55 protein-coding genes and 1 pseudogene (2 of these 56 only partly in view) are annotated in these 55845 nt (G+C 71.9%); 27 read left to right on the forward strand and 29 right to left on the reverse strand.

All coding sequences use genetic code 11. The features are described 5' to 3' along the window. Positions 1–267, forward strand: the 3' portion of a protein-coding gene (locus OG927_RS20620; protein WP_209469848.1) for a hypothetical protein. 27 nt of this gene lie to the left of the window's left edge; 267 of the gene's 294 nt are visible here — the last part of the coding sequence; its start codon lies beyond the left edge, outside the window; it ends in the stop codon at positions 265–267. Positions 268–355: 88 nt separating this feature from the next. On the opposite strand, the gene OG927_RS20625 is transcribed toward OG927_RS20620, so the two are convergent. The 5 genes from OG927_RS20625 to afsQ1 all read right to left on the reverse strand — a co-directional run bounded on the left by OG927_RS20625 (position 356) and on the right by afsQ1 (position 4325). Beyond that, positions 356–559 carry a PspC domain-containing protein gene (locus OG927_RS20625; RefSeq protein ID WP_056796108.1) on the reverse strand — a complete coding sequence of 68 codons (204 nt, stop codon included), beginning with the start codon at positions 557–559 and terminating at the stop codon, positions 356–358. A 92-nt stretch (positions 560–651) separates the two neighbouring features. Beyond that, the gene (locus OG927_RS20630; protein WP_056797695.1) at positions 652–1227 is read right to left on the reverse strand and encodes a VanZ family protein; all 576 of its coding nucleotides are present in this window, start codon (positions 1225–1227) and stop codon (positions 652–654) included. 220 nt (positions 1228–1447) lie between these two features. Continuing rightward, positions 1448–2122, reverse strand: coding sequence for a hypothetical protein (locus tag OG927_RS20635; RefSeq protein WP_056796105.1), 675 nt, complete (start codon positions 2120–2122; stop codon positions 1448–1450). Then, the gene (locus tag OG927_RS20640) at positions 2119–3651 is read right to left on the reverse strand and encodes a sensor histidine kinase (protein WP_056796102.1); all 1533 of its coding nucleotides are present in this window, start codon (positions 3649–3651) and stop codon (positions 2119–2121) included. Before OG927_RS20640 ends, OG927_RS20635 begins: the two co-directional genes overlap by 4 nt. Beyond that, positions 3648–4325: a two-component system response regulator AfsQ1 gene (gene afsQ1, locus OG927_RS20645; protein ID WP_015578482.1), complete on the reverse strand. Its 678-nt coding sequence runs from the start codon at positions 4323–4325 to the stop codon at positions 3648–3650. Before afsQ1 ends, OG927_RS20640 begins: the two co-directional genes overlap by 4 nt. Before the next feature lie 203 nt (positions 4326–4528). On the opposite strand from afsQ1, the gene OG927_RS20650 reads away from it, so the two are divergent. Then, positions 4529–5335, forward strand: a complete 807-nt coding sequence (locus OG927_RS20650) for a SigE family RNA polymerase sigma factor (protein WP_330320600.1) — start codon at positions 4529–4531, stop codon at positions 5333–5335. Positions 5336–5703: 368 nt separating this feature from the next. Here the strand turns inward: OG927_RS20650 and OG927_RS20655 are convergent, their stop codons facing one another. Further along, complete coding sequence (locus OG927_RS20655; protein WP_330320601.1) at positions 5704–6417, reverse strand: uridine kinase family protein; 714 nt, start codon at positions 6415–6417, stop codon at positions 5704–5706. Positions 6418–6479: 62 nt separating this feature from the next. Here OG927_RS20655 and OG927_RS20660 point away from each other — a divergent pair, with 62 nt between their 5' ends. Further along, positions 6480–6896: a hypothetical protein gene (locus tag OG927_RS20660; RefSeq protein WP_056796093.1), complete on the forward strand. Its 417-nt coding sequence runs from the start codon at positions 6480–6482 to the stop codon at positions 6894–6896. A gap of 66 nt (positions 6897–6962) precedes the next feature. Here the strand turns inward: OG927_RS20660 and OG927_RS20665 are convergent, their stop codons facing one another. From OG927_RS20665 to deoC, 3 genes are read right to left on the reverse strand one after another with little or no spacing between them, the layout of a single operon-like run. After that, positions 6963–7922: an aldehyde dehydrogenase family protein gene (locus tag OG927_RS20665; RefSeq protein WP_209469847.1), complete on the reverse strand. Its 960-nt coding sequence runs from the start codon at positions 7920–7922 to the stop codon at positions 6963–6965. Next, entirely contained in the window at positions 7915–9351 is a 1437-nt protein-coding gene (locus OG927_RS20670) for an aldehyde dehydrogenase family protein (RefSeq protein ID WP_056796087.1), read from the reverse strand. Before OG927_RS20670 ends, OG927_RS20665 begins: the two co-directional genes overlap by 8 nt. Before the next feature lie 5 nt (positions 9352–9356). Beyond that, positions 9357–10343 (reverse strand): deoxyribose-phosphate aldolase, encoded by a 987-nt coding sequence (deoC, locus tag OG927_RS20675; RefSeq protein WP_056796084.1) that lies wholly within the window; start codon positions 10341–10343, stop codon positions 9357–9359. 136 nt (positions 10344–10479) lie between these two features. Here deoC and OG927_RS20680 point away from each other — a divergent pair, with 136 nt between their 5' ends. Beyond that, positions 10480–11136: a PH domain-containing protein gene (locus tag OG927_RS20680; protein WP_056796080.1), complete on the forward strand. Its 657-nt coding sequence runs from the start codon at positions 10480–10482 to the stop codon at positions 11134–11136. An 84-nt stretch (positions 11137–11220) separates the two neighbouring features. On the opposite strand, the gene OG927_RS20685 is transcribed toward OG927_RS20680, so the two are convergent. From OG927_RS20685 to OG927_RS20695, 3 genes are all read right to left on the reverse strand, one after another. Beyond that, positions 11221–12861, reverse strand: coding sequence for a phospho-sugar mutase (locus tag OG927_RS20685; protein ID WP_330320602.1), 1641 nt, complete (start codon positions 12859–12861; stop codon positions 11221–11223). Positions 12862–12956: 95 nt separating this feature from the next. Continuing rightward, positions 12957–13781, reverse strand: a complete 825-nt coding sequence (locus tag OG927_RS20690; protein ID WP_056796074.1) for a purine-nucleoside phosphorylase — start codon at positions 13779–13781, stop codon at positions 12957–12959. Between the two features lie 103 nt (positions 13782–13884). Continuing rightward, positions 13885–14322 carry a gamma-glutamylcyclotransferase gene (locus tag OG927_RS20695; RefSeq protein ID WP_028439081.1) on the reverse strand — a complete coding sequence of 146 codons (438 nt, stop codon included), beginning with the start codon at positions 14320–14322 and terminating at the stop codon, positions 13885–13887. Between the two features lie 252 nt (positions 14323–14574). Here OG927_RS20695 and OG927_RS20700 point away from each other — a divergent pair, with 252 nt between their 5' ends. After that, positions 14575–16014 carry an NAD(P)H-quinone dehydrogenase gene (locus OG927_RS20700; protein ID WP_056796071.1) on the forward strand — a complete coding sequence of 480 codons (1440 nt, stop codon included), beginning with the start codon at positions 14575–14577 and terminating at the stop codon, positions 16012–16014. A gap of 207 nt (positions 16015–16221) precedes the next feature. Beyond that, positions 16222–17196: a DeoR/GlpR family DNA-binding transcription regulator gene (locus tag OG927_RS20705; protein ID WP_124281320.1), complete on the forward strand. Its 975-nt coding sequence runs from the start codon at positions 16222–16224 to the stop codon at positions 17194–17196. 1 nt (position 17197) lies between these two features. Here the strand turns inward: OG927_RS20705 and OG927_RS20710 are convergent, their stop codons facing one another. Further along, positions 17198–17899, reverse strand: coding sequence for a TetR/AcrR family transcriptional regulator (locus tag OG927_RS20710; protein ID WP_209469846.1), 702 nt, complete (start codon positions 17897–17899; stop codon positions 17198–17200). A 109-nt stretch (positions 17900–18008) separates the two neighbouring features. Next, positions 18009–19762, reverse strand: a pseudogene (locus tag OG927_RS20715) (acetyl/propionyl/methylcrotonyl-CoA carboxylase subunit alpha). Positions 19763–20218: 456 nt separating this feature from the next. Between OG927_RS20715 and OG927_RS20720 the strand changes: the two are divergent. Then, on the forward strand, positions 20219–20683 hold the full coding sequence (locus tag OG927_RS20720; RefSeq protein ID WP_056794701.1) for a hypothetical protein: 465 nt from the start codon (positions 20219–20221) through the stop codon (positions 20681–20683). 13 nt (positions 20684–20696) lie between these two features. On the opposite strand, the gene OG927_RS20725 is transcribed toward OG927_RS20720, so the two are convergent. The 4 genes from OG927_RS20725 to OG927_RS20740 all read right to left on the reverse strand — a co-directional run bounded on the left by OG927_RS20725 (position 20697) and on the right by OG927_RS20740 (position 23546). Continuing rightward, positions 20697–21308 (reverse strand): Maf family protein, encoded by a 612-nt coding sequence (locus OG927_RS20725; RefSeq protein ID WP_056793650.1) that lies wholly within the window; start codon positions 21306–21308, stop codon positions 20697–20699. 223 nt (positions 21309–21531) lie between these two features. Then, positions 21532–21660 carry a morphogenic membrane protein MmpB gene (gene mmpB / locus OG927_RS20730; protein ID WP_099174806.1) on the reverse strand — a complete coding sequence of 43 codons (129 nt, stop codon included), beginning with the start codon at positions 21658–21660 and terminating at the stop codon, positions 21532–21534. 83 nt (positions 21661–21743) lie between these two features. Further along, entirely contained in the window at positions 21744–21950 is a 207-nt protein-coding gene (locus OG927_RS20735) for an acyl-CoA carboxylase epsilon subunit (RefSeq protein WP_056793653.1), read from the reverse strand. 15 nt (positions 21951–21965) lie between these two features. Beyond that, positions 21966–23546, reverse strand: coding sequence for an acyl-CoA carboxylase subunit beta (locus tag OG927_RS20740; protein WP_330320603.1), 1581 nt, complete (start codon positions 23544–23546; stop codon positions 21966–21968). Between the two features lie 172 nt (positions 23547–23718). Between OG927_RS20740 and OG927_RS20745 the strand changes: the two genes are divergently transcribed. The 5 genes from OG927_RS20745 (at position 23719) to hutH (ending at position 29920) form a co-directional block, all read left to right on the forward strand. Continuing rightward, positions 23719–24582, forward strand: coding sequence for a biotin--[acetyl-CoA-carboxylase] ligase (locus tag OG927_RS20745; protein WP_056793656.1), 864 nt, complete (start codon positions 23719–23721; stop codon positions 24580–24582). A gap of 181 nt (positions 24583–24763) precedes the next feature. Further along, positions 24764–25954 (forward strand): adenylate/guanylate cyclase domain-containing protein, encoded by a 1191-nt coding sequence (locus OG927_RS20750; protein WP_056793658.1) that lies wholly within the window; start codon positions 24764–24766, stop codon positions 25952–25954. 264 nt (positions 25955–26218) lie between these two features. Further along, the gene (locus OG927_RS20755) at positions 26219–27031 is read left to right on the forward strand and encodes an enoyl-CoA hydratase/isomerase family protein (protein ID WP_056793660.1); all 813 of its coding nucleotides are present in this window, start codon (positions 26219–26221) and stop codon (positions 27029–27031) included. Between the two features lie 72 nt (positions 27032–27103). Continuing rightward, a complete protein-coding gene (locus OG927_RS20760; protein ID WP_124281317.1) occupies positions 27104–28279 on the forward strand; it encodes a GGDEF domain-containing protein in 1176 nt (391 codons plus the stop codon). 69 nt (positions 28280–28348) lie between these two features. Next, positions 28349–29920 (forward strand): histidine ammonia-lyase, encoded by a 1572-nt coding sequence (gene hutH, locus OG927_RS20765; protein ID WP_079100810.1) that lies wholly within the window; start codon positions 28349–28351, stop codon positions 29918–29920. A 68-nt stretch (positions 29921–29988) separates the two neighbouring features. On the opposite strand, the gene OG927_RS20770 is transcribed toward hutH, so the two are convergent. Continuing rightward, positions 29989–30309: a hypothetical protein gene (locus OG927_RS20770; RefSeq protein WP_056793666.1), complete on the reverse strand. Its 321-nt coding sequence runs from the start codon at positions 30307–30309 to the stop codon at positions 29989–29991. A gap of 108 nt (positions 30310–30417) precedes the next feature. On the opposite strand from OG927_RS20770, the gene OG927_RS20775 reads away from it, so the two are divergent. From OG927_RS20775 to gdhA, 6 genes are all read left to right on the forward strand, one after another. Further along, on the forward strand, positions 30418–30819 hold the full coding sequence (locus OG927_RS20775; RefSeq protein WP_056793668.1) for a hypothetical protein: 402 nt from the start codon (positions 30418–30420) through the stop codon (positions 30817–30819). 179 nt (positions 30820–30998) lie between these two features. Next, positions 30999–32267, forward strand: coding sequence for a L,D-transpeptidase (locus OG927_RS20780; RefSeq protein WP_056793670.1), 1269 nt, complete (start codon positions 30999–31001; stop codon positions 32265–32267). Positions 32268–32419: 152 nt separating this feature from the next. Then, positions 32420–33880 (forward strand): ABC transporter permease, encoded by a 1461-nt coding sequence (locus tag OG927_RS20785; RefSeq protein WP_056793672.1) that lies wholly within the window; start codon positions 32420–32422, stop codon positions 33878–33880. 117 nt (positions 33881–33997) lie between these two features. Beyond that, positions 33998–34681, forward strand: coding sequence for an ABC transporter ATP-binding protein (locus tag OG927_RS20790; RefSeq protein ID WP_330320604.1), 684 nt, complete (start codon positions 33998–34000; stop codon positions 34679–34681). A 170-nt stretch (positions 34682–34851) separates the two neighbouring features. Then, positions 34852–35019: a hypothetical protein gene (locus OG927_RS20795; RefSeq protein ID WP_164494130.1), complete on the forward strand. Its 168-nt coding sequence runs from the start codon at positions 34852–34854 to the stop codon at positions 35017–35019. A gap of 265 nt (positions 35020–35284) precedes the next feature. Beyond that, positions 35285–36664 (forward strand): NADP-specific glutamate dehydrogenase, encoded by a 1380-nt coding sequence (gdhA, locus tag OG927_RS20800; RefSeq protein WP_056793678.1) that lies wholly within the window; start codon positions 35285–35287, stop codon positions 36662–36664. Positions 36665–36873: 209 nt separating this feature from the next. Here the strand turns inward: gdhA and OG927_RS20805 are convergent, their stop codons facing one another. Beyond that, positions 36874–39021 (reverse strand): sigma-70 family RNA polymerase sigma factor, encoded by a 2148-nt coding sequence (locus tag OG927_RS20805; RefSeq protein WP_330320605.1) that lies wholly within the window; start codon positions 39019–39021, stop codon positions 36874–36876. 269 nt (positions 39022–39290) lie between these two features. Between OG927_RS20805 and OG927_RS20810 the strand changes: the two genes are divergently transcribed. The 3 genes from OG927_RS20810 (at position 39291) to OG927_RS20820 (ending at position 42782) form a co-directional block, all read left to right on the forward strand. Then, positions 39291–40727: a pectinesterase family protein gene (locus OG927_RS20810; protein WP_330320606.1), complete on the forward strand. Its 1437-nt coding sequence runs from the start codon at positions 39291–39293 to the stop codon at positions 40725–40727. A gap of 49 nt (positions 40728–40776) precedes the next feature. Continuing rightward, positions 40777–42240, forward strand: coding sequence for an RICIN domain-containing protein (locus OG927_RS20815; protein WP_330320607.1), 1464 nt, complete (start codon positions 40777–40779; stop codon positions 42238–42240). A 158-nt stretch (positions 42241–42398) separates the two neighbouring features. Continuing rightward, positions 42399–42782 (forward strand): helix-turn-helix domain-containing protein, encoded by a 384-nt coding sequence (locus OG927_RS20820; protein ID WP_056793684.1) that lies wholly within the window; start codon positions 42399–42401, stop codon positions 42780–42782. Between the two features lie 30 nt (positions 42783–42812). On the opposite strand, the gene OG927_RS20825 is transcribed toward OG927_RS20820, so the two are convergent. From OG927_RS20825 to OG927_RS20840, 4 genes are all read right to left on the reverse strand, one after another. Continuing rightward, positions 42813–43421, reverse strand: coding sequence for a ClpP family protease (locus OG927_RS20825; RefSeq protein ID WP_056793686.1), 609 nt, complete (start codon positions 43419–43421; stop codon positions 42813–42815). Position 43422: 1 nt separating this feature from the next. Then, positions 43423–44061, reverse strand: coding sequence for an ATP-dependent Clp protease proteolytic subunit (locus OG927_RS20830; protein ID WP_056793688.1), 639 nt, complete (start codon positions 44059–44061; stop codon positions 43423–43425). A gap of 369 nt (positions 44062–44430) precedes the next feature. After that, entirely contained in the window at positions 44431–45141 is a 711-nt protein-coding gene (gene msrA, locus OG927_RS20835; protein ID WP_057573625.1) for a peptide-methionine (S)-S-oxide reductase MsrA, read from the reverse strand. An 82-nt stretch (positions 45142–45223) separates the two neighbouring features. Beyond that, the gene (locus OG927_RS20840) at positions 45224–46327 is read right to left on the reverse strand and encodes a tetratricopeptide repeat protein (protein ID WP_056794703.1); all 1104 of its coding nucleotides are present in this window, start codon (positions 46325–46327) and stop codon (positions 45224–45226) included. A 69-nt stretch (positions 46328–46396) separates the two neighbouring features. Here OG927_RS20840 and OG927_RS20845 point away from each other — a divergent pair, with 69 nt between their 5' ends. Next, entirely contained in the window at positions 46397–47542 is a 1146-nt protein-coding gene (locus OG927_RS20845; protein WP_056793690.1) for a cystathionine gamma-synthase, read from the forward strand. A gap of 94 nt (positions 47543–47636) precedes the next feature. On the opposite strand, the gene OG927_RS20850 is transcribed toward OG927_RS20845, so the two are convergent. After that, positions 47637–47828, reverse strand: a complete 192-nt coding sequence (locus tag OG927_RS20850) for a DUF1059 domain-containing protein (RefSeq protein ID WP_056793692.1) — start codon at positions 47826–47828, stop codon at positions 47637–47639. A 260-nt stretch (positions 47829–48088) separates the two neighbouring features. Continuing rightward, on the reverse strand, positions 48089–48619 hold the full coding sequence (locus tag OG927_RS20855) for a MarR family winged helix-turn-helix transcriptional regulator (RefSeq protein ID WP_056793694.1): 531 nt from the start codon (positions 48617–48619) through the stop codon (positions 48089–48091). Positions 48620–48776: 157 nt separating this feature from the next. On the opposite strand from OG927_RS20855, the gene ilvA reads away from it, so the two are divergent. From ilvA to OG927_RS20870, 3 genes are all read left to right on the forward strand, one after another. Further along, positions 48777–50006 (forward strand): threonine ammonia-lyase, encoded by a 1230-nt coding sequence (gene ilvA, locus OG927_RS20860; protein ID WP_330320608.1) that lies wholly within the window; start codon positions 48777–48779, stop codon positions 50004–50006. A 136-nt stretch (positions 50007–50142) separates the two neighbouring features. Beyond that, complete coding sequence (locus tag OG927_RS20865; protein WP_056793698.1) at positions 50143–51150, forward strand: ATP-binding cassette domain-containing protein; 1008 nt, start codon at positions 50143–50145, stop codon at positions 51148–51150. After that, on the forward strand, positions 51147–52007 hold the full coding sequence (locus OG927_RS20870) for an ABC transporter permease (protein ID WP_056793699.1): 861 nt from the start codon (positions 51147–51149) through the stop codon (positions 52005–52007). The genes OG927_RS20865 and OG927_RS20870 overlap by 4 nt, the downstream gene beginning before the upstream one ends. 97 nt (positions 52008–52104) lie before the next feature. Here OG927_RS20870 and greA read toward each other — a convergent pair whose 3' ends face one another. Together greA and OG927_RS20880 are read right to left on the reverse strand one after the other, a co-directional pair. Further along, positions 52105–52602, reverse strand: a complete 498-nt coding sequence (gene greA / locus OG927_RS20875) for a transcription elongation factor GreA (protein WP_056793701.1) — start codon at positions 52600–52602, stop codon at positions 52105–52107. Positions 52603–52817: 215 nt separating this feature from the next. Further along, complete coding sequence (locus OG927_RS20880; protein WP_056793703.1) at positions 52818–53219, reverse strand: DUF4307 domain-containing protein; 402 nt, start codon at positions 53217–53219, stop codon at positions 52818–52820. A gap of 97 nt (positions 53220–53316) precedes the next feature. Between OG927_RS20880 and mca the strand changes: the two genes are divergently transcribed. After that, positions 53317–54198, forward strand: a complete 882-nt coding sequence (mca, locus tag OG927_RS20885) for a mycothiol conjugate amidase Mca (RefSeq protein ID WP_124281311.1) — start codon at positions 53317–53319, stop codon at positions 54196–54198. A gap of 1 nt (position 54199) precedes the next feature. After that, positions 54200–54466 (forward strand): hypothetical protein, encoded by a 267-nt coding sequence (locus OG927_RS20890; RefSeq protein WP_330320609.1) that lies wholly within the window; start codon positions 54200–54202, stop codon positions 54464–54466. Between the two features lie 98 nt (positions 54467–54564). On the opposite strand, the gene OG927_RS20895 is transcribed toward OG927_RS20890, so the two are convergent. Then, positions 54565–55845: the 3' end of a tetratricopeptide repeat protein gene (locus OG927_RS20895; protein ID WP_330320610.1), read on the reverse strand. Its footprint extends 1986 nt past the window's final position; the window shows 1281 of its 3267 coding nt (coding positions 1987–3267); the start codon falls outside the window, past its right edge; its stop codon occupies positions 54565–54567.

Consider the following 55845-nt stretch of genomic DNA (forward strand, 5'->3'; position numbering starts at 1 on the left):
GGTGTCGCCGCTCTCGGTGCCGCTTTCGCCGCCGCCGGTGCCGGAAGCGCCTCCGCCGCCGCGGTGCCCGTCGACGCCGCGGCCGCCGCGCTGCCCGCCGGTCTCGCGCTCGACTCCGTGACCGACGCGCTGCCCGCCTTCCAGAAGGCCGCCGGCGGCCTGCTGGACAAGCAGGGCGGCAGCAGCGACCTCTCCGCCCCGGCCACCAACCTGCTCGGCGGGATGCCCGCGGGCGGCCTGACCGGTGGTCTGCCGCTCGGCGGCTGACCACCCCGCACGCACTGATGGGGCGCACACCCGGTCCGGGTGTGCGCCCCATCGTGACGTCGTCGTGCCCTCCCCGTGGTCCCGCGGGTCACCAGGCCGTCGCGGACGAGGCCTTCTCCGACGGCAGCAGCAGCCACAGCGCCAGGTAGAGCAGGAACTGGGGGCCGGGAAGCAGGCACGAGACCAGGAAGATGACACGCATCGTCCCGGCGGAGGTGCCGAAGCGCCGTGCCAGCGCTGCGCACACTCCACCGATCATGCGTCCGTCACGGGGGCGGGCAAGTGCGGCCATGGTGGGCTCCTTCGCGAACCGTTGCGGGGAGCGGCTCCGTCGCGCTCCCGGTACCCCCATAGTGACTCCGCGAAGGGGTGCAAAGCATCGCTCTACGGGGCGATACCGACCCTGGGAATCGTCGGGGTCGCCCCCTGAGGGGCCTCGTTCCTGAAGGACCGCAGCTCGTGCCCGAGGTGCGAGAGGTCACCGGCGCCCGCCCGGTTCCCCCGGCGCAGCCGCGCCCGGCTCACCGGGACGACCAGCAGATGGGCGAGCGCGATGCCGGTGGTGTTCAGCAGCATCGAGTCGACGTCGACGACCTGCCCCGGCACCCCGGTCTGGCCCAGTTCGATGGCCATGGAGATCAGCGCCCCGGCCGCGACCGTACGGGCCATCGAGGCCCACGGGGAGACCAGCAGCCGCCCCCCGGCCATCGGCAGCAGCACGCCCAGCGGGGCCAGCAGCAACAGCCCCTCGCCGATCCGGCGCGCCGCCTCGACCGGGCCGAGGGCCAGATCGGCCCTGATCCCGGCGAACGGCTGCAGATTCGCGGCCGTCACCCAGGGCACGTCCAGCGGGCGCAGTGTCAGCCAGCCGACGAAGAGCAGATGCGCGAGGAGGAGGACTGTCCCCGCCGCGCGGAAATGGATGACGGCCCGGCCGCCCGAACTGTGACGCACGTCCACCAAGACGCCACGACCGGCAGGATCGGTTCCGCTCGTCTCCGGGGAGGCTCTGTGACGAGCGGCACGGACGGGGCGTGAAGGGATCGTGCGGCAGGGACCCGGGAACACGGCCCGGTCGCCGGCGCCGGCGTACGGCGGGAGGACGAGGCCCCTGCCGGGGTCCCGCCGTGCCGGAGGACGCCACAGCCGCCAGGGACCCTGGGCAGGGACCGCCGAAGGCTCAGGAGAGCTCCACAGCGCCCAGCGTCGGTACGTTGTCCGGCCGGCTCTTGGTCTCCGAGGTGCAGAGGTAGGCACGCGGGGCGTACGTCCCCGGCCCTCCGAGGACCACCGAACCCCCGGTGCCCAGCGCCTCGCTCTCCGCGTACGAGCACACCACCTGCGCGAGCGACTCCGCAGGCAGGTCCTCGGGCTGTTCGCTGAGACGCAGGGTGCCCGTCGGGTCGCCCTTGTGGGCCCCGCCGACCCGTAGCCCCGATGGAACGTCGGTGGTGAACCCCGCCCGCCGCTCGTCGGCGGACGGACTGCGCCGCAGCTCGTCGAGGAGGGCCTCCGCGACCGGGACCGGGCCCGACCGGCCCTCGTCCACCTCGACGGTGCGCTCCACCGTCACCAGCTGCGAGGCACAGACCAGGTAGATCCGGACCGCGATGCTCTCCTGCGGCGGCGCGCTCGCCTGCCCCGACGACGTCCGGCACGGTACCCGGGAGGGCGCGGCCCCGGCATCGACCGGCACCGACGTGCTCCTGATCCCGCATCCGGCCGCCAGCGCCGTACAGGCCACGACGGCCGCCAGCGCGGCGACCGCCCGGGCGCGGCGGTTCCCCGGAGCCGCGGGGCGCCCCGTCCGACGGCCCCGGCGGGGTGTGCCGTCCGCGCGCTCGCTGCGCCTCACTGGGTGCCGCCCTCCTCGTGCAGGTCCGGGTCGCCGTCCCCCGGGACATCGGCCGACCTCTCCGCGTCGCGCGGCAGCCGCAGGACGAACACCGCCCCGTCGCCGTCCGGCGAGTTGAAGGCGGTGATGTCGCCGCCGTGGATGTGCGCGTTCTCCAGAGCGATCGACAGCCCCAGACCGCTGCCCTCGGAACGCGGACGGGAGGCACTCGCCTTGTAGAACCGGTCGAACACATGAGGCAGGACGTCCTCCGGGATGCCCGGACCGTGGTCGCGCACCTCGATGACCAGCTCGTCGTCGTCGGTCCGCACCGCCACCCGGACCGGTGACCCGCCGTGCTTCAGCGCGTTGCCGATGAGATTCGCCAGGATCACGTCGAGCCGGCGGGGGTCGAGCCGCACCATCATGCCGCGCTCCGCGTCGAGGTCGACCGCGTCCAGCCAGGCACGGGCGTCGATGCAGGCGGTCACCTGGTCGGCGACGTCCACCGTGTCCACCACGAGGCGGGCCGTACCCGCGTCGAAGCGGGTGACCTCCATGAGGTTCTCCACCAGGTCGTTCAGCCGCCGGGTCTCGCTCACCACCAGATGCACGGCGGGAGCGATCATCGGGTCCAGGCTGTCCGCCTCGTCCTCCAGCACTTCGGCGACCGCGGTGATCGCGGTCAGCGGGGTCCGCAGCTCGTGCGACATGTCGGCGACGAACCGGCGGCTCGCCTCCTCCCGCGCGCTCATGTCCGCGACCTTCTTCTCCAGCGAGCTCGCCGTCCGGTTGAACGTGCGGGAGAGGTCGGCCAGTTCGTCGGTGCCGGAGACCACGAGGCGGGTGTCGAGCTTGCCCTCGCCGAGCTTGCGCGCCGCGTCACCGAGCCGTTGTACGGGCCGCAGCACGGTCGTCGAGGCGGCCTGCGCGAGGAGCGCCGAGCCGACCAGCGCCAGCGCAGTGGCGATGCCCAGGGACCAGGCCAGCGAATTGAGGTCCTGGCGCTCCTGGTCCAGGGACTTCAGCATGTACCCGGCCGGACCACCCCCGATGATCTTCGTGCCGGCCACCAGGTACGGGGTGCCGCCGATGCTCGTACGCTGCCAGAACAGGTGGTACTCAAAGGTGTTGGTGGACGTCAGCGGCTGCTTCTTGTTCACCTGCTTCTGCAGGGAGGCGGGCACGTCCACCTTGGTGAAGGAGTCGATGTCGGAGGACCCGACGATCGGCTTGCCGTCGTTGGTGTCGATCAGCAGGACGTGGTAGCCGGGTCCGCTGGTGGCCATCTGCTCCGCGGCGTCCTGGAGATCGTCCCCCGTGGGCCGCAACGGCAGCGCCGCCGCCCGGTTCTGCATCTGGCGGCGGAAGTCGCCGAGCGCCGTGTCCTGCGTACGCGTCAGGACGGCCTCACGGTTGAGCCAGTACGCGATGCCCGAGGCCGACACCGCGGCCGTCAGCGCCACCAGCGCGAACACGACGAGCAGCCGCAGCCGGAGACTGGTCCAGCGAAGACCCGCGAGTATGGAACGCTTCGCGGAATCGCTCACTGAGGCGAGTCCAGCCGGTAGCCCACACCGCGCACGGTACGGATGAGGGTCGGCGAGGACGGCACGTCCTCCACCTTCGCGCGCAGCCGCTGCACACACGCGTCCACGAGCCGCGAGTCACCGAGGTAGTCGTGCTCCCACACCAGCCGCAGCAACTGCTGCCGCGACAGGGCCTGGCCGGGCCTGCGGCTCAGTTCGAGCAGGAGACGCAGCTCGGTCGGCGTGAGCTGCAGGTCCTCCCCGTTCTTGGTGACGGTCATCGCCGAGCGGTCGATGACGACACTTCCGAAGGTCGCCGAGTCGGTCGACTCACGCTCACCTCGGCGCAGCACCGCACGGATACGGGCGTCGAGCACCCGGCCCTGCACGGGCTTCACCACGTAGTCGTCCGCGCCGGACTCCAGTCCCACCACGACGTCGATGTCGTCGCTGCGCGCGGTCAGCAGGATGATCGGCAGCTGGTCGGTGCGCCGGATGCGCCGGCAGACCTCGAAACCGTCGATCCCGGGCAGCATCACGTCCAGCACGACCAGGTCCGGCCGCTGCTCCCGCAGCAGCTCGAGGCCGTCCTCTCCCGTCGCCGCGGTGGCCACACGGTGGCCCTGGCGTGACAGCGAGAGTTCGAGGGCCGTGCGGATGGCGTCGTCGTCCTCGATCAGCAACAGGAAAGGCACAGGGGCCATTCTGGCCCATGGCGGTGCCGCGGTTCGACTGTGCCCCCTACTTGATCCGACGTATCCGGCACTCCCACACGTCCCGCACACACCCGGCATGCCCTGTGACAGGCCTGTGACAGTCGGGGGACAGGGCCATGAAACTGCCCCGGCAAGCTCATTGGCACAGGGAACGAACGGACTCCACCGATGGGGGGCGCGAGATGAACGCACTGCACAGCACCACCTCGAGCGCAGTTGCCACGCGTCTCCACGACGTCGGCCGGAGCACGGAGAAGTCCGGCGCCCAGGGGGGTACCTCCCTGCTCGAGCGGAGTAGGGAGCTCGGGGGAGGGCGGGGATGCACTCGCGGCGCCGGGCGTCAGCACTCGTCGTACCTGACCATGGTCGACGCGCCCACGGGGGGAAACGGGGGGAGCGGGGCCAACGGGGGAAACGCGTACGGGGAGGTCACGGGGGAGCGGAAGTCCAAGACACGGACCGAGGAAGCCGAAACGGCGTTCACGGCCTACGTCCAGGAGCGCCGCGCCTCCCTGTACGCGACCGCCTATCACCTGACCGGCGACCGGTTCGAGGCCGAGGACCTGCTGCAGAGCGCCCTCTTCTCGACGTACCGGGCCTGGGACCGGATCAGTGACAAGGCGGCGGTCGGCGGATACCTCCGCCGCACCATGACCAACCTGCACATCAGCGCCTGGCGCAGGCGCAAGCTGAACGAGTACCCGACCGAGGAGCTGCCGGAGACGGTGGGCGACACGGACGCGATGCGCGGCACGGAACTGCGGGCGGTGCTGTGGCAGGCGCTCGCGCGACTGCCCGAACTCCAGCGCACGATGCTGGTCCTCCGCTACTACGAGGGCCGCACGGACCCGGAGATCGCGTCCATCCTCGGCATAAGCGTCGGCACGGTGAAGTCGAGCATCTGGCGGTCGCTCCGCCGGCTGCGCGAGGACGAGGTCCTCAGCTTCGGCCGTGACGAGGAGGAGTCCTTCGGCGAGCTGGTGGCCTGAGGCGTACGGGGGAACGACCGCCGCGTCGGGGGAGGCGGCGGTACGGGGGAACGGGCCGCCGCTTCGGGGGAGGCGGCGGTACGGGGGCAGTACGTGGCGGGGTCGGACGGGCCGGGGGGTCCTGTCCGGCCCCGCTGTGCGTTCCCCGGCCCGGCCGACGTGACCGGGCGCGGACCGGGGTGAGCCGTGTCCGGGGTTCCGGACGGCGGGGCCGCCGCGGGAGGGTCTGCGCACCACGGCGCCGGCGAAGCCGGCCCCGCGGGAAGCCGGTTGCCGTCGGCGAGGGCGGCGGCGTGCGTCCGTGTACGGGCGCCGCGGCCCCCTCGCCCGCCCGGTTCGCCGCAGGCCACGAGGAGGGGTGCCCGACGTCAGGCCGTGGGTGCGGCCGGGGCCGCGGGGGTACGGCGGCAGCGGCCCGCCGCCGCGGCGGCCAGCCGGCCCAGGGCCTCGGGCTTTCCGCAGGGGTGCGCGCCCAGCGCCGTCTGCCGTGCCACGATGCGGCGTTCGGCCCACATCAGACGCCAGCCGCGCCGGAGCAGGAAGGGCACCGACTTGCGGCCCTCGCGCAGATCCCGCACCAGCCGACGCCGGAAGGTCGTCGACGGGCGCCCGCGCAGGCACAGCGCGTCCGCGAGCAGGCCCAGTTCCTGGCAGCGCGCCACGATGTCCGCCGCGAAGATGCCCTCGGCGACGAACAGGGGGGTGCGCTCGATGTCGAGCGCCTCACGGTCGACCCGGGAGCTCGTGGCGATGTCGTACACGGGCACGCTCGTCCGCCCCGACCGGCACAGCTCCGCTATGGCGGCGACCGCCGCGTCCGCGTCCCAGGACTGCGCCGAGTCCCAGTCGATGTCCGTACTACCGGTGACCACGGGCAGCGTCGGGTCGTTTCCCTCCTTGTAGAAGTCGTCCAGGTGCAGCACCGGCAGACCGGTGCGCGCGGCGAGGGACGACTTGCCGGAGCCGGAGGGACCGGCAAGCAGCACGACTCGAGTGGGGATCGGTTGGGAACTCACAGAACAGAAGTGTGAGGCATTGACCCGTGCAGGGGATCCCCGGGAGGCCCTGTTGGTATCGAGCATCACACCTCAACTACTCTGCGCGCACGAATGATTACTCGATCGGCCCGATCAGGTGGGAAAACATGGCACGTCATGCACTGTCCAAGCCCCGGCGTCGCGCGCTGCTGCGCGCCGGTCTGACCCTCACCGCGCTGGGCGCGGCTCTCGGCGCGGGGGGTGCCGTGGCCCAGGCCGCGCCGCTGCCCGTCACCCCGGCCACGGGGGAGGACAGCACCCTGGGGGCGGTCGGCGACGCGGCGGCGCCCGCGCTGACGAGTGCGCTCGGTTACGGGCTCGCCGGGGCCGTGTCCCCCGTCACCGACCTGCAGCTCGACCCGATGGCCGGGACGGGCGTGGACCCGCTGGACAACGCCGTGGGCACCCAGGTGGCCGACTTCAAGCCGGTCACCACGGCCTTCGCCACCGACCCGATCACCAGTGGCTCCTCACTCGGCGACCTGCCCGTGACGGGCCCGGCGGCGGCCATGATCACCGGCTGACGCCGTACACGGCCGCGGGGCCGCCCTCCGTCGGGAGGGCGGCCCCGGGGGCTGTCACGCGTGGGGTCAGTACGAGGAGCCGGAGGCTCCCAGGGCGCCCGTGGGGTGCCAGACCGTCTTGGTCTCCAGGAACGCCGTCAGGCGGTGCGTGCCCGGGTCGGCCGACCAGTCGGCCTTGTCCACAGGCTGTGGACGGTCGGCGCCCTTCTCGCCCTGCTCACCCTTGGCGGGGCGGCGGGACGCGGACGGGCGCAGGACCCGCTTCAGGTTGTCCGCCGCCGCGGTCTCCAGCTCCTTCGCCAGCTCGGCGTCCCCGCCCGCACCCGTGAGGTCGATGGCGTTGACGTCCTGGTGCGAGGCGAGCGGCACGGCGAGCTCCGCCGTCCGGCCCGACAGGATGTTCACCACACCGCCCGGCAGGTCCGACGTGGCCAGCACCTCGCCCAGCGAGAGCGCGGGCAGCGGGGCGTCCGCCGAGGCGATGACGACCGCCGTGTTGCCCGTCGCGATGACCGGTGCGATCACGGAGACCAGGCCGAGGAAGGACGACTCCTGCGGGGCCAGGACCGTGACGACACCCGTCGGCTCCGGAGTGGAGAGGTTGAGGAAGGGCCCCGCGACCGGGTTGGCCCCGCCCACGATCTGGCCGATCTTGTCGGTCCAGCCCGCGTACCAGACCCAGCGGTCGATCGCCGCGTCGACGACGGCAGCCGCCTTGGACTTCGAGAGTCCCTCGGCATCCGCCACCTCGCGCACGAACTGCTCCCGCCGGCCCTCCAGCATCTCGGCGACGCGGTAGAGGATCTGACCGCGGTTGTACGCGGTCGCGCCCGACCAGCCGCCGAAGGCCTTGCGCGCGGCCACGACCGCGTCCCTCGCGTCCTTGCGGGACGACTGCGGGGCGTGTCCCAGCCACGCGCCCTTGGAGTCCGTCACCTCGTACACCCGGCCGCTCTCGGAGCGGGGGAACTTGCCCCCGACGTACAGCTTGTAGGTCTTGAAGACGCTCAGTCGCCCGTCAGACATCGAGGTAGGCCTCCAGACCGTGACGGCCGCCTTCGCGGCCGAAGCCCGACTCCTTGTATCCGCCGAACGGCGAGGTCGGGTCGAACTTGTTGAACGTGTTGGCCCAGACGACGCCGGCCCGGAGCTTGCCGGCCACCGCGAGGATGCGGGAGCCCTTCTCCGTCCAGATGCCCGCCGAGAGGCCGTACTGGGTGTTGTTGGCCTTCGCGACCGCCTCGTCCGGAGTGCGGAAGGAGAGCACCGAGAGCACGGGGCCGAAGATCTCGTCGCGTGCGACGGTGTGCGCCTGCGTGACGTTGGTGAACAGCGTCGGAGCGAACCAGTAGCCCGCGGACGGCAGCTCGCACGGCGCGGACCAGCGCTCGGCGCCCTCCGCCTCGCCGGACTCGACGAGGGCGGTGATCCGGGACAGCTGCTCCTCGGAGTTGATCGCGCCGATGTCGGTGTTCTTGTCCAGCGGGTCGCCGAGGCGGAGCGTGGACAGGCGGCGCTTGAGGGAGTGCAGCAGCTCGTCCTGGACCGACTCCTGGACGAGGAGCCGCGAACCCGCGCAGCAGACCTGGCCCTGGTTGAAGAAGATCCCGGTGACGATGCCCTCGACGGCCTGGTCGACCGGCGCGTCGTCGAAGACGATGTTCGCGCCCTTGCCGCCCAGTTCGAGCGTGGCCTTCTTGTCCGTGCCGGCGATCTGGCGGGCGATGGCCTTGCCGACCGCGGTCGATCCCGTGAAGGCGACCTTGTTGACGTCGGGGTGCTCGACCAGGGCCGAACCCGCGTCCCCGTAACCCGTCAGGATGTTGACGACGCCCCTGGGCAGACCCGCCTGCCGGCAGATGTCCGCGAAGAAGAGCGCGGACAGCGGGGTCGTCTCGGCGGGCTTGAGCACCACCGTGTTGCCGGTGGCGAGCGCCGGGGCGATCTTCCACGCGAGCATCAGGAGCGGGAAGTTCCACGGGATGATCTGGCCGGCGACACCCAGCGGACGCGGGTTCGCCCCGTACCCGGCGTGGTCCAGCTTGTCGGCCCAGCCCGCGTAGTAGAAGAAGTGCGCGGCGACCAGCGGGAGGTCCGCGTCGCGGGTCTCCCTGATCGGCTTGCCGTTGTCGAGGGTCTCCAGGACGGCCAGCTCGCGTGAGCGCTCCTGGATGATCCGGGCGATCCGGAAGAGGTACTTGGCGCGCTCGGAGCCGGGCAGCGCCGACCACTTCTCGAACGCCCGGCGGGCCGCCTTCACCGCCCGGTCCACGTCCTCGGCGCCGGCCCGGGCGACCTCGGAGAGCACCTCCTCGGACGACGGGCTGACCGTCTTGAACACCTTGCCGTCGGCGGCCTCGGTGAACTCGCCGTCGATGAACAGGCCGTACGAGGGCGCGATGTCGACGACGGAGCGGGACTCCGGAGCCGGTGCGTAGTCGAATGCAGATGCCATGGGGATCAGTCCACCGTCACGTAATCGGGGCCGGAGTAACGGCCGGTGCTGAGCTTCTGGCGCTGCATCAGCAGGTCGTTCAGCAGGCTGGACGCGCCGAAGCGGAACCAGTGGTTGTCCAGCCAGTCCTCGCCCGCGGTCTCGTTCACCAGAACGAGGAACTTGATCGCGTCCTTGGACGTGCGGATACCGCCGGCGGGCTTCACACCGATCTGCACACCGGTCTGCTCCCGGAAGTCGCGCACGGCCTCCAGCATCAGCAGGGTGTTCGCCGGAGTGGCGTTGACCGCGACCTTGCCGGTCGACGTCTTGATGAAGTCCGCGCCCGCCAGCATCCCGAGCCAGGAGGCCCGCCGGATGTTGTCGTACGTGGACAGCTCGCCGGTCTCGAAGATGACCTTCAGCCGGGCCCGGCCGCACTCGGCCTTCACGGCGAGGATCTCCTCGTACACCTTCAGGTAGCGGCCGGACAGGAAGGCGCCGCGGTCGATCACCATGTCGATCTCGTCGGCCCCGGCCGCCACGGCGTCGCGGACGTCCGCGAGCTTGACGTCCAGTGCCGCGCGCCCGGCGGGGAAGGCCGTCGCGACGGACGCCACCTTCACTCCGGAGCCGGCCAGTGCGGCAGCGGCGGTCGCCGCCATGTCGGGGTAGACGCAGACCGCGGCGGTGCGCGGGCTGGTGCGGTCGGTCGGGTCGGGGTTGACGGCCTTGGCGGCCAGAGCCCGGACCTTGCCCGGGGTGTCGGCGCCTTCCAGCGTCGTCAGGTCGATCATCGAGATGGCGAGATCGATGGCGTACGCCTTGGCGGTCGTCTTGATCGATCGGGTGCCGAGGGAGGCCGCGCGCGCTTCCAGGCCGACGGCGTCGACGCCGGGCAGCCCGTGCAGGAAGCGGCGGAGCGCACCGTCGGACGCCGTCGCGTCGGCGAAGGAGGCCCCGCCCTGCTCGAACGCAGCCGAGCGCTTGGGGGAGGGTGCAGTGGTGGGCATGGTCACCACATGAGCATATCTACGCGCGTAGCGACCTGTACAGGCCCCTCCCCGATTCCGCTGCTTCCGCAGCCCGGGAAGCGCTCCCGGGCAGGCGCTCCGCCGCCGCCGGGTGCCGTCAGGCAGAATCGGGACCATGACGAGCCCCACACCTCCCGCCGAGCCCGCCTACGCCGACCGGACCTTCCGGTCGGTCGCCGGGCTGGTCAGCGGCACGCTGCTGATCCTGCTGGGCCTCTGGCTCGGCGGCGACGCGATGTTCCGGGGCCATGGCTGGGTGCCCTGGCAGGCGCTGGCCGCGCTGCTGACCCTGATCCCGCTGATCCTGGCGTTCACACTGCGCCCCGCGGTGTTCGCCAACGAGGAGCGCATCCGGATCCGCAACCCCTTCCGCACGATCGTGCTGCCCTGGACCGAGGTCGCCGCCGTGCGCGCCGCCTACTCCAGCGAGATCGTCACGCAGGGCGGAGTCACCTATCAGCTGTGGGCGATCCCGGTCTCGCTGCGCGACCGGAAGCGGGCGGCCAGGAAGGCCGGCCGGCAGGCCGGCGACGACCAGCACGGCCGGACCTCCGTGCGCGGCCGGACCCCCGCGCACACGACCGGCCTCGACTCCGGGGCCGGTGTCGCGGCCGCGGACCAGGCGGTGGTCGAGCTGCGGGCGCTGGCCGAGCAGGCCGGTGACCGCACGGAGCAGTCCACGACGACCGTCTCGGTGCGCTGGGCCTTCGAGATCATCGCCCCCGCCGTCGTGGGCGCGGTCCTCCTGGCCGTCCTCCTGGCGCTCGCCTGACGCCCTCCGGCCGTCGGGAGGTCGGGGACCGCGAAACGCCGTCGAAACGGGCACTCGCGCGTCCCCTCCCTCCCGACGGGCCGGTCAGATGCCTGCGGCTGCGGAGAGGTCGTGCTTGATGGCGGTGAGCAGGGCCGCCGCCTGCGTGCGGGCCTCGGGGAGTGCGGCCGCGGAGGCGACCGGGACCACTACCTCGAGGTAGCACTTGAGCTTCGGCTCGGTGCCGCTCGGGCGGACGATCACCCGGGCGCCCGTGAGGTGGTAGCGCAGCCCGTCGGTGGGCGGCAGGAGCTCCGTGCCCCGCGACAGGTCCTCCGCCGAGGTGACGGTGAGGCCCGCCAGCGCGGCCGGGGGGTTCTCGCGCAGGCGGCGCATCGCGTCCGCGATGACCGAGAGGTCCTCGACCCGGACCGACAGCTGGTCCGTGGCGTGCAGGCCGTGTTCGACGGCGAGGTCGTCGAGCAGGTCGAGGAGGGTGCGGCCCTTCTGCTTGAGCACGGAGGCCAGCTCCGCGACCAGCAGCGCGGCCGTGATGCCGTCCTTGTCGCGTACGCCCTCGGGGTCGACGCAGTAGCCGAGCGCCTCCTCGTAGCCGTAGCGCAGCCCCTCGACACGGGCGATCCACTTGAAGCCCGTCAGCGTCTCCTCGTAGCCGAGGCCGGCCTTCGCGGCGATCCGGGCGAGCAGGGACGACGACACGATCGACTCGGCCAGGACACCCTTGACGCCCCGGGACACCAGGTGGGCGGCGAGCAGCGCGCCGACCTCGTCGCCGCGCAGCATCCGCCAGCCGGCCGCGGCCGACGGGTCGGGGACGGCGACGGCGCAGCGGTCGGCGTCGGGGTCGTTGGCGATCACGAGGTCCGGGGCCGCCCGGCGCGCGGTCGCGAAGGCGAGATCCATGGCGCCGGGCTCTTCCGGATTGGGGAAGGCGACGGTGGGGAACGCCGGGTCGGGATCGGCCTGCTCGGCCACGAGTACGGGCTCGGGGAAGCCGGCCCGGGCGAAGGCGGCCGTCAGGACGGACGTGCCGACGCCGTGCATGGCGGTGTAGACCGTGCGCGCGGTACGGGGCGACCCGGGGCTGAGGACGCTGTCCGTACGGGCGAGATAGGCGGCCAGGACCTCGTCGCCGAGGATCTCCCAGCCGGATTCCGGACGCGGCACGCCGTCGAGCGGGCCGACCGCCGCGATCCCGGCGGCGATCTCCGCGTCGGCCGGGGGCACGATCTGCGAACCGTCACCGAGGTAGACCTTGTAGCCGTTGTCGCGCGGCGGGTTGTGGCTGGCCGTGACCTCCACACCCGCGACGGCTCCCAGATGCCGTATGGCGTACGCCAGGACGGGGGTCGGCAGCGGGCGGGGGAGGACGGCGGCGCGCAGCCCCGCCCCGGTCATCACCGCCGCGGTGTCCCGGGCGAAGTCGGCCGACTTGTAGCGGGCGTCGTAGCCGATGACGACGAGCCCGCCGGTCCGCCCCTGCGCCTTCAGGTACGCGGCCAGGCCGGCGGCGGCGCGGATGACGACGGAGCGGTTCATCCGCATGGGGCCGGCGCCGATCTCGCCGCGCAGGCCGGCCGTGCCGAACTGGAGCGTGCCCGAGAAGCGGTCCTCCAGCGCGACGAGGTCCCCGGCGTCGATGAGCCCGGCGAGCTCCTCACGGGTCTCGGGGTCCGGGTCCTCGGCCAGCCAGGTCCTGGCCCGGGCGATGAGGTCCTGCTGCACGGTGTCCGCCTCTCGGGGGGTACGGGTGGGTGGGGGTGCGGGGCGGGGGCGCGGGGTGCCGGGCCGCCGCGGGCCGCACCCCGTCACCCGTGCGCTCAGATGCGGTCGAGCACCCGGGCCAGCAGGGCGCCCATCCGGGTGGCGGAGTCGCGGCCGGCCCGGAGGACCTCTTCGTGGTTGAGGGGCTCGCCGCTCAGACCGGCGGCCAGGTTCGTGACCAGGGAGATGCCGAGGACCTCGGCCCCCGCCTCGCGCGCCGCGATGGCCTCCAGCACGGTGGACATGCCGACGAGGTCGCCGCCCATGACGCGGACCATGTTGATCTCGGCCGGAGTCTCGTAGTGCGGGCCGGGGAACTGCACGTACACGCCCTCTTCGAGCGAGTCGTCGATCTCCTTGCACAGCGCGCGCAACCGGGGCGAGTACAGGTCGGTCAGGTCGACGAAGTTGGCGCCGATGATCGGCGACGCCGCCGTGAGGTTGATGTGGTCGCTGATGAGCACCGGCTGCCCGGGGCGCATGCCCTCGCGCAGACCGCCGCAGCCGTTCGTCAGGACGATGGTCTTGCAGCCCGCGGCGACGGCCGTACGGACGCCGTGCGCGACGGCGGCGACACCGCGGCCCTCGTAGTAGTGCGTGCGCCCGAGGAAGACCAGGGCGCGCTTCTCGCCGATCAGGTACGAGCGGACCGTGCCGCCGTGCCCCTCCACGGCGGGAGCCGGGAACCCGGGCAGCGCGGTCACCGGGAACTCGGCCTCCGGGGCGCCGAGCGCCTCGCCCGCGGGGGCCCACCCGGAGCCCATCACGAGGGCGACGTCATGGGTCTCGGCGCCGGTCAGCTCGCGCAGGCGGGCGGCGGCGTCGGCAGCGGCGGCCTGCGGGTCGCCCTGGATGTGGTCCGGAATAACAGATGCGTTCACGCGGACGAGGGTAACCGGTGATTCCCTACGCGCGTAGATGTGCAGGCGCAGAGTCTGGCCCGTCGTATTCGTACTTTCGTACAGAAGCGACCGGGAGGGGTGCTCAGCAGGGGCGCTTGCGGAGCCCCATCACGTAGTCGTGGGGCGCTCCCGCGGACTCGGCGGCGTCCGCCACCTCGCCCAGGTAGCGGGCCGAGGGCAGCCCGCCCTCGTAGCCGTTCAGCACGTACATCCAGGCCGGTTCCTCGCCGTCGAGGGTGTGCACGCGCACACGCATCCGCCGGTAGATGTCGAGGCCGACGCCCTCCCAGCGGTCCATCGAGTCCTCGTCCATCGGCGCCAGGTCGTACAGCGCCACGAAGACCTGGGAACGCGGCGCCTCCACCACGGTGGCCAGCGCGCCCTCCCAGCCCATCTGCTCCCCGCCGAACGTCAGCCGCCAGCCGTTGAGCCAGCCCGTGCCGCGCAGCGGGGAATGCGGAGCGCGGCGCGTCATCAGCCGCGCGTCGAGGTTGCCGGCGTACGCGGCGTAGAGCGACATGGGGTCGAGGGTACGGGAGGGGAGGGCGGGAGTGCCGATCCTTCCGGTGAGGAAGCCCCCGGTCGGGGCCCCGTGCGGAGGTGCGGTGTGTCCGCCCGGGCGGGCGCGTTCCCGTATGGAGGGCCCCGGGGCGAAGCAGCTTGGCGCGTGCGGGACAATGAATTACGTACTGCATTCCCCGGGGCGATCCCCCGGACCCCCGGCCGGGGCGGCAGACGGCCGGGGGATGACACCACGCGAGGCGGACATTTCGTGACCCGGATCGTGATCATCGGCGGCGGCCCCGGCGGCTACGAGGCGGCACTGGTCGGTGCCCAGCTCGGCGCCGAGGTGACCGTCGTGGACTGCGACGGCCTCGGCGGCGCGTCGGTACTCACCGACTGCGTGCCCTCGAAGACCCTGATCGCCACGGCCGAGGTGATGACCACCTTCGACTCCTCGTACGAGGAGCTCGGCATCATCGTCGCCGACGACACGCCACACCTGGAGCAGGCGGCCCGGGTGGTCGGCGTGGACCTCGGCAAGGTCAACCGGCGGGTCAAGCGCCTGGCGCTCGCCCAGTCCCACGACATCACCGCCTCCGTGACCCGTGCCGGTGCCCGGGTCATGCGCGGGCGCGGGCGCCTCGAAGGCCTCCAGGCCGCCGACGGCTCACGCCAGGTCGTGGTGACCGCAGCCGACGGCACCGAGGAGCGGCTCACCGCCGACGCGGTGCTGATCGCCACCGGCGGACGCCCCCGGGAGATCCCGGACGCCCAGCCCGACGGCGAGCGCATCCTGAACTGGACCCAGGTCTACGACCTGAACGAGCTCCCCGAGGAGCTCATCGTGGTCGGCTCCGGTGTGACCGGCGCCGAATTCGCCGGTGCCTACCAGGCACTCGGCTCCCGCGTCACCCTCGTCTCCTCCCGCGACCGCGTGCTGCCCGGCGAGGACCCGGACGCCGCCGCGGTCCTCGAGGACGTCTTCCGGCGCCGTGGCATGAACGTCATGGCCCGCTCCCGCGCCCAGTCCGCCAAGCGCGTCGGCGACCGCGTCGAGGTCACCCTGGCGGACGGCCGCGTCATCTCCGGCACGCACTGCCTGATGGCGGTCGGCGCGATCCCGAACACCGCGGGCATGGGCCTGGAGGAGTCCGGGGTCCAGCTCAAGGACTCCGGTCACATCCGCACCGACCGGGTCTCCCGCACCAGCGCCCCCGGCGTGTACGCGGCCGGTGACGTCACCGGGATCTTCGCCCTGGCCTCGGTCGCCGCCATGCAGGGCCGGATCGCGATGTACCACTTCCTCGGTGACGCGGTGGCCCCGCTGGACCTGAAGACCGTCTCCTCGAACGTGTTCACGGACCCCGAGATCGCCACGGTCGGCTACAGCCAGGCCGACGTCGACGCCGGCAAGATCGACGCCCGTGTCGTGAAGCTGCCGCTGCTGCGCAATCCGCGCGCCAAGATGCTGGGCATCCGGGACGGCTTCGTCAAGATCTTCTGCCGGCCCGGCACCGGCATCGTCGTCGGCGGCTGTGTCGTCGCCCCGCGGGCGAGCGAGCTGATCCACCCGATCTCGATCGCCGTCGACAACAACCTCACGGTGGAGCAGATCGCGAACGCGTTCACCGTCTACCCGTCGCTGTCCGGGTCGATCGCCGAAGTCGCACGGCAGCTGCACACCCGCAAGCTCGGGGACGAGGCGTGACCGAGGCCGACGGGTCGTCGGAGCCTCGGTGACTCCCGGCAGCGGGGGGCGGCCCGGGCGATGCGTCCGGGCGCCCGTGCGCCCGTGAACAGCAGGTGAACAACGACGGGGTCCCCTATACCACTGGGGGACCCCGTCCACGTACAACTTCTGTTATTCGGCGCAAACTGCTGAAAAGGAACCTACGGCCAGGTTACTGTCAGTTTCGTGTTCGCTGCAGAACGTCGTCAGTTGATCCTCGAAATGGTGCGTGCCAACGGGGCGGTATCGCTCCGTGAGCTCGCCCGCGTCGTCCAGACCTCCGAAGTGACCGTACGGCGGGACGTGCGTGCGCTGGAGGCAGAAGGACTCCTCGACCGCCGGCACGGCGGTGCGGTCTTGCCGGGCGGTCTTACGCGGGAGTCCGGCTTTCCGCAGAAATCCCATCTCTCCACCGCGGAGAAGACGGCCATCGCCGACCTGGCCGCCGGTCTCGTCGGCGAGGGCGAGGCCATCGTGGTCGGCGCCGGAACGACCACGCAGGAGCTGGCCCGCCGGCTCGCGCGTGTGCCGGGCCTGACCGTCGTCACCAACTCGCTGCTGGTCGCCCAGGCATTGGCCCACGCCAACCGGGTGGAGGTGGTGATGACCGGAGGCACCCTGCGCGGGAGCAACTACGCGCTCGTGGGCAGCGGGGCCGAACAGTCCCTCCAGGGGCTGCGGGTGTCGCGGGCGTTCCTCTCCGGGAGCGGGCTGACCGCGGAGCGCGGACTGTCCACGTCCAACATGCTCTCCGCGAGCGTCGACCGGGCGCTGGTGCAGGCCGCGGCGGAGGTGGTGGTCCTGGCCGACCACACCAAGCTCGGCTCCGACACCATGTTCCAGACGGTGCCGACGGAGCTGATCACCCGCCTGGTGACGGACGAACCACCGGCCCACGACGAGCGCGCGGCCACGGAGCTGCAGGCTCTGGCCGACCAGGGCGTCGAGATCACGGTGGCCGGGCAGAGCGCGGAGCCCGCGGGTGGCGAGAGCGGTCCGGGGCACCGGCCCCGCCGTGAGATGCCGCTGCCCGGGCAACGGCGCACCCAGCCGGGGGGACACGGCGGGCCGGGAGGCCTGGGCCCGCAGCTGCGGAGTGCGGCGTCGCTGTCGGAGGGCCCGGTGGAGCGGGGGCGGGTCGCGGATCTGCGACGCCGCTAGGTCAGGGCGCGGGTGGCTCGGTGCGGTGGGGTGGCCCCAAGGGCTCCGCCCCGTACCCCCCGTACCCTGCTCCCCGATCGCCCGAGCTCGAGGAGGCGGCGGGCTGGTCCGAGGAGGCCGGCCCCGCCTTCAGGCCCTGCAGCGTCAGCAGCAGGAGGCGGCCGGCGAGCCCCGGGTCCGACGAGGACTGTTCCGCGGCCAGGGCGATCGCGTTCGTGAGTTGCAGGAGGTCGTCGATCGAGACGTCGGCCCGCACCGAACCGCTCGACTGCGCCCGTGAAAGCAGCCGTGCCCCCGCCTGACGCAGCGGTACATGGCACTGCGTCAGCGCCGAGGTCTCGTCCCCCGAGGCCGACATGAGCGCCTGGGCCAGGCCCCGGTACTCACCCGCATGAGTGACGATCGCACCCAGCCACTCCACCAGCGCCGTACAGGGCTGCTCCGCCTCCGCGAGTTCGCGGGAGCGGGTGAGCAGCGAGGTCAGGGCCTCCTGGAACACCGCGTTCATCAGGGCGTGCCGGTTCGGGAAGTGCCGGTACAGCGTGCCGATGCCCACGCCCGCGTGCCGGGCGATGTCCTCCAGCGAGGCGTCCGTGCCGTGCTCCGCGAACGAGGCGCGGGCCTCACTCAGCAGGCGGTCGTAGTTGCGGCGCGCGTCGGCGCGCATCGGCCGGGCCGCCGTCCGTACCGTGCTCATCGCCATCGCGCTGCCCTCCTGGTGTCCGCTCGGGTCCAGGATGCCACCGAGGGCCCCGGCCCTGTCGGCGCGGAGGTGCGCGGACAGGGACGGGGCCCTCGGTGAGCGGTGGGCGTCAGTCCTTGATCTCGCAGATCACGGCACCGGAGGTGACGGACGTGCCGACTTCCGCGGACAGGCCCTTGACGGTGCCTGAACGGTGGGCGTTGAGGGGTTGTTCCATCTTCATGGCTTCGAGGACGACGACGAGGTCGCCTTCCTTGACCTCTTGGCCTTCTTCGACGGCGATTTTGACGATGGTGCCCTGCATCGGGGAGGCGAGGGTGTCGCCGGAGGCGGCGGAGCCGGCTTTCTTGGCTGCGCGGCGTTTGGGTTTGGCGCCGGCGGCGAGGCCGGTCCGGGCCAGGGTCATGCCGAGGGAGGAGGGCAGGGAGACTTCCAGGCGTTTCCCGCCGACCTCGACGACGACGGTCTCGCGGCCGGTGTCCTCGTCGGTGTCGGTGTCGGTGGGGACGGTGAACGGTTTGATGGTGTTGACGAATTCCGTTTCGATCCAGCGGGTGTGGATGCGGAACGGGTCGGCGGTGAAGGCGGGGTCGGTGACGACGGCGCGGTGGAAGGGGATGGCGGTGGCCATGCCCTGGACGGTGAATTCGCCGAGGGCGCGTGCCGCGCGCTGGAGGGCCTGTTCGCGGGTGGCGCCGGTGACGACGAGTTTGGCGAGGAGGGAGTCCCAGGCCGGGCCGATGACGCTGCCGGACTCGACGCCTGCGTCGAGGCGGACGCCGGGGCCGGTGGGTGGGGTGAAGGTGGTGACGGTGCCGGGGGCGGGCAGGAAGCCGCGGCCGGGGTCTTCGCCGTTGATCCGGAATTCGAAGGAGTGTCCGCGTACGGGGGGGTCGGTGTAGCCGAGTTCCTCGCCGTCGGCGATGCGGAACATCTCGCGTACGAGGTCGATGCCGGTGACTTCTTCGGTGACGGGGTGTTCGACCTGGAGGCGGGTGTTGACCTCGAGGAAGGAGATCGTGCCGTCGGCGCCGACGAGGAATTCGACGGTGCCCGCGCCGACGTAGCCGGCTTCCTTCAGGATCGCTTTCGACGCGGCGTAGAGTTCGGCGTTCTGTGCGGGGGTGAGGAAGGGGGCGGGGGCCTCTTCGACGAGTTTCTGGTGGCGGCGCTGCAGGGAGCAGTCGCGGGTGGAGACGACGACGACGTTGCCGTGCTGGTCGGCGAGGCACTGGGTTTCGACGTGGCGTGGTTTGTCGAGGTAGCGCTCGACGAAGCATTCGCCGCGGCCGAAGGCGGCGACGGCTTCGCGGACGGCGGAGTCGTAGAGTTCGGGGATCTCTTCGAGGGTGCGGGCCACTTTGAGGCCGCGTCCGCCGCCGCCGAAGGCGGCTTTGATCGCGACGGGCAGGCCGTTGTTCTCGGCGAACGCGACGACTTCCGCGGAGCCGGACACGGGGTCGGGGGTGCCGGCGACCAGGGGGCGCCGGCGCGCTGGGCGATGTGGCGGGCGGCGACCTTGTCGCCGAGGTCGCGGATGGCCTGGGGCGGGGGGCCGATCCAGGTCAGGCCGGCGTCCAGGACGGCCTGGGCGAATTCGGCGTTCTCCGAGAGGAAGCCGTAGCCGGGGTGGATCGCGTCCGCCCCGGAGTCCTTGGCAGCCTGGAGCACCTTGGCCATGTCCAGGTAGCTGGCGGCCGGGGTGTCACCGCCCAGAGCGAACGCCTCGTCGGCCGCACGGACATGCAGAGCGTCCCGGTCCGGATCGGCGTAGACGGCTACGCTCGCGATTCCGGCATCCTGGCAAGCCCGAGCAACGCGGACAGCGATTTCGCCACGGTTGGCGATGAGCACCTTGCGCACGATGACTCCCTCCTTGAGAACAAGCTGAGTTTAGGGACTACCAACACGGACGTACGACCCGTCCCCAATGGTGAACTTGCCCACACGGAGTGTGATTCGAGGCTTGCTCGAGTCGCGAAATCCCTTGTCGCACCACGGTACGCCGCGATCCTTAACCGCACAGTAGCCACGAGGTGTGGTCCAAGTCTCTGTTCGTACGGTCAACGCCGCGCGGCGTTTCTTTGTGGACTTCCCACGAACGGCCGACGGAATCTTTGCTTCAGACACGAGCCGGACGCGAGCCTGACGCGATCCGGGTGTGCGAGGGGAGCGGAGCGGGCGCGAGGGGGCACACGGAGGGAGCGCAACCTCTTGTACGAAGCATTGCCCTCCCCCAAGCTCTTGATGAGCAGGGGGGACCCCCACGTAGGGTCCGCGCTGTACCGGACGTACTACAGGTAACAGGGGGTGGGCGCCGTGGTGCGCAGATCAGTGGCGGTGGTGACCGCGATCGTGCTGTTCGGGGAGGCCGTGGGCATCGTGCTCGTCCACGCCGTCCTCGCGACGGTCGTCGACAACCAGAACATGTCCCTGGCCGGTATGGATCCGGGTGTCATGTCCACCAGCACCTGGGCGATGGGCATCGGCTCCGGCGTCCTCCTGCTGCTGTGCGGTCTGATACCCCTCCTGGCCGGTATACGCGACCGGTCGCCCGGCCGGTTCGGCCGCATCGCCCTCATCGGGTGCGCGGTCGTGCACGGGGTCCTGGGCGCGCTGGCGGTGGGGCTGGTCGGCTGGTCGGCGTTCGCCGTCATGATGGCCGTCCTCGCGCTGATCGTGCTGACCCTGGTGGTGTACGGGCGGAGCGAGCCCGGGGAGAGGGTGTCCGGCGCGGGCGGGCACGACAGCGGTGCCGGAGCGGGGGCGCCGGCACCCGCGTGACGCGGCCGTCCGCTCAGACCCACAACTCGGTGACGGAGATGTCCAGATCGCCGAGCAGTCGGCGCAGCAGCGGCAGCGAGAGCCCGATGACATTGCCGTGATCACCCTCGATCGAGTCGACGAAGGGCGCCGAGCGGCCGTCCAGGGTGAAGGCCCCGGCCACGTGGAGCGGCTCGCCCGACGCGACGTAGGCCGCCACCTCGGCGTCGGTCGGCTCGCCGAACCGCACGGTGGTGGACGCGGTCGCCGAGGCTGTGCGGCCGGTAGCCGTGTCGATCACGCAGTGGCCCGTCCGCAGGACGCCCGCACGACCGCGCATGGACTTCCAGCGTGCGGTGGCCTCCTCGCTGTCGGCGGGCTTGCCGAGCGCCTCGCCGTCCAGCTCGAGCACCGAGTCGCAGCCGATGACCAGGGCGCCACCGGCCTCCGGGCGGTCCGCCACGACGGCGGCCTTGGCCTCGGCCAGGACGAGCGCGAGCTCGGCGGGCGTCGGGGCGGTGAGCGCGTCCTCGTCCACGCCGCTGACGATCACCTCGGGGGCGAATCCCGCCTGGCGCAGCAGGCCGAGACGGGCGGGGGACGCGGAGGCGAGCACGAGGCGGCGCTGATCAGTCATACGGGTCATCGTAGAAGGGGCTCGGAACACCTCGTGCCCCCGGCGCTTTCGCGTGCGGGCGGGGCAGGACGGCGGCGGCCCGCCCAGGGACGGGGCAGGCGCCGTGGACGTGGTGCGTGTCGAGACGCAGCGGGTGACGGCGGCGCAGCGGGTGACGAGGGCGCGGTGGCCGCCGGGGGCGCAGTGAAGCGCCGGGGCCCGCGCAGGCCGGTTCCGGGGAGCCGCCCGGGGCTCAGCGGGTGCCCAGGACGAACATCGCGACGACCATGGCCAGCGCGAGCAGCAGCCCGGCGCGGCGCATCATGTCCTGGGCGTCGCGCAGTTCCTTCGGCGGTTTGTTCTCGGGATCGGACCACAGCATGGATCCGATGGTGCTCCGGGCACGGCTGCGGCGCCTGAGTACGCGTACTCAGGCGCCGCAGCCGTGCCACTCAGCCCTTCCCGTCACGCCGGCCAGTACGTCCGCGCCCAGGACCGGGGGCCCGGCCGCTGCGTCCCGACGCGGGCGATGCGGCCGGGGTCGGACCACTGTTCGGGCGGCAGCGGAGCACCGGACGGCAGGGCTGCGGCGGCAGCCGCACGTGCCCGGACCACCGCCAGGGCGGCGGCCAGCTCCTCCGGGGTCGGATTGCCCCGTACGACCTTGATCATGGTGGCTCCCGGTGGTTAGAGGGGGATGTTGCCGTGCTTCTTCGGCGGAAGCGACTCGCGCTTCGTACGCAGCTGGCGCAGCCCCTTCACGAGGTGCGCGCGGGTGTCGGAGGGCATGATCACCGCGTCGACGTAGCCCCGCTCGGCCGCGACGTACGGGTTGAGCAGGGCGTCCTCGTAGTCCGTCATCAGCTCGGCGCGGGTGGTCTCCGGGTCGTCGGCGGCGGCGATGGTGCGGCGGTGCAGGATGTTCACCGCGCCCTGCGCGCCCATCACCGCGATCTGCGCGGTCGGCCAGGCCAGGTTCAGGTCGGCGCCCAGGTGCTTGGAGCCCATGACGTCGTACGCGCCGCCGAAGGCCTTGCGGGTGATGACCGTGATCAGCGGGACGGTGGCCTCCGCGTAGGCGTAGATCAGCTTGGCGCCGCGCCGGATGATGCCGCCGTACTCCTGGTCGACACCCGGCAGGAAGCCGGGGACGTCCACGAAGGTCAGGACCGGCACGTTGAACGCGTCGCACGTGCGCACGAAGCGTGCGGCCTTCTCGCTGGCGTTGATGTCCAGACAGCCGGCGAACTGCATCGGCTGGTTGGCGACGATCCCGACCGGGTAGCCCTCCACGCGGCCGAAGCCGGTGATGATGTTCGGCGCGAACAGCGCCTGGGTCTCCAGGAACTCGCCGTCGTCGAGGACGTGCTCGATCGCGGTGTGCATGTCGTACGGCTGGTTCGCGGAGTCCGGGATGAGCGTGTCGAGCTCGCGGTCCTCGTCCGTGGTCTCCAGGTCGGCCTCCTCGGGGAAGGCGGGCGCCTCGGAGAGGTTGTTCGACGGGAGGTAGGACAGCAGGGACTTGACGTACTCGATGGCGTCCTTCTCGTCGCCCGCCATGTGGTGCGCCACACCGGAGGTGGTGTTGTGGGTGCGGGCGCCGCCCAGCTCCTCGAAGCCGACGTCCTCGCCGGTGACCGTCTTGATGACGTCGGGTCCGGTGATGAACATGTGCGAGGTCTGGTCGACCATGACCGTGAAGTCGGTGATAGCGGGGGAGTAGACCGCGCCGCCCGCGCACGGCCCGACGATCAGCGAGATCTGCGGGACGACACCCGACGCGTGGACGTTGCGGCGGAAGATCTCCGCGAACAGACCGAGGGCGACCACGCCCTCCTGGATACGGGCGCCGCCGCCGTCGTTGATGCCGATGACCGGGCAGCCGGTCTTCATCGCGAAGTCCATGACCTTGACGATCTTCTCGCCGTACACCTCGCCCAGCGAGCCGCCGAAGATCGTGAAGTCCTGCGAGTAGACGCAGACGGGACGGCCGTCGACCGTGCCGTAACCGGTGACGACACCGTCCCCGTACGGCCGGTTCTTCTCGATGCCGAAGTTGGTCGACCGGTGCCGTGCGAACTCGTCGAGCTCCACGAAGGAGCCCTCGTCGAGCAGGAGCTCGACGCGCTCACGGGCGGTCAACTTGCCCTTGGCGTGCTGCTTTTCGACGGCGCGTGCGGAACCTGCGTGCGTGGCCTCGTCGATACGGCGCTGCAGGTCCGCGATCTTTCCCGCGGTCGTGTGGATGTCGCTCTGCGGATCGGACATCGGGTGGCGGCTCCCTGCCTGGTCACGGGGACGGCTGGTCACATCCAGCAGAGGCTGGACCCATGCGTGCTCGACTGCCGGCGGCTCGTCGGCGGTGTTGCTACTGATCCGTAGCGTAGCGGCGGGGATACGGTTCGGCAGTGCGTCGTTGGCCACACCTAATGTGGGTTGTATGACACCTCCGGATGCGCCCCACAACCGCTGGTCGGACCTCGACAGGCCGCCCCTGAACGTCGGCGCGCTGCGCCGCGGGCTGCTGAAGCCGGGCGGGCTGTGGAGCTCGCTCGACGTCGTCGAGTCGACCGGTTCCACCAACTCCGACCTCGCGGCACGGGCGTCGGGGCTGGCGGAGGGCACGGTGCTGGTCGCCGAGGAGCAGACCGCGGGCCGGGGGCGGCTGGACCGGAGCTGGACGGCACCGCCCCGCTCGGGCCTCTTCCTCTCGGTCTACCTCGCCCCCGGTGACGTACCCGCCGAGCGCTGGGGCTGGCTGCCCCTGCTGGCCGGTGTCGCCGCCGCCACGGGCCTCACGCAGTCGGCGGGCGTCGACATGGCACTGAAATGGCCCAACGACCTCCTGGTGACCATCGACGGCACGGAGCGCAAGACCGGCGGCATCCTCGCCGAGCGCGCCGGGGACGGCGTCGTCATCGGCATGGGGATCAACGTCTCGTTGCGCGCGGCCGAGCTGCCCGCCCCCCAGGCCGGCTCGCTGGGTCTCGCGGGCGCCGTCTCCACCGACCGGGAGACACTGCTGCGGGCCGTCCTGCGCTCCCTGGAGCAGTGGTACGGCCGGTGGCGCGAGGCCGGCGGCGACGCGGCCGTGAGCGGCCTCCAGGCGGCCTACGCGGCGGGCTGCGCCACGCTCGACCGCACGGTGCGGGCCGAACTGCCGGGCGACCGGACCGTCGTCGGTGAGGCCGTCGCGATCGACGGCGACGGGCGGCTGGTGCTGGCCGCCGCAGGCGGGCTCCAGGAGCCCGTCTCGGCCGGTGACATCGTGCACCTGCGCGGGGTCGGGGGCGGCCTGACCTGATCGGGGGCGGCGCCGGGCGCACGTCCGGAGCCGGAGGGGCCGCACGGACGGGTGATGCCACCCGTGACGCACCCGAAGCGGGTGACCGGAGACGTGAGCCAGGGCACACCTGCCGTATCGTTGAGGCGATCCAGCAACAGATCGGCAGGGCAGTGGCCAGGGAACGGGCAGGAGGCGGCCGGTGACCGTCGACGACACGAACTCCGGCGACGGCGTGGAGCCCTCGTCGGGACCCCCGGTCCACTCGACACCGCACCACGAGGTCGACCACACGGCCGAGCCGAGTGACGACCCGCTCGCCATCCGGCTGGAGGCCCTGATCCTCGGGGCCGACCGCCGCTACACGCCCTTCCAGGCAGCCAGGACCGCCGGGGTCTCCATGGACCTGGCGTCCCGTTTCTGGCGGGCCATGGGCTTCGCCGACATCGGACAGGCCAAGGCGCTCACCGAGGCCGACGTGCTGGCACTGCGCCGCCTCGCCGGTCTGGTGGAGGCCGGGCTGCTCAGCGAGCCGATGGCGATCCAGGTGGCCCGGTCGACCGGGCAGACCACCGCCCGGCTGGCGGAATGGCAGATCGACTCCTTCCTGGCCGGGCTGACCGAGCCCCCCGAGCCCGGCATGACCCGCACCGAGGTCACGTATCCGCTGATCGAACTGCTCCTGCCCGAGCTGCAGGAGTTCCTGGTGTACGTGTGGCGACGCCAGCTGGCCGCCGCCACGGGCCGGGTCGTGCAGACCGGGGACGACGAGGAGATGGTCGACCGGCGGCTCGCCGTGGGGTTCGCCGACCTGGTGGGCTTCACCCGGCTGACCCGTCGGCTCGAGGAGGAGGAGCTCGGCGAGCTGGTCGAGGCCTTCGAGACGACCTCCGCCGACCTGGTCGCCGCCCATGGCGGGCGGCTGATCAAGACGCTCGGCGACGAGGTCCTGTTCGCCGCGGACGACGCGGGCACGGCGGGCGAGATAGCGCTCCGGCTGGTCGAGGCGATGGCCCAGGACACCACGATGCCGGCGCTGCGGGTCGGCATCGCCTTCGGCACGGTCACCACCCGCATGGGGGACGTCTTCGGTACGACGGTGAATCTGGCCAGCCGGCTCACGTCGATAGCGCCGAAGGACGCCGTGCTGGTCGACGGCGCGTTCGCCAAGGAGCTGACGCGGACCGGGGACGCGCCCGCCTCCGAGGCGCAGGCGGCCGAGGAGGTCGCGGCGGCGGCCGAGCGGGCCCGGCAAGCCGAGAAGGAGGGCCGCCAGATCGATGAGGCCCCGCTGCCGACGTACCGCTTCGGGCTGCAGCCGATGTGGCAGCGGCCGGTGCGGGGGCTCGGTGTCGTGGAGCCCTGGCTGCTTGCGCGGCGGGGGCCGCGCTGAGCGGTGCGGGTGCGGCCGGAGCCGCATCGGGCCGTCCCCGCGCCTCCCCGTGCCCGGGCTCCGTTCCCTGCCCTTTCGCCCTCGGTCGCCGGGCGGGTTCGGGTGGGCCGCGTGTGCTCGGGGGCGCCGGACCGGCTTCGAAGGCGGGGGCCGGTGTCGGGCCGGTGTGGAGCGGGCGGGTCGGGATGTGCGGGCTGGAGGCCCCGTGGGGCGGGCCTGCGCCTAGGATCCCCCGGTAACGCTCGTTAACCGGAGGGGTGCAGCATGACCGTCACGTCGGAGCAGCGGTTCGGGGAGTTCGTCGTCGTGCGGCGGCACGAGGGCCTGGAGCACGTGGCCGAGCTGGTGCTCGACCGGCCCCGGGCGATGAACGCCGTGTCCACCGACATGGCCCGCTCGATCGGTGCCGCCTGTGCCGCGCTCGGTGCCGACCCGGATGTGCGCGTCACCGTGCTCACCTCCAGTCACGAGCGCGCGTTCTGCGTGGGTGCGGACCTCAAGGAGCGGAACTCCTTCTCCGACGCCGAGCTGGTGCGGCAGCGCCCCACCGCGCGGGCCGCCTACACCGGGGTGCTCGAACTGCCGATGCCGGTCGTCGCCGCCGTGCACGGCTTCGCCCTCGGCGGGGGCTTCGAGCTCGCGCTGGCCTGCGACGTGATCGTGGCCGACCGCACGGCCGTGGTGGGGCTGCCCGAGGTGTCCGTCGGCGTCATCCCCGGCGGCGGCGGTACGCAGCTGCTGCCCCGCCGGGTCGGTGCGGCGCGCGCCGCCGAGCTGGTCTTCACCGCGCGGCGGGTCGAGGCGGCCGAGGCCCGGGAGCTGGGGCTGGTCGACGAGCTGGTCGACGCGGGGCGGGACCGGGAGGAGGCGCTGGCGCTCGGGGGCCGGATCGCCGCCAACTCCCCGGTCGGCCTGCGGGCGGCGAAGCGGGCGCTGCGGCTCGGGCAGGGTCTGGACCTGCGTGCCGGGCTGGAGGTGGAGGACGCGGCCTGGCGGTCGGTGGCCTTCTCCGGCGACCGGGCCGAGGGCGTCGCCGCGTTCAACGAGAAGCGGAAGCCGAACTGGCCCGGCGAGTGAGCCGGGGCAGCCACGAAGATCATCAGCGCTGCCGACTGATCAAAAGCCGATGAACCTCCCTAAGCTGGGGCAATGGGTGGTGATGAGGTGCGGCTGCGGGCCGTGGTGTCGCTCGCGCAGTCGATGGCGGCGGCCTGCACCCCGCGCGAGTCGTGGCTGGCGGCTGCGCGGGGGGCGGCCGAGGCGCTGGGAGGCACCTTCGCCGCCCTCTCCGTGTGGGAGCGGGACCGCGGCAGGCTGCGGGTGCTGGTGAACGCGGGGGAGCGGGCCGAGGGGGAGGAGGAGTTCCCCGAGGAGGAGGCCTACCCCGTGCACCAGTTCCCGGAGATCACCGAATTCCTGCACGAGCGCTGGGCGGGCGGCGGTGAACCGGACGCCTGGGTGGAGACCGCGAACGGCGTTCCGGCCGTCGGGGCCCCGGCGCGGGGAGCCAGGCCGTACTGCCACCAGCGGGTCGCGGCCCTGCGGCGGCGCGGGCGGGGCTGCTGCGTGGTGGCGCCGATCGTGATGCACGGGCGGGCCTGGGGCGAGCTGTACGTGGCGCGCGCGGCCGGCGTGCCGGTCTTCGACCGGGACGACGCGGACTTCGCGACCGTGCTGGCCGCCGTCGTCGCGGCGGGCCTCGCGCAGACCGAGCGGCTGGAGGAGGTCCGCAAGCTGGCGTTCACCGACCCGCTGACCGGCCTCGCCAACCGCCGCGCCGTCGACATCCGGCTCGACGAGGCGGTGGAGCGGCACCATGCCGAAGGGATCGTGGTCAGCCTGGTCGTCTGCGATCTGAACGGCCTCAAGGCCGTCAACGACACCCACGGCCACGCCGTCGGCGACCGCCTGCTGGAACGATTCGGCTCCGTGCTGTCGCTCTGCGGGGCGATGCTCACCGACGCCCTCGCGGCACGGCTGGGCGGGGACGAGTTCTGCCTGCTGGCCGTGGGGCCCGCGGCGGACGACGTGGTCCGGGTCTCCGAGGAGCTGTGCGCGCGGGCCGTCGCCCTCGAGCTCGGCGACGGGGTCGCCTGCGGGGTCGCCTCGACCGGCGACGACATCGGCCCCGTCCGGTCCGCGCGCCGGCTCTTCCGGCTGGCGGACGCCGCCCAGTACCGGGCGAAGGGGGCGCACTCCCGGAAACCGGTGGTGGCGGGGCGGGACGGCGAGGTGCTCCGGCTCGCCGACCATCCTCCCGGCTCCCCGCACGACCGGCGCGGACTGCGGGGCAGTCCGCCAAGTCCGCCCCCGGATGCGCGGTGACGGAGCGGTGGGGAGGCAACCCCACGACCGCTGGTGACATGCAGGGTTTCAGTCCGTAGGCTTCTGAATATGGATATGCATACAGTCGTGGTGGGGACGTCCGGTACCACCGCCGAGGACGTCATCGCCGTGGCCCGCGGGGGCGCCCGGGTCGAGCTCTCCGCTGCCGCCGTCGAAGCCCTTGCCGCCGCTCGCGAGATCGTCGACGCCCTCGCAGCCGAGCCCGAGCCGGTCTACGGCGTCTCCACCGGCTTCGGCGCCCTCGCCAGCCGGCACATCAGCCCGGATCTCCGCGCGCAGCTGCAGCGCAACATCGTCCGCTCCCACGCTGCGGGCATGGGCCCCCACGTCGAGCGCGAGGTCGTGCGGGCGCTGATGTTCCTGCGGCTGAAGACCCTCGCCTCCGGCCACACCGGCGTGCGCCCCGAGGTCGCCCGGACCATGGCCGACGTGCTCAACGCGGGCATCACCCCCGTGGTCCACGAATTCGGCTCGCTCGGCTGCTCCGGCGACCTCGCCCCGCTGTCGCACTGCGCCCTGACCCTCATGGGTGAGGGCGACGCGGAGGGGCCCGACGGCGTCGTACGCCCCGCCGGCGAGCTCCTCGCCGCGCACGGCATCACGCCCGTGGAACTGCGAGAGAAGGAGGGCCTCGCCCTCCTCAACGGCACGGACGGCATGCTCGGCATGCTCGTGATGGCCGTCGCGGACCTCGAGAACCTCTACACCGGTGCCGACATCACCGCCGCGCTCTCCCTGGAGGGCCTCCTCGGCACGGACAGGGTCCTCGCCCCGGAGCTCCACGCCATCCGGCCCCACCCCGGCCAGGGCGCCTCCGCCGACAACATGCTGCGCGTCCTCGCCGGATCCGGCCTCACGGGCCACCACCAGGACGACGCTCCCCGGGTCCAGGACGCCTACTCCGTACGCTGCGCGCCCCAGGTCAACGGCGCAGGGCGGGACACCCTCGCACACGGGCGGCTCGTCGCCGACCGGGAGCTGGCCTCCGCCATCGACAACCCCGTCGTGCTGCGAGGGGGCGCCTCCGGTGCCGGGGGAGGACGCGTGGAGTCCAACGGCAACTTCCACGGCGCGCCCGTCGCCTACGTGCTCGACTTCCTGGCGATCGTCGCCGCCGACCTCGGCTCGATCACCGAGCGCCGCACCGACCGGCTCCTGGACAAGAACCGGTCGCACGGCCTGCCGCCGTTCCTCGCCGACGACGCCGGGGTCGACTCCGGGCTGATGATCGCGCAGTACACGCAGGCCGCCCTGGTCAGCGAGATGAAGAGGCTCGCCGTCCCGGCCTCCGTCGACTCGATCCCGTCCTCCGCCATGCAGGAGGACCACGTCTCCATGGGCTGGTCCGCCGCGCGCAAGCTGCGGACCGCCGTCGACTGCCTCGCGCGGATCGTGGCCGTCGAACTGTACGCGGCCGCCCGCGCCGTCGAACTGCGCGTCGCCGAGGGCATGTCCCCCGCGCCCGCCTCGCTCGCCGTCATCGAGGCGCTCCGGGCCGCCGGTGTCCAGGGGCCGGGACCCGACCGCTTCCTGTCGCCCGATCTCGCCGCCGCGGACGCCTTCGTGCGGGAGGGGAAGCTCGTCGCCGCCGCGGAGAGCGTGACCGGGCCCCTGGCCTGACCCGCGGGGCCGGTAAGGGAGGAGGGCCGCCGCACGGGTGCGACGGCCCTCCTCCCTTGTGTGTGGTGTCAGAAACCGGTGCTCAGCGTGCCGCCCCGGCGTACCGAATGGGCGACGAATCCCGCGCCGATGCACAGGAAGGCCGTACCGCCGATCAGATACGGGGTGGTGTCCACCCCGGCACCCGTTTCGGCGAGCACCTCCTGTGTGCCGGTGTCCCCGGCGGAACCGGTCTGCCTGACCGGCGCCGAGGAGCCGGCGGCCGAGCCGGTGGAACCGCCCTGCGGCTCTGATCCGTCCGTCGCGTTCGCGGAGGGGACGAACCAGAGAGCACAGAGCAGGGTGCCTGCCGCTGTGGAGGTCAGCAGCGTGCGACGAGCGATGGACACAGAATCGATCCCCTTGCGACAGCCATCAGTTAGCCCCGTGCGCCGATGCTAAGCAAAGCAGCGGGTCGGAGGAAACCCGCAGGTCCCGGGAGCCTTACGCTCCGGCGTATGAGCACTTCAGAGACAACGGCATTTGTTCGGCTTCGCGTGGAGATGGTCCTGCAGATCACCGATCCCGACGCGCTGACCGGCACGGCGCTCGAGAGCATCGCCGCCGATTTCACGGCCTCGGGCCCCGCGGCCGACGAGTCGGCCGAGGAGCGTACGCATGCCGAGGAGACGGTCAGGGAAGACGGTGCGGAGGCCCTCGCGTCACTGATCGACCCCTTCGACCTGGTGGCCCAGGTGCCCGGGGTCGAGCTGGCCCAGGCCTCCTGGAGCAGCGAGACGATCGACTACGACCCGGACGCCGAGGACTGGACGGCCGGGGAGGACGGCGACGAGGCGTACTACGGGATCGAGGACAATGAGACGGGTGACGAAGAGGGCGGCGGCGCGACGGTCCGCTGACACCGCCCGGCAGGTGTACCGGCCCGCGGGAACCGCCGCGGCCATGGATGCGTCGATGAGTGGTGTTCCCCACATCTTCGGCGGATGTGGAACGGAAGACCCGTAGAGGGTGTTCTTGGAACATTGACGGGGGATCGCCGTCCGGCGACCCCGTCCGGGGATTTGGGGATACGGCAACGATGGAGAAGCGTGTGATGACGGACAGCAAGCGGCGCAGGGGTCTCGTGGCCGCGTCCGCACTGCTCGGCGGCGTGCTGGTGCTTTCGGCCTGCAGTGACGACGGCGGCACGGGGAACACGAGTGCCGGCAGTTCGAAGACGTCGCAGGCACAGGTGGACGAGGCGGCCGCCAAGGACGCCTCCGAGGCGCAGATAACGATCGCGCCGAAGAACGGTGCCACCAACGCGAGTATCAACAAGTCCGCCATGGTCACCGTGGCCAAGGGCAAGCTGACCGAGGTCACGATGACCACGTCGGCCGGGGACCCGGTCGAGGGCACCCTCGCCGCCGACGGCTCCAGCTGGAAGCCCACCGGTCAGCTGGAACGCTCGACCACGTACAAGATCAGCGCCACGGCGGCCGACTCGAAGAAGCGCGAGGCACACGCCAACAGCTCCTTCACCACCGTCTCGCCCGAGGACAGCTTCATCGGGAACTTCACGCCCGAGGACGGTTCCACCGTCGGCGTCGGCATGCCCGTCTCGATCAACTTCAACAAGGCGATCACGAACAAGAAGGCCGTCCAGGACGGCATCACCGTGACGTCGAGCAGCGGCCAGGAGGTCGTCGGCCACTGGTTCAACGCCCAGCGTCTGGACCTGCGCCCCGATGACTACTGGCAGGGCGGTTCCACCGTCACGCTGAAGCTGGCGCTGGACGGTGTCGAGGGCGCCGACGGCGTCGTGGGCGTGCAGCAGAAGACGGTCACCTTCAAGGTCGGCCGCAACCAGGTCTCCACCGTGGACGCCAAGGCGCACACCATGACCGTCACCCAGGACGGCAAGACCATCAAGACCATCCCGATCTCGGCCGGTTCGTCGGACAACCCGACGTACAACGGCAAGATGGTGATCTCCGAGAAGTTCAAGGAGACCCGGATGGACGGCGCCACGGTCGGCTTCACGGACGACGACGGCAAGGGCGAGTACGACATCAAGGACGTGCCGCACGCCATGCGCCTGTCCACGTCGGGCACCTTCATCCACGGCAACTACTGGGGCGCCAAGTCGATCTTCGGCAGCGCCAACACCAGCCACGGCTGCGTCGGCCTGTCCGACACGAAGGGCGCCGACGACCCCGGTACGGCCGGTGCCTGGTTCTACAACAACTCGATGATCGGCGACGTGGTCATCGTCAAGAACTCCCCGGACAAGACCATCTCCCCGGACAACGGCCTCAACGGCTGGAACATGAGCTGGTCGGAGTGGACGGCCGGTTCCGAGGCCTGATCGCGCAACCGAGCCCCATCCCCCGCTCCGAAGGCGGCGGCACCCGGTCCACCGGGTGCCGCCGCCTTCGGCGTATGCGGGCCCGCAGGGTTCTCATCCGGCTCTCATCGCAGACTTAACTCCTCATCACGCCCGCTCCATACCTTCGCGCCATGTTCTTCACCTACCTCCGGCGCGAGCTGCGCCGCCGCAGAAAGGCGGCGCTCGTCGTCGCCTCGGGGCTCGCCCTCGGCATCGCGCTGGTCATCATCGTCAGCTCGGTCTCCTCGGGCATGGGCAAGGCCCAGGACAAGGTCCTGGAATCGCTGTACGGCCTGGGCACGGACATGACCGTGACCAAGGCCGCCGCCGCCCAGGGGTCGGGCACCGAACGCCCCCGGTTCGAGTTCGACGCCAAGGACGACGACGAGGCGACCCAGAGCACCGACCGGGTCATGGTCCAGGGCTTCCAGACGCTGGCCTCCGCCACCGTCACCGAGGTCGGCAGGCAGGACGGCGTCGCGGACGCCGTCGGCGGGCTCAGCCTGACCGTCATGAAGGTCGACGGCCAGTTCCAGCGCGGCGAGTTCAAGCAGGACGAGAGCGCGGGCCGGAGCGGCCCCGGCGGCGGGGGCGGCCAGCCGCAGGGCGAGGTGCAGGGCGGTGGCGCCTCCTTCGACGTCAACTCCTTCACCGTGTACGGCACCGACGTCACCCGGCAGGACCTCGGTCCGCTGACCTCCTCCACCCTCACCGAGGGCCGTACGTTCAAGGCCGCCGAGACCGACGCGAAGGTCGCGGTCGTCGACGCCGCGTACGCCGAGGAGAAGGAACTCGCGGTCGGCAAGACCGTCACGATCTCCGGCACCACGTACACGATCGTCGGCATCTCGACGGCCGACAGCGGCGACGCCGCCGCCAACGTCTACATCCCGCTGAAGCAGGCGCAGACCGTCGCCGACGCCAAGGACAAGGTCACCACGGTCTACGTCAAGGCCGCGGACTCGCAGCAGATCGACGCCGTCAAGGCCGCCATCCAGAAGAACATCTCCGGCACGACGGTCACCACCTCCGCCGACCTCGCCGACACGGTCTCCGGCTCCCTGTCCACCGCCTCCGACCTGGCCTCCAGCGTCGGCAAGTGGCTCTCCATCGCCGTACTGATCGCGGCCTTCCTCGTCGCGGGGCTGCTCACCTCGTCGGCGGTCAGCCGCCGCGTACGGGAGTTCGGCACCCTCAAGGCGCTCGGCTGGAAGAGCGGCCGCGTCACCCGCCAGGTCATCGGTGAAGCCCTCGTCAACGGCCTCATGGGCGGTGTCCTCGGCATCGCCGTCGGTCTCGCCGGCGCGTACGCCGTCACCGCAGTCAGCCCCACCCTCACCGCCCAGCTCGGCTCCTCGGGCGGCGGCGGAGGAGGCGGCATGGGCGGGGGCGGTGGCCCGATGGGCGGCGGCGGCCCCGGCCGCCAGACCGCGGCCAGGACCCTCGACATCGCACTGACCGCCCCGGTCTCCCTCACCACGATCCTGACCGCCGTCGCCCTGGCCGTGGCCGGCGGGCTCGTCGCGGGCGCCTTCGGCGGCTGGCGGGCCTCCCGGCTTCGCCCGGCCGACGCCCTGCGCCGCGTCGAGTAGCTCCGCCCGGGGCGCGCACCCCGGACCCCGTAGTCCCGGGCGCGCCCCGGACACCGCCGGCCCGCGTCGGGACGCCGCCCGGCCCCTCCCCTCCGTACGTACAGCAGGAGTCCACACGTGTACCAGCTCAGTGGCGTCACCAAGCGCTACATGCGCGGCAAGACCGCCGTCGACGCCCTCGCCGGTGTCGACCTGACCATCGAGGACGGCGGCAGGCTCGTCATCCAGGGTCCGACCGGCGGCGGCAAGTCCACCCTCCTCCAGATGCTCGGCGGGCTCGACCGGCCGACCGCGGGCACGATCGAGCTCGACGGTGTCGATCTGGCGAAGCTGCCCGAGTCCCGGCTCACCAAGGTCCGGGCCGAGTCCATCGGCTTCGTCTTCCAGAGCTTCAACCTGATCCCCACGCTCACCGCCCAGGAGAACGTCGAGACCGCGCTCGTCCCCCTCGGGCTCGGCGCGAAGACCCGCCGGGAGCGGGCCGCGGAGGCCCTCGAATCCGTCGGTCTCGGCGACCGCCCCACGCACCTGCCGAGCGAGATGTCCGGCGGGCAGCAGCAACGCGTCGCGATCGCCCGGGCACTGGTGAAGCGGCCGAAGGTGCTGCTCGCCGACGAACCCACCGGCAACCTGGACGAGTCCATGCGTGACGAGATCATGGACCTGCTCGACGGGCTGTGGAAGGAGCACGGGCTGACCTTCGTCATGGTCACCCACGACAGCTCCATCGCCCGCAAGGCACCGCGGGTGGCCACCATCCGCAAGGGCCGGGTCACGGTGACGGAGAACGCGGCGGCCTGACCACGCCCCGCGCCCCGAGCACGCTCCGAGGCCCGCCCCCAGGGGCGGGCCTCGGGTGTTCCGGGGGTGAGGGGTGCAGTGCGCTCCACCCCTGGTCCGGGGGTGTGCACCCTCGCGGGGGCCGGGGGAGGACGGAAGACTCGGAGACCTCACCCACCATGGAGGAACCCGTGAAGGCCCTGCTCCGCACCTCTCTCTGCGTCGCCCTCGTCGCGAACGTCTTCCTCAACCTCACCGAGGACGGCGGACTGCGGCTCGCCCTCAGCATCTGCGCGGGCGTGGTCGTCCTCGGCTCCGGCGCCGGACTCTGGATGCTGCGCGGTCCGCGTGAGTCCTGAGCGCCGGTACCCTCACACCCGAGCCCGTCCGGCTGTGAGTTCCGCCGCACCAGAGGCCCCGCGCGCGGGGTGACCCGCGACCGGCATGTGGATGCCGACGAAGATCTTCGGTGGGTACTGGGACAATCGGCCGGTGCAGAGGTTCCGTACGTTCCCGGGAGCAGCGTCGCTTCCGTGGGGCTCTCCTCCGGGAGGGGGACTCGCGGCGCCCCAGGGACGGGAGCGCCGACGCGCATGACGCCCACCCACGGAAGGTCTTGATCAGATGCCGGCCAGCTCCGATTCCGTCACCCCGCACACCGCCGAGAGCCGTGTCATCGAGCCGCTCTACGCCCAGATCCTCCGGCGCAACCAGGGCGAGAGGGAGTTCCACCAGGCGGTCCGCGAAGTCCTCGAAACCCTCGGCCCGGTCCTGGCGCAGCGACCGGAGTTCGTGGACGCGCGGATCATCGAGCGGATCTGCGAGCCCGAGCGGCAGCTCATCTTCCGGGTGCCGTGGTCGGACGACTCCGGCGACATCCACGTCAACCGCGGTTTCCGCGTCGAGTTCTCCAGCTCGCTCGGCCCGTACAAGGGCGGGCTGCGCTTCCACCCCTCGGTCAACCTCGGGATCGTGAAGTTCCTCGGCTTCGAGCAGATCTTCAAGAACGCCCTCACGGGCATGCCGATCGGCGGCGGCAAGGGCGGCGCGGACTTCGACCCCAAGGGCCGTTCCGATGCCGAGATCATGCGGTTCTGCCAGTCCTTCATGACCGAACTCCACCGCCACCTGGGCGAGTACACCGACGTCCCCGCCGGTGACATCGGTGTGGGCGGCCGCGAGATCGGCTACCTGTTCGGCCAGTACAAGCGGATCACCAACCGCTACGAGTCCGGCGTCCTCACCGGGAAGGGCCTCGGCTGGGGCGGCGCTCTGGTGCGGACCGAGGCGACCGGCTACGGCTGCGTGCTGTTCACCGCCGAAATGCTCCGCAGCCAGGGCGACAGCCTCGACGGCCGGCGCATCGCCGTGTCCGGTTCGGGCAACGTCGCGATCTACGCGATCGAGAAGGCGCAGCAGCTCGGCGCGACCGTCATCACGTGCTCGGACTCCGGCGGTTACGTCGTCGACGAGAAGGGCATCGACCTCGCCCTGCTCAAGGAGGTCAAGGAGACGGGCCGCGGCCGCGTCTCCGAGTACGCCGAGCGCCGCGGCGCCCACGTGCGGTACGTCGAGGGCACCGGCGTCTGGAGCGTCCCCGTGGACGTGGCGCTGCCCTGCGCCACCCAGAACGAACTGCACGAGGCCGATGCGCTGACCCTCGTACGCAACGGGGTCAAGGCCGTCGCCGAGGGCGCCAACATGCCCACCACACCCGAGGCCGTCCGCGTGTTCCAGGACGCGGGTGTCGCCTTCGCCCCCGGCAAGGCCGCCAACGCGGGCGGCGTAGCCACCAGCGCCCTGGAGATGCAGCAGAACGCCTCGCGCGACTCGTGGACCTTCGCCCACACCGAGCAGCGCCTCGCGGAGATCATGCGTCACATCCACGACTCCTGCTACACCACCGCCGAGCGCTACGGCAGCCCCGGCAACTACGTGGTGGGCGCGAACATCGCGGGCTTCGAGCTCGTCGCGGACGCGATGCTCGCGCAGGGTCTGATCTGAGCCGCGGCCCACGCGGTGACGGCCCGGGGCGCGGCGCGCGCCCGCCCCGGGCCCCCTGCCCGCGTCCGCGCACACGGACGAGCAGGCCGGGCGGGTGTCCGACACGACCCCGGCCCCCGGCCGCATGGCCGAGCGGCACCCGTCACGGGTGCACCGGCCCCGCCGGGGCCACGGTTCCGCAAGGAGAGCGCATCCGCGGGGAGGCGCTCTCAGCCCGCGGCGGCCATGCGCGCTCCGGGCACCTGCCCGTCCGGGGCGAGGAACGCGGTCCGGGGCAGGGCGGCGTCGGCGGTGCGGGGCGACTCGGCCGTGGCGGAGTCGGTGGTGGCGAACATCGAAGGGCCCGCGCCCCCGCCGTCCCAGGTGTTGCCCTCGGACCGGGCGGCGTCCGCGAGCACGGGCTCGGGCCCCTCGGCGTTGCCGACGGCGGCGTTGGCGGTCAGCACGGCGGACGCGCTGGGCAGGTAGAAGCCGGTGCCGTTGCGGAAGGCGGTGTTGCGCGTCAGGCGGACGGCGCCCGCGTTCCCCTCGTCGTTGAAGCCCAGCCCGGTGTTGTCCCACGCGGCGTCGTCGGTGAGCACGTGCGCCACCTCGGCGGTGGTGCCGCCCCCGCCGAGGGTGAAGCCGTTCCCGTTGCGGTAGGACCAGGAACTCTCCACGGTCACCGGGGTGGTGAACCCGCCGAGGTCGATCCCGTCGGCCCCGTTGCCGAAGGCACGGCACCCCCGGACCACGTTGCCCCCGCCGGAGCCGAACTTGACGCCCAGGCCGACCCCGCCCCCCGGTTTCGGTCCGTTGGAGTGGAAGTCGCTGTCGAGCACGGAGTTGTCCTCCGTACCGGCGTCGCGCAGGGTGAGCCCGGACTTGGCGTTGTGGTGCAGGGAGAGCCCCCTGAACACGGTGTTCCGACAGCCCCGGCAGACGTACGCGTGACTTGCCGAACCCCGGATCTCCAGCCCCTGCACGGTCCAGTGGTCCGCCTGCTGCGTGACCGCCCAGTCCGACGCGGGGACGGCGGACGCGTCGATCACCGGCCGTTCGCCCCGGACGTTGCTGAGCGTGATGCGACGGCCGGCCGCGCCGTCCGTCGTGAGGGCCACGCCCCGGTCCGGGCGGTACGTGCCCCCGCGCATCGCGATGGTCTGCCCGGGGCGCACCACCGACGCGGCCTTGCCGAGCGTGGCGTACGGCCGGGTCCGGCTGCCGTCCCCGGAGTCCGACCCGTCGGGCGCGAGATAGATGTCCGCACGGGTCACCCCGATCGCGCCCCCGGTCCTGCCCGCGGACGTCGCCGCCGCCGAGGGACTGCCGGACGCCGGGGCCGCGGGGATGCGCACCGGGGCCGGACGGGACGGCGCCGGGGCGGCCCGCTGCGCGGGAGGGCCCGCGGCCGGCGGTGCCGCCCGCGGTGACGGGGCGGGGGCGTGCCACACCGGGTAGGTCAGACCTCCGGTGACCACCGCGAGCACGGCCACCGACGCCGTCACCGACTTCGCCGTGACGTGGTCGCGGACCCGTCCGGCGACCGTCCGCCCGACCACGGACGCCGTCTCCACGGCGTGCCGCATCCCGTCCAGCAGCCCGCCGGGCAACGGTACGAGCCCCAGTCCGGGCAGCAGCTTCTCCGGCGCGACCAGGCCCGCCCCCTGCTCCCCGCACTGCGGGCAGCCCCGCACATGGCGGGTCAGCCGCTTGCGCCAGAGCGCACCCGTGCCGCCGTCCCAGCCGGCGGCGGCGTCGGCCAGCCCGGGGCAGCGCGGCGCGACGGCCAGTGCGCGGACGACCGTCCGCGCGGCCTCCAGCCGGACCTTCATCCGCCGGATCCGGACCGCGGTGTGCCCGGGGTCCAGACCCACGGCCACGGCGACCTCGGCCCGGGTGAGCCGGCCGGCCTCCTCCTCCCACCACAGCGCGAGCAGCCGGCGGTCGTCCGCGTCCAGCCAGCGGGCCGCCCGGGCCAGGTCCCGCCGCTGCCCGGTGAGTTCGAGCTCGGCGACGGTGCGCTCGGCGAAGTCGGTGAGCGGGTCGGCGACCTCTTCCACCTCGTTGCGCCGGAACCGGTCGCGGAACGTGCGCCGCTGGTGCTGCTGGATCTCCCGGTAGGTGATGGCCACCGCCCACGAGCGGAAGCGCTCGGGCTCGCGCAGCCCCGGCAGGCCGCGGACGATCCGCAGCATCACGTCCTGCACCAGGTCGTCCACGTCGGCGTGGCCGTTGAGCGCCCTTCCGACGATTCCGTACACCAACGGCAGGTGCGAGGACAGCAGTTCCTCCATCGCCCCGGAGTCGCCGCTCCCGGCGTCCCGCACCAGCTCCGAAACGCCGCGCCCCGTGGGGCCGGTCCCGCTGTCCGCCATCCCGTCCCGGCTCCCTCGGTCGATTCGGGGCCGGTCACCGGAAGGCCCGAACAAGCGGCCGAAGGGCCCCGGAGCCCCGCATCGTGGCACAACGGCCCCTGGGCGTAAAGCCGCCCATGCGCGACTCACATCACTTCAGCCACATACGCCTCTCCGGTTCCGGCGGAAGTTTCTCCCGGATTTCTGTCATCCCCACCCGCCCCACGCATCTACCTGGGCGCTACGGCTCCACAGCACCGCAGCCACCCGACCACCTGGAGGAGCGAACGATGACCGAGAAACCGAACAAGAGGCGACACGCCCTGGCCCTCACCCTGCCGGGCGCCCTGCTGCTGACCGGGGGCCTGGTATCGACCGCCGGTGCGGCGGAACTGCCGGCGACGGGCGGTGTGTACCAGCTGGTGGTGAAGAAGAGCGGTAAGTGTGTCGATGTGCCGGCGGCGTCGGGGGCGAACGGTGCGTTGTTGCAGCAGTGGGGTTGTACGGAGGGTGCGGCGTGGCAGCAGTTCACGCTGGCCGCCGATGGTTCGGGGCGGTACCGGCTGGTGAACAGGAGCAGCGGTAAGTGCGTGGACGTGCCGGGTGGTTCGAAGGTGAGCGGGGTGCAGCTGCAGCAGTGGGGGTGTGCCGCGCAGACGAACCAGCAGTGGACGCTGGCTCCGAGCGGGACGGACACGTACCAGATCGTCAACGTGAACAGCGGTCTCTGCATGAGTGACAAGGGCGCATCGACCGCCAACGGCGCGGCCGTCATCCAGGAGACCTGCACGGCCAACAGCAACAAGCAGTGGGCGTTCCGACCGGTCGGCGGATCCACCGCCCCGGCCACCGTCGCGTCCGACGGCACGGGCACCTACCGGACCGTGCAGGCCGCCGTGAACGCCATCGGTACGGGGAACACCGAACCGGTCACCATCACCATCAAGCCCGGCACCTACCGCGAGCAGGTGACCGTACCCGCGGACAAGCCCTTCATCACCCTGAAGGGCACCGGCGACTCGCCGGACGATGTCGTCGTCATCGGCAACCGCAACGCCGGAGATCACGGCACCGCGGGCTCGGCCACCGTCGTCGCCAAGGGCCACGACTTCCGGGCCACCAACCTGACCTTGGCGAACGACTTCGACGAGAACAGCTCCGACACCGGCGACCAGGCCCTCGCCCTCTACCTCGACGCAGACCGTGCCGTCCTCGACGACGTCCGGCTGCTCGGTGACCAGGACACCTTCCTGGTCAACAACAGCGCCCGTACCTACGTGGTCGACTCCTACGTCGAAGGCACCGTGGACTTCATCTACGGCGGCGGCACCGCCGTGTTCCACGCCTGCACCATCCACGAGAAGCGCAGCACCGGTGGCCCGATCACCGCGGCGAGCACCCCCGCGGACAAGGCGTACGGGTTCCTGTTCTACCGGTCCACCGTGACCGGTGCCGTGGCGAACACCACCCAGCTCGGTCGCCCGTGGCGTGCTGACGCGCAGGTGCTGTACCGGGAGTCCTCACTGTCCTCGGCGCTGGCCACCGCCCAGCCGTGGACGGACATGTCCACCAACTCCTGGAAGAACGCCAGGTTCGCCGAATACCGCAACACCGGCGCCGGAGCCACGGTCAACGGCAACCGCCCGCAGCTGACCGACGCCCAGGCCGCGAACCACACCCCCCAGAAGTACCTGGCCGGCACGGACGGCTGGAACCCGGTGCGCTGACCGGGCACCGCACACCCACGACACCCGCGTACGAGAGAGGGACATGAACATGAGCAAGCACAGGAACAGGCGGAGGACGATCGGGCTCGGGGCCCTGCTGACGGCGCTGCTCCTTGCCGTCGGAGGTGTCCTGGCCGGTGGCCTGGTGACACCGGCCGGAGCGGCGGCGCTGCCGTCCGCGGGCGGGGTCTACGAACTGGTGGTGAAGAAGAGCGGTAAGTGTGTCGATGTGCCGGCGGCGTCGGGGGCGAACGGTGCGTTGTTGCAGCAGTGGGGTTGTACGGAGGGTGCGGCGTGGCAGCAGTTCACGCTGGCCGCCGATGGTTCGGGGCGGTACCGGCTGGTGAACAGGAGCAGCGGCAAGTGCGTCGATGTGCCCGGTGGTTCGAAGGTGAGCGGGGTGCAGCTGCAGCAGTGGGGGTGTGCCGCGCAGGCGAACCAGCAGTGGACGCTGGCTCCGAGCGGGACGGACACGTACCAGATCGTCAACGTGAACAGCGGTCTCTGCATGAGTGACAAGGGCGCATCGACCGCGAGCGGCGCGGCGATCATCCAGGAGACCTGCACCGCCAACAGCAACAAGCAGTGGGCGTTCGAGCCCGTGTCCGGCGGGCGCACCTGGTCCGACAAGGCCGACGGCTTCGCCGCCACCGGGGGCGGCACGACCGGCGGGGCGGCCGGCCCGGTCGTCACCGTCACGAACTACGCGGACCTGGTGAAGTACGCCACCGCCTCGACCCCGTACGTCATCAAGGTGGCGTCGGCGATCACGGTCTCCCCGTACGGGCACGAGATACCGGTGAAGTCCGACAAGACCCTCGTCGGCGTCGGCACCTCCGGGCAGATCGTCGGTGGCGGCTTCTTCCTCGGCACCGGCGTCCACAACGTCATCATCCGCAACCTCACCATCCGCGACACACGGATGACCGAGGACGATCCCGATGACAAGGACTACGACTACGACGGCATCCAGATGGACACCGCCGACCACATCTGGATCGACCACAACCGCATCGAGCGGATGAACGACGGGCTCATCGACAGCCGCAAGGACACCAGCCACCTGACCGTCTCCTGGAACGTCATGGGCGAGCAGAACAAGGCCTTCGGCATCGGCTGGACGGACAACGTCACCGCCCGGATGACCATCCACCACAACTGGATCCACGACACCAACCAGCGCAACCCCAGCATCGACAACGTCGCCTTCGCCCACCTCTACAACAACTACATGCAGAACGTCACTTCGTACGGGAACCTCTCGCGGGGCGCCTCGAGGACCGTCATCGAGAACACCTACTTCCAGAACGTCGCCAACCCCTACTACAACGACACCTCCGCGGCGTCCCTGACCCAGTCGGGCAGCATCTGCGCCTCGTGCACCGGGAAGCAGCAGACCAACGGGACGACCTTCAAGCCGTCCGACCACTACGGCTACACCCTGGACCCGGCGGCGGACGTGCCCGTCCTGCTCAAGCAGTACGCGGGCCCCCAGTCGAACATCGGCCGCTGACACGGAGGACCCGGCCCGGACCCGGTGTGCGGCACCCGGGTCCGGAGTCCGGGCGCCCGGGTCCGGGCCCCCGGCTACCGAATTAGCGGACAGCAGATCCGCCCGGCGCGGAACGCTTCCACCTCCCGCACCGGGCCCTGCACTCCTAGGCTGGGACGATGAGCAGCCACGCGCAGAACCGCGCCCGCGTCATCCCCCTGCGTCCCGTCCCCGCCGCGGCACCGGGCCCCGCGCCCGCGGCCAGGGAGCCCCTCTGGCGGGACGTCGTCGGGGACGTGCTGCGCCGCGAGCGGCTCGCCCAGGAGCGGACGCTCAAGGACGTGGCCGAGGACGCCCGGATCTCGATGCCGTACCTCTCCGAGATCGAGCGCGGCCGCAAGGAGGCCTCGTCCGAGGTCATCGCGGCGGCTGCCCGGTCGCTCGGTCTCGGGCTCGCCGACGTCCTGTCCCTGGCCCAGGTGGAGATCGGCCGCCGCGGCACCGCCGCCTCCCGGACGTCCCCGGCCCGCGCCTCCCTGGGCGAGGTGCGGCTGGCCGCCTGAAGCCGCGTCAGGCGCCGGCCGGCGGCGGCGTCAGGGGGCACCCGGCACCCGGCGGCGGCTGAGGACCTCGTCCGCGAGGCCGTACGCCACCGCCTCCCGCGCCGTGAAGACCCTGTCCCTGTCGGTGTCGGCCCGCAGGGTCGCCGGGTCGTGCGGGGTGTGCCGGGCCAGGACCTCCTCGACCTGCGAGCGGATCCTCAGCATCTCTGCGGCGTGCAGCCGGAGGTCGGAGACCGTGCCCTGCTGCCCGCCGCTGGCCGGCTGGCCCAGCAGCACCCGGGCGTGTTCCAGGACGAACCGCCGCCCCGGGTCGCCGCCGGCCAGGAGCACCGCGGCGGTCGAGGCCGCCTGGCCGACGCAGAAGGTCGCGATCGGGGCCGACACGAAGGTCATCGTGTCGTAGATAGCCATCAGCGAAGTGGGCGAGCCGCCGGGGGAGTTGAGGTAGACCGCGATCTCGCTCCCCGGGCTCGACGACTCCAGGTGGAGCAGCTGGGCGATGACGACGTTGGCGACCCCGTCGTCGATCTCCGTACCGATGAAGATGATCCGCTCCGACAGGAGGCGGCTGAAGACGTCGTAGGACCGTTCGCCCAGCGGGGTGCGCTCGACGACGCTCGGGATCGTGTACTGGCTCATGTCAGATCCCCGTCCGTCGCCGCGAGCCGGCCGGGCGCACGTCGTCGAGCGACGCGACGACGTGGTCGACCATGCCGTACGCCTTCGCCTGCCCGGCCGTGAACCACCGGTCCCGGTCACCGTCCCGGGAGATCGTCTCCGCGGACTGCCCGGTGTGCGCCGCCGTGATCCGCTCGACGGCCTGCTTCGTGAAGGCGAGGTTCTCGGCCTGGATCGCGATGTCGGACGCGGTGCCGCCGATGCCGGCCGAGGGCTGGTGCATCATGATCCGCGCATTGGGCAGGGCGAACCGTTTCCCCGCGGTCCCGACGGTGAGCAGGAACTGTCCCATGGACGCGGCGAACCCCATCGCCAGGGTGGACACGTCGTTCGGGACGAGCTGCATCGTGTCGTAGATGGCCAGCCCGGCCGTCACGGACCCACCGGGACTGTTGATGCAGAGACTGATGTCGGTGCGCGGGTCCTCGGCGGACAGGAGCAGCAACTGCGCGCAGACCCGGTTCGCGGAGACCTCGTCCACCTGGGTGCCCAGGAAGATGATCCGCTGCGTGAGGAGCTGCGAGGCGAGGTGGTCGTCGAACCGGGTCGACGGCGTGTCCTCGTCGGCGGCGCGCGGTGGGGCAGCGAGGTGGGGCGACATCGGACCTCCCGGTGGTGGGGCGGCCCGTACGGCCGCGCTCACCCCACTCTTGGCCCGGGAGGGCCGCCACGAAAGGGATCTCGGCCCTCGGCAGATTCGCCACGGGCAGACCGCGGCCGCCGCCACGGCGACGGCACATGGACGGCGGCCCAGTCCGGACGGGCCTCGGAACGCTCGCGCCCGGCAGCGGGTCGAGCACGCGGCGCACCTGGCGGCAGACGCCGTCAACCCCTGCCGGGAGCAGCCGGTGACAGGGGCGCCGGACCGGGGCGGCGCATGCGGGCCGGCGTGCGCGCGGGCCGCCGCGGCCGTGGCCGCCGACGGAGGAGTGCCCCTGCCGTCAGGCCCGGCCCCGGGCCGCCCGCCACGTCACTCGCCGGCGGTCGGCGCCGGGGCGATGCCCGTGGGGCAGGCCCGGCCCCAGTTCGTCTCCGACGGGAACTCCAGGGTGGCGCCCGTGCCGCCGATGCCGCAGTAGCCGTCGGGGTTCTTGTCCAGGTACTGCTGGTGGTAGGCCTCGGCCGGCCAGAAGGTCCGCCCCTCGGCCGGGAGGATCTCCGTGGTGATCTCGCGGAAGCCGGAACCGGTCAGGACCTGCTGGTACGCCTCGCGGGACGCGGCCGCGCCCTCCGCCTGCTCCGGGGAGTGGGTGTAGATCGCCGAGCGGTACTGCGTGCCCACGTCGTTGCCCTGACGGAAGCCCTGGGTCGGGTTGTGGGACTCCCAGAAGAGCTTCAGGAGCTCCGCGTAGCCGACGACCTCCGGGTCGAAGACGACACGGACCGCTTCCGTGTGGCCCGTGAGACCCGAGCAGGTCTCCTCGTACGAGGGGTTCTCCGTGTATCCGCCCTGGTAACCGACGAGCGTCGTCCACACGCCCTCGGTCTGCCAGAACTTGCGCTCGGCACCCCAGAAACAGCCCAGCGCGAAGTCGGCGACCTCCAGCCCCTGCGGGTACGGGCCGGTCAGCGGGTTGCCCAGGACCGTGTGGCGGGACGGGACCGTGAATTCGGGGACGGGACGCCCGCGCAGGGCCTCCTCGGGGGTGGGGAGCTGAGGGGTGCGGTGGCTCAGGAACATGCGGGGCTCCTCCGGGGGTCGGTGTTCGATCGGTACAACACGAAGGGGACGCCGTGGATTCCGGCGCCCCGCCCGTCCGCCGCTACTGCGGCAGCGTCGCGGGGCTGCCGCCGTTCGCCTCGTACCCGGCGACGGCCAGCGCCCGGTACACCGTGTACTCGGCGGCCGGATCGGAGCTCTGCGTCCACGGCAGCGCGCCCACGTGGCCGTCGATGTGGACGAGCTGGTTCACCGCCTCCGACCAGCGCTCCATACGGACGAGGAAGAGGACCAGCAGGTGGCGCACATGGGCGAGCATCGGATCGTCGGCTCGGGCCGCGTGCACCGCGAACATCGCGCCCTCGACGGCCTTCGTCACCACGACACCCCGGTAGAAGCCCTGCACCAGGGTGATCTCGGGCAGGTGCTCGTACACCGCGAACAACGGCAGCGCCGCGAGGAGCGAGCCCTGCGGGGCGCGGGCGGCGGCCGACGTCGCGAAGCGGTCGGCCTCCTCGCGGGAGCCGTGCCACTTCTCGCACCAGAAGTGCAGGGCGGCGATGTGCGCACCCATGTGGGCCGGAGCACGGTCGATGATCTTCACCCAGAGCTGGTCGAACTGTTCGTGGGAGTAGCCCAGCCCGCGGGCGGCGGCCAGTTCCACGATGTAGGGGACCGGGTCGCCCGGTGCCAGCAGGGCGGCCTCGCCGCAGACCGTGCGCGCCTCCTCCAGGATGATCCGGAAGTCGTCGGTGCCCACCGTGCCGGTGCGCCACGCCTGCTGCACCAGGAACTCCGCGTGCACCGCCGCGGCGCCCGCGTCCTTCGGGGCCTCGGCCCGCCACTTCCGCAGCCACGCCCCGCCCTCACCGGGCCGCTGCGCCAGCTCCAGGGACGCCGCCCCGGCGAACGCCTGCACCCGCTGCCACCGGGTCTCGCTCTCCTTCGGCGTGCCCGCCAGCAGCTGGGAGGCGGCCCGCCACTCCTGGGTGCCCTGCACCACGTCGAGGACGTCGAGGAGGTCCTGGTCGGGCCCCGGCATCCGGACGTCCAGCTCCTCCTGGCGCACGAAGCCGTACGTGTCGGGGTCGGCGGCGTCGGGGGAACCGGGCGCGACCTGGCGGATGCCGCCACGACGGCGCAGCATGACCGGGCCGACGATCGCGGCGAGCATGCACACGGCGAGCAGGAACCACAGAATCTCCATGCGGCCCATTGTCCCCGTACGGCGGGCGTGGCCCGTAAGTGCCCTCGAGACGAACTACGCTCGGGCCTCATGAGTGACCAGCACAGCTTCGAGACCCTCGCGATCCACGCCGGCAACACGGCGGATCCCCTCACCGGCGCAGTGGTCCCGCCGATCTACCAGGTGTCCACGTACAAGCAGGACGGCGTCGGCGGACTGCGCGGCGGCTACGAGTACAGCCGCAGCGCCAACCCGACCCGTACCGCCCTGGAGGAGAACCTGGCGGCCCTGGAGGGCGGCCGTCGCGGGCTCGCCTTCGCGTCCGGCCTCGCCGCGGAGGACTGCCTCCTGCGCACGCTGCTGACGCCGGGCGACCACGTGGTCATCCCGAACGACGCCTACGGCGGCACGTTCCGGCTGTTCGCGAAGGTCGCCTCCCGCTGGGGCGTGGAGTTCTCCGTCGCCGACACCTCGGACGTGTCCGCGGTACGGGCGGCGATCACCCCCCGCACCAAGGCGATCTGGGTCGAGACGCCGTCGAACCCGCTGCTCGGCATCACCGACATCGCGGCCGTCGCGGGGGTGGCACGGCAGGCGGGTGCGCGCCTCGTCGTCGACAACACCTTCGCCAGCCCCTACCTGCAGCAGCCGCTCGCGCTCGGTGCGGACGTCGTGGTGCACTCGACCACCAAGTACATGGGCGGCCACTCGGACGTCGTCGGTGGCGCGCTCGTCGTCAGCGACCCGGAGCTGGCCGAGGAGCTGGCCTACCACCAGAACGCGATGGGCGCCGTGGCCGGCCCGTTCGACGCCTGGCTGGTGCTCCGCGGCATCAAGACCCTCGCGGTCCGCATGGACCGGCACGACGAGAACGCCACCAAGGTCGCCGACCTGCTGACCCGCCACCCCAAGGTCACCCAGGTCCTGTACCCCGGCCTGCCGGAGCACCCCGGGCACGAGATCGCCGCCAAGCAGATGAAGGCGTTCGGCGGCATGGTGTCCTTCCGCGTCGCGGGCGGCGAGGAGGCGGCGGTCGAGGTCTGCAACCGCGCCAAGCTCTTCACGCTCGGTGAGTCGCTCGGCGGGGTCGAGTCGCTGCTGGAGCACCCGGGCCGTATGACGCACGCGTCCGCCGCGGGTTCCCCGCTGGAGGTGCCGGCCGACCTCGTCCGGCTGTCCGTCGGCATCGAGAACGCCGACGACCTGCTGGCCGACCTGACGCAGGCGCTGGGCTGACGGACGGCGTCCGGCGGCCGGGGACCTCCCCGGCCGCCGGTGGCGTTGCGTGCGCCGCGCCTTCCGCCGGCGGACAGTGCGTGCGTACCGCTTGTCAGACGGCGACCTTCTCGTCCTCCAGCGAGGCCCTGATCTGATCGCGCAGCTCGGGGCTGTCCGTGTGCTCATGGACCGAGACGGCGTGTTCGGCGGCGGCCCGTACGACTTCGTCCTCCTCGCCGGTGATGGCGAGGGAGCAGTTCGAGACGCTCGGGTAGTTGCGGCAGTCCGCGATCTTCCGTGTCATGACGGCCTCCTCGGCTCGACCGTGCCGTCCCTTCCAGGGTAGATCCGCACGCTCCGGGGGGACACCGGCCGTCACCGGCCCCGCGGGGAGTCGTCGAGGCGGCGGTGCCGTCCGGGGGCTCGGTCACCCACGCCCGCACCACGCACACGGCGACCGCCGTCCACGACAGGCACACCACGGCCCGGTGCGCGCGGCAGCCGCGCCCCACGTCGCGCCGCCCGCGGTGCGAGAGCCGCCGGGTGCCGGCGCCACGGTGCCGGTCAGTTGTCGCCCGGGGGCTGGTGCGCCGCCTGGCGGGCGGCCAGCGAGGCGTTGAACCGGGTGAGCAGGGCGCAGAACGTGTCGCGCTCCTCCTCGCTCCAGTCACCGGTCACCTGGGACATCAGCTCGCGCCGTGAGGCACGGACCTCCTCCAGACGGGCCTGGCCGCGCGGCGACAGCTGCAGGACGACCGCCCGCCCGTCCTCCGGGTGCGAGGTGCGCTTGACCAGACCGGTGTCGACGAGCGGCGCGACCTGACGGGTCACGGTCGAGGAGTCGATCCCCATGCCCGCGGCCAGCGCCTTCACGCCCATCGGGCCTTCCAGGTCGAGCCGGTTGAGCAGCAGGTAGGCGGCCCGGTCCATGGAGTTGCGGACCTGGCCGACACCGCCGAGGCGGGTCTGCTCGGCGCGGCGGGCGAAGACGGCCACCTGGTGCTGAAGTGCGTCGAGGAGGTGGTCCGTTCCCGGGTGTCCGGGGGCTGCGCCCCCGGAAGGAGACGCGGCAGTCGTCATGTCCTGAGGGGGCATGGCCTGGGGCTCTCTTCGTGCGGTGTCGGATGGGTGGGGGACAGAGTACGCGGCCACGGGGCAACGCGTACCAGCGCTGCACAAACCTGTGGACACCACCGCAGGCCACCATGAGATGCGACGGCCCGCGACGCTCCGAGCTGCAAGACTTGCTGTCATGACCTTCCGCACGACTGGCCCGTTTCCGCCGCTGATCCTCGACGACGTCCGGGGGGCTCAGAAGATGCTGTCCGGGGTGGCCAGGACGACGGGAATGGAGGGCAGCCGCCATCTGACCGCCCTCGTCGGTGCGCCCGTCCACCTCAAGTGCGAGAACCTGCAGCGCACCGGATCGTTCAAACTGCGCGGGGCGTACGTACGGATCGCCGGTCTCAGCCCCGTAGAGCGGGCTGCGGGCGTGGTGGCCGCGAGTGCCGGAAACCATGCGCAGGGTGTAGCACTGGCCTCCTCACTGCTCGGCGTACGGTCGACGGTCTTCATGCCGGTCGGTGCTCCCCTGCCGAAGGTGGCCGCGACCCGTGAGTACGGGGCACAGGTGAGGCTGCACGGCCACGTCGTGGACGAGACGCTCGCCGCCGCCCAGGAGTACGCCGAGCAGAACGGGGCCGTCTTCATCCACCCCTTCGACCACCCGGACATCATCGCGGGCCAGGGCACCGTGGGCCTGGAGATCCTCGAACAGTGCCCGGAGGTCCGCACGATCGTCGTGGGCATCGGAGGCGGCGGTCTCGCCGCCGGGATCGCCGTCGCGGTCAAGGCGCTGCGCCCCGACGTCAGGATCGTCGGAGTCCAGGCGGCGGGCGCGGCCGGCTATCCGGCGTCACTGGCCGCCGGGCATCCCGTGGCCCTCGACTCCGTGCAGACCATGGCCGACGGCATCAAGGTGGGCCGGCCCGGCGATCTCCCCTTCCAGCTGATCAAGGAGCTGGTCGACGAGGTGCGCACGGTCACCGAGGACGAGCTCTCCAGCGCGCTGCTGCTCTGCCTGGAGCGGGCGAAGCTGGTCGTCGAGCCGGCCGGGGCGAGCCCGGTAGCGGCACTGCTCAGCGACCCCGGGGCCTTCCGCGGGCCGGTCGTCGCCGTCCTGTCCGGCGGCAACGTGGACCCCCTGCTGATGCAGCGCATCCTCACGCACGGCATGGCCGCGGCGGGCCGGTACCTGAGCCTGCGGCTGCGGCTCACCGACCGTCCGGGAGCGCTGGCCGCACTCCTGGGCACGCTGTCCGTGGCCGACGCCAATGTGCTCGACATCAGCCACGTGCGGACCGATCCCCGGCTGGGGCTCACCGAGGCGGAGGTGGAGCTGCACCTGGAGACCAAGGGCCCGGAGCACTGCGAGGACGTCGCCTCCGCGCTGCGGGACGAGGGGTACCTGGTCATGCGCTGAACGCAAAACCGGTTGTGGGCCGCGCTGTCCGGCCATAGCGTGCACCGCCGAGCCGTCCGAACATCCCGGCGCGGGAGCGCCGGGAAATCTAGGATCGGCTCAGGAAGTCACCCGAAAGCAACTGGGGGAATCCCGTATGCCAGGCGCCATTTACGCCGAAGGCCTGGTGAAGACCTTCGGCGAGGTACGAGCACTGGACGGCGTCGATCTCGACGTACCCGAGGGCACCGTTCTGGGCCTGCTGGGGCCCAACGGTGCAGGCAAGACGACCGCCGTGCGCGTGCTGACCACCCTGCTCCAGCCCGACAGCGGACGAGCTGTCGTGGCGGGCATCGACGTACTGAAGCATCCCAACGAGGTCCGCCGCTCGATCGGCCTCTCCGGCCAGTTCGCGGCGGTCGACGAATACCTGACCGGCCGCGAGAACCTGCAGATGGTCGGTCAGCTCTACCAGATGAGCGGCCGCGACGCGAAGAAACGGGCGGTGCAGCTCCTGGAGAGGTTCAACCTCTCCGACGCGGCCGACCGCACCGCGAAGACGTACTCCGGGGGCATGCGCCGCCGCCTCGACCTGGCGGCGGCGCTCGTCGTCTCCCCGCCGGTGATGTTCATGGACGAGCCCACCACGGGACTCGACCCGCGCAACCGGCAGCAGCTGTGGGAGGTCATCCAGGAGCTCGTCGCGGGCGGCACGACGCTGCTGCTGACCACGCAGTACCTGGAGGAGGCCGACCACCTCGCCCACGACATCTGTGTGATCGACCACGGCAAGGTCATCGCCCGGGGCACCTCGGACCAGCTCAAGGCCCGCACGGGCGGGGAGCGCGTCGAGGTCGTCGTGCACCAGCCGGACCAGATCGAACCCGCCCGCGCGGTGCTCGCCACCTACGGCAAGGGCGAGATCTCCCTCGCCGAACACACCCGCAAGCTGACCGTCCCGGTCACCGGCGGGGCCAAACTGCTCGCCGAAGTCATCCGCGATCTCGACAGCCACGGTGTGGAGATCGACGACATCGGCCTGCGCCGCCCCACCCTCGACGACGTCTTCATCTCGCTCACCGGCCACGCCGCCGAGCTGGAGAGGGCCAACGGGGAGGGCGGATCGACCCGGGCCGCGAAGGGCCCGAAGGAGGACGGGCAGTGACTGCCACCACGGACACCGCGGAAGAACTCCTCCCGCGGAGCCACCGCAGCGGTATCGGCCAGTCGGTCGCCGACTCCCTCGTCGTCGCCCGCCGCAATCTGATCCGCATGGCCCGCATCCCGGAGATGGTCATCTTCGGGCTGATCCAGCCGATCATGTTCGTGGTGCTGTTCACCTACGTCTTCGGCGGCTCCATCAAGGTCGGCAGCACCATCTCGTCCGCGGACTACCGTGAATTCCTGATGGCCGGGATCTTCGCCCAGACCGTCACCTTCGCCACCGCGGGCGCCGGAGCGGGTATCGCGGACGACATGCACAAGGGGCTGATCGACCGCTTCCGGTCCCTGCCGATGGCCCGGGGCGCCGTCCTCACCGGACGTACCCTCGCCGACCTCGTGCAGACCGCGCTCACCCTCGTCGTGCTCGCCGGTGTCGCACTGATCATCGGCTGGCGGACCCACGAGAACCTCGGCAAGGTGCTGCTCGGCTTCCTGCTGCTGCTCCTGCTGGGGTACGCGTTCTCCTGGATCGGCGCGCTGATCGGCCTCGTTGTGCGGACACCTGAGGCGGCCACGTCCGGCGGACTGATCTGGCTGTTCCCGCTCACGTTCATCTCGAACGCCTTCGTGGACGCCAACCAGATGCCGACCGTGCTGCGCCACATCGCGGAGTGGAACCCCTTCAGCGCCACGGTGCAGGCCTGCCGCGAGCTGTTCGGGAACCTGCCGCCGGGCTTCGTCACGCCGGACGCCTGGCCGATGCAGCACCCGATCCTGGCCTCGGTGATCTGGTCCGTGCTGATCATCGTGGTCTTCCGCACCCTGGCGGTCCGCAAATACCGCTCCGCCACCGCCTGACGCGCCTGACGCGCTCAGGGCCGTTGGGAAGTTACGGGCAGCGAAATACCCGCAATTCGGGCAGATGTGTGTCCGTAACTTCCCGGCGGCCTGGCAATCAGCCCGAGTACGGCTTCGCCGTGAGGATCTTCACCGTCGCCTTCTTGCCGTTCGGCAGCTCGTACTCGGCGTCCTCGCCCATCCGCTTGCCGTTCACGCCCACGCCGAGCGGGGACTGCGGGGAGTACGTCTCGATGTCGGCGCTCGCGTACTCGCGGGAGGCGAGCAGGAAGGTGAGGGTGTCGTCCGGGTCGCCGTCGAAGGCGATCGTCACGACCATGCCGGGCTCGACCACGCCGTCGTCGGCAGGTGCCTCGCCGACCTTCGCGTGCTCCAGGAGCTGGGTGAGCTGACGCACCCGGAGCTCCATCTTGCCCTGCTCCTCCTTGGCCGCGTGGTACCCGCCGTTCTCCTTGAGGTCACCCTCCTCGCGAGCGGCCGCGATCTTGACGGTGATCTCCGAGCGCGCGGGACCAGTGAGGCGTGCCAGCTCGGCCTTGAGCTGGTTGTACGCCTCCTGCGTGAGCCAGGTGACGTTTTCGCTGGTCTGGGTCACAGGGTGCTCCTCGTCGGTACTGGTGAATACAAAGCAACGCCCTACCCCAAGCATGCGCTGCCACGGGTGGGCGAAACCACGAGCCTAACAATTCCCCGCGAAAAGGGGGAGAACGTAAACCGGCACACCGGCGTATCACCTGGTCAGAGCCGGAGCGCGCGGATCAGGTGCGTCGCGCGCCCTCGGGCGCGGCCGGGAGCCCGGCGCGCACGCCGTCAGCCGGCGGTGCAGGCCATCAGCTCGACGGCGGTAGCCCTGGAGGTCGTGCGCAGGGAGACGACCTTGTCGACCCGGTCGGCGTCCTCGTCGAACCGGAAGTCCTTGCGGGCGACCTCGGCGCCGTCCTCGCGCAGGGCGCGGACCGTGCAGTACCCGTCGGCGCCCCGGTCCTTGCGGACCTCCAGGTGCGCCTCGGCCCGGTCGTCGGAGACGATCTTCGCCTTGATGAGCTCACCGCTGACGTCCTGGCCGGCGACGTAGTCGTAGCCGAACCAGCCGACGATGCCGAGGAGACCCACACCCAGCACCGCACCGATGATCTTCAGCTTGCGGTCCGCGCGCTCGTCCTCGGACCTGCCGTAGCGCCCGTCGGGCAAGGCCTCGCGTACCGCCGCCATGATCGTTCCTCCCGTGCCGGGGACCGTGGAATTTTCCACCCCCCGGTTCAGTCACTATAGAAGCCGACCTTCGCGACCAATCACTGAGGACCGAGTCTTGACCGAGCAGCTGAGACTGATGGCCGTTCACGCCCACCCCGACGACGAGTCGAGCAAGGGCGCGGCCACCATGGCCAAGTACGTGTCCGAGGGGGTGGACGTCCTGGTCGTCACCTGCACAGGGGGCGAGCGCGGATCCATCCTCAACCCGAAACTCCAGGGTGACGCGTACATCGAGGAGCACATCCACGAGGTACGCAAGAAGGAGATGGACGAGGCCCGGGAGATCCTGGGCGTCAAGCAGGAGTGGCTCGGCTTCGTCGACTCGGGCCTGCCCGAGGGCGACCCGCTGCCGCCGCTGCCCGACGGCTGCTTCGCCCTGGAGGACGACGAGACGGCGGCGGGGCGCCTGGTCGCGAAGATCCGTGCGTTCCGGCCGCAGGTGATCACCACCTACGACGAGAACGGCGGGTACCCGCACCCCGACCACATCAAGACGCACACCATCTCGATGATCGCCTTCGAGGGCGCGGCGGACACCGAGAAGTTCCCCGAGGCGGACTTCGGCCCCGCCTGGCAGCCGCAGAAGCTCTACTACAACCAGGGCTTCAACAAGCCGCGCACGGTCGCGCTCCACGAGGCGCTGCTCGCCCGGGGGCTGGAGTCCCCGTACGGCGAGTGGCTGGAGCGCTGGAAGGAGTTCGAGCGCGCCGAACGCACGCTGACCACGCACGTTCCGTGCGACGAGTTCTTCGAGATCCGCGACAAGGCGCTCATCGCGCACGCGACGCAGATCGACCCGGACGGCGGCTGGTTCCGGGTTCCGATGGACATCCAGCGGGAGGTCTGGCCGACCGAGGAGTACGAGCTCGCCACGTCCCTGGTCGCTACCTCCCTCCCCGAGAGCGACCTCTTCGCGGGCATCCGCGACAATGCCTGATATGTACGCGACCCAGGCACTGACGCACCTCGTCCCGCTCGCCGCCGACGAGCTCGACAAGAACAAGGTGACCCCAGGCGTTCTCGGCTTCCTCGTCTTCGCGGCGCTCGCCGTGGGGGTGTGGTTCCTGATGAAGTCGATGAACCGCCACATGGGCAAGGTCGACTTCGAGGAGGCCCCGGAGCCCTCCGCGGCGGAGCGGAAGGCGCCGGGTAAGGCGTCCGGTAAAGCGCCGGGGAAGGCGCCGGCCGGGGCGCCCACGGAATAGCGCCCGGGCCCGCGCTCCGGCGCACCGGGCGTGGGGGAGCGGGCCCCCGCACGCCGGGGCCGAGGGCGTCGCCCGCCGACGCGCAGGGCCGTGCCTCCTTACGGCCGGGCCCCCACCGGCACGCCCATGACCTCGCGGGCGTGCCGGGGCGGGGTGAGGCCCAGGCGCCACGCCTGCCAGCCGTCCTCCAGGTCCACCCCGCGGTTCAGGACCACCCGGAACGCCTCGGCGCAGTCCTCCAGCTTGCCGTCCCGCATCGGGTGGGCGGCCAGGAGCAGGTCCGCGAGCTCCTGCTGGGCCACCGCCGTGCCGACCTCGCTGCCGCCCGGCGACGCGTACGGCAGCAGCGTGCACCGCAGGAACACGGCCCAGTCCCCGCCCCGCGCGTCCCCGTACGAGGCGAACAGGCCGATCGCCTCGTCGCACAGCTCCAGCGCCTGCGCCGTACGGTTGTTCCCGCCGTCCACCAGGGCCAGCTCCAGGCAGGTCCAGGCCTCCCCGTGGGGCACCCCGATCCGTCGGAAGTCGGCCCGCGCGTCGGCGAGGAGCTGCCGGGCGAAGCCGGAGTTGCGGAGGTTCCCCGTCTGGGCGGCCCGCTGGTCACGGGTGACCCGGCCCGAGTGGTGCCGGGCGCACGCGAGGCCGTAGACGTCCCGCATCCGCGAGAACATCGTGCGGGCCCGCTCCAGCTCCCGCACCGCCTGGTCGGTGTCGCCGTCCTCCTCGAGCGCCTGCCCCAGGTAGTACCGCGTCCAGGCCTCGCCCCGCGCGTCCTCGTTGCCCCGGTGCCGGGCCAGGGCCTCGCGCAGCTGCTCCACCGCGGGGGCCGTGCTGCTGACGTCTCCGTCCATCAGCCGGGCGCGGGCCAGCTGGGTCAGGGCCCAGGCCTCCCCGCGCTCGTCCCGGGTGCGGCCGTACAGGTCCAGCGCGGCGGACAGCTCCTCGTCGGCCCGGGCCACTTCGCCCAGCCGCAGGCAGACCTGGCCGAGCTGGAAGTGCGTCCAGGCCTCGCCGTGCAGCGACTCGCCCTCCCGGTGCAGGGTGAGCGCGGTGTCGAGCAGGGCCAGGGCCTCGCCCGGATTCGCCCGGTCGCGCTCCACGGCGGCCAGGGCGTGCAGGGACCAGGCCCGGTCCTCGGCCTGTTCCGGGGATGCCTGCAGGTCGAGCGCCTCCCGCAGCCGCGCCGAGGCCTCCCTGAGATTGCCCTGGTGGTGCAGGGTGATGCCGAGCGAGCAGAGGGCGAGCGCCGCCCCCGCGTCGTTGTGCGCCTCGCGGTACAGGCCGACGACGGAGGACAGCGTGGTGCGGGCCTTGTCGAGCTCGCCGAGCTGGCGGGCCGCGATGCCCGTACGCCACTGGACGGACCGCTCCAGCAGCCC

Source organism: Streptomyces clavifer, from assembly GCF_036345975.1.
Lineage (GTDB): Bacteria > Actinomycetota > Actinomycetes > Streptomycetales > Streptomycetaceae > Streptomyces > Streptomyces clavifer.

Excerpts from the sequence above, each read along its gene's own strand:
- OG927_RS20625 (WP_056796108.1), bottom strand. The coding sequence starts at position 559 with ATGGCCGCACTTGCCCGCCCCCGTGACGGACGCATGATCGGTGGAGTG.
- OG927_RS20650 (WP_330320600.1), top strand. The coding sequence starts at position 4,529 with ATGAACGCACTGCACAGCACCACCTCGAGCGCAGTTGCCACGCGTCTC.
- OG927_RS20655 (WP_330320601.1), bottom strand. The coding sequence starts at position 6,417 with ATGCTCGATACCAACAGGGCCTCCCGGGGATCCCCTGCACGGGTCAAT.
- OG927_RS20660 (WP_056796093.1), top strand. The coding sequence starts at position 6,480 with ATGGCACGTCATGCACTGTCCAAGCCCCGGCGTCGCGCGCTGCTGCGC.
- OG927_RS20665 (WP_209469847.1), bottom strand. The coding sequence starts at position 7,922 with ATGTCTGACGGGCGACTGAGCGTCTTCAAGACCTACAAGCTGTACGTC.
- OG927_RS20670 (WP_056796087.1), bottom strand. The coding sequence starts at position 9,351 with ATGGCATCTGCATTCGACTACGCACCGGCTCCGGAGTCCCGCTCCGTC.
- deoC (WP_056796084.1), bottom strand. The coding sequence starts at position 10,343 with ATGCCCACCACTGCACCCTCCCCCAAGCGCTCGGCTGCGTTCGAGCAG.
- OG927_RS20680 (WP_056796080.1), top strand. The coding sequence starts at position 10,480 with ATGACGAGCCCCACACCTCCCGCCGAGCCCGCCTACGCCGACCGGACC.
- OG927_RS20695 (WP_028439081.1), bottom strand. The coding sequence starts at position 14,322 with ATGTCGCTCTACGCCGCGTACGCCGGCAACCTCGACGCGCGGCTGATG.
- OG927_RS20710 (WP_209469846.1), bottom strand. The coding sequence starts at position 17,899 with ATGGCGATGAGCACGGTACGGACGGCGGCCCGGCCGATGCGCGCCGAC.
- OG927_RS20725 (WP_056793650.1), bottom strand. The coding sequence starts at position 21,308 with ATGACCCGTATGACTGATCAGCGCCGCCTCGTGCTCGCCTCCGCGTCC.
- mmpB (WP_099174806.1), bottom strand. The coding sequence starts at position 21,660 with ATGCTGTGGTCCGATCCCGAGAACAAACCGCCGAAGGAACTGCGCGAC.
- OG927_RS20735 (WP_056793653.1), bottom strand. The coding sequence starts at position 21,950 with ATGATCAAGGTCGTACGGGGCAATCCGACCCCGGAGGAGCTGGCCGCC.
- OG927_RS20740 (WP_330320603.1), bottom strand. The coding sequence starts at position 23,546 with ATGTCCGATCCGCAGAGCGACATCCACACGACCGCGGGAAAGATCGCG.
- OG927_RS20745 (WP_056793656.1), top strand. The coding sequence starts at position 23,719 with ATGACACCTCCGGATGCGCCCCACAACCGCTGGTCGGACCTCGACAGG.
- OG927_RS20755 (WP_056793660.1), top strand. The coding sequence starts at position 26,219 with ATGACCGTCACGTCGGAGCAGCGGTTCGGGGAGTTCGTCGTCGTGCGG.
- OG927_RS20760 (WP_124281317.1), top strand. The coding sequence starts at position 27,104 with ATGGGTGGTGATGAGGTGCGGCTGCGGGCCGTGGTGTCGCTCGCGCAG.
- hutH (WP_079100810.1), top strand. The coding sequence starts at position 28,349 with ATGGATATGCATACAGTCGTGGTGGGGACGTCCGGTACCACCGCCGAG.
- OG927_RS20775 (WP_056793668.1), top strand. The coding sequence starts at position 30,418 with ATGAGCACTTCAGAGACAACGGCATTTGTTCGGCTTCGCGTGGAGATG.
- OG927_RS20780 (WP_056793670.1), top strand. The coding sequence starts at position 30,999 with ATGGAGAAGCGTGTGATGACGGACAGCAAGCGGCGCAGGGGTCTCGTG.
- OG927_RS20785 (WP_056793672.1), top strand. The coding sequence starts at position 32,420 with ATGTTCTTCACCTACCTCCGGCGCGAGCTGCGCCGCCGCAGAAAGGCG.
- gdhA (WP_056793678.1), top strand. The coding sequence starts at position 35,285 with ATGCCGGCCAGCTCCGATTCCGTCACCCCGCACACCGCCGAGAGCCGT.
- OG927_RS20805 (WP_330320605.1), bottom strand. The coding sequence starts at position 39,021 with ATGGCGGACAGCGGGACCGGCCCCACGGGGCGCGGCGTTTCGGAGCTG.
- OG927_RS20810 (WP_330320606.1), top strand. The coding sequence starts at position 39,291 with ATGACCGAGAAACCGAACAAGAGGCGACACGCCCTGGCCCTCACCCTG.
- OG927_RS20815 (WP_330320607.1), top strand. The coding sequence starts at position 40,777 with ATGAGCAAGCACAGGAACAGGCGGAGGACGATCGGGCTCGGGGCCCTG.
- OG927_RS20820 (WP_056793684.1), top strand. The coding sequence starts at position 42,399 with ATGAGCAGCCACGCGCAGAACCGCGCCCGCGTCATCCCCCTGCGTCCC.
- OG927_RS20825 (WP_056793686.1), bottom strand. The coding sequence starts at position 43,421 with ATGAGCCAGTACACGATCCCGAGCGTCGTCGAGCGCACCCCGCTGGGC.
- OG927_RS20830 (WP_056793688.1), bottom strand. The coding sequence starts at position 44,061 with ATGTCGCCCCACCTCGCTGCCCCACCGCGCGCCGCCGACGAGGACACG.
- msrA (WP_057573625.1), bottom strand. The coding sequence starts at position 45,141 with ATGTTCCTGAGCCACCGCACCCCTCAGCTCCCCACCCCCGAGGAGGCC.
- OG927_RS20840 (WP_056794703.1), bottom strand. The coding sequence starts at position 46,327 with ATGGAGATTCTGTGGTTCCTGCTCGCCGTGTGCATGCTCGCCGCGATC.
- OG927_RS20845 (WP_056793690.1), top strand. The coding sequence starts at position 46,397 with ATGAGTGACCAGCACAGCTTCGAGACCCTCGCGATCCACGCCGGCAAC.
- OG927_RS20850 (WP_056793692.1), bottom strand. The coding sequence starts at position 47,828 with ATGACACGGAAGATCGCGGACTGCCGCAACTACCCGAGCGTCTCGAAC.
- OG927_RS20855 (WP_056793694.1), bottom strand. The coding sequence starts at position 48,619 with ATGCCCCCTCAGGACATGACGACTGCCGCGTCTCCTTCCGGGGGCGCA.
- ilvA (WP_330320608.1), top strand. The coding sequence starts at position 48,777 with ATGACCTTCCGCACGACTGGCCCGTTTCCGCCGCTGATCCTCGACGAC.
- OG927_RS20865 (WP_056793698.1), top strand. The coding sequence starts at position 50,143 with ATGCCAGGCGCCATTTACGCCGAAGGCCTGGTGAAGACCTTCGGCGAG.
- OG927_RS20880 (WP_056793703.1), bottom strand. The coding sequence starts at position 53,219 with ATGGCGGCGGTACGCGAGGCCTTGCCCGACGGGCGCTACGGCAGGTCC.
- OG927_RS20890 (WP_330320609.1), top strand. The coding sequence starts at position 54,200 with ATGTACGCGACCCAGGCACTGACGCACCTCGTCCCGCTCGCCGCCGAC.